This window comes from Marinobacter salarius, from assembly GCF_032922745.1.
Lineage (GTDB): Bacteria > Pseudomonadota > Gammaproteobacteria > Pseudomonadales > Oleiphilaceae > Marinobacter.
The window spans coordinates 3,501,086-3,555,484 of sequence record NZ_CP136693.1; the positions used below are offsets into that span (position 1 = coordinate 3,501,086).

Consider the following 54,399-nt stretch of genomic DNA (forward strand, 5'->3'; position numbering starts at 1 on the left):
GTTATTCTTTAACAAGCGGCCAATACTACCACATTCAACCCCTTAGCGGGGGATATGGCGGTGGCCGTCAGTCAAAAACCACAGTCTTGTTTTCATAGGTAATCACACGATCTTCGATGTGTGCCCTCAAGCCTCGTGACAGCACGTTCTTTTCCACATCCTTGCCAAGCCGAACCATGTCTTCAATGGAATCACTGTGGCTGATGCGGACCACGTCCTGCTCGATAATGGGGCCTTCGTCCAGATCCTGAGTTACGTAGTGGCAGGTGGCGCCAATCAGCTTCACACCCCGGCTATAGGCCTGATGGTATGGGCGCGCGCCTGCGAACGACGGCAGGAAACTGTGATGAATATTGATCACCTTGCCTGGGTACTTCTCGCACAGGCTGCCCGGCAGGATTTGCATATACCGGGCCAGAACAACCACATCGGCTTCGTAGCCTTCTATCAGACCATCCACTTCACCGAAGGCCTCGTCGCGGTTGTTCTGGTTGATCGGTATATGGTGGTAGGGTATCTCGTGCCACTCCACCATACGCCGGAGGTCTTCATGATTGGAAATAACCGCCACAATTTCGGCATTGATCTCACGGCTGTGCCAGCGATGGAGCAGATCCGCCACGCAATGGGATTCCTTGCTGCACATCAGGATGACTTTCTTGGGCTGGGCCGAATCAGCAATGTGCCAGTTCATATTGAACTCGCGGGCAATCGGCTCAAAGGCCGTGCGGAACTGGTCCAGGCCAAAGGGGATCGAATTGGCCTTGATTTCATGCCGCATGAAGAACCACCCGGTCTGGGTGTCGGAGTGGTGGCTCGCCTCTGTAATCCAGCCATTGTAGGTCGACAGAAAGTTACTGACCTTGGCAACGATCCCCACCCGGTCCGGGCAGGAAATCACAAGACGATAGGTATGCTCCATGGAAGCCTTTCCTTAATCTGATCCGGGATCACGGGTGCGCAGGTTCACACCCTTAAAAATGACCGGCTATGATAGCTTATCTGAGCACCAGAAACGAGGCACAGAAACATGGATAGACACCCCCTACAGGTAGGTACCCGAAAAGCCGTCGCAGGCCGCTCACTGGCCGCGAGAATGATGATCGCCCTGGCGCTGCTCTTACCTCTACAGCCGGTAACTGCAGAGGCCATTCTAGAGGGAGAGCGCCACCACCCGGTTCAGGCCAGGAACGGCATGGTGGCCACCAGCCACACCCTGGCCACCGAAGTTGCGTTAAACGTGCTGAAGAACGGCGGCAATGCGATGGATGCCGCCGTTACGGCGGGATTCGCCCTGGCGGTCACCCAGCCGCGCTCCGGCAACATCGGTGGTGGCGGGTTTATGCTCTACGCTCCGGGCAACGGCGAAGCAGTTGAGGCCATCGACTACCGGGAGAAAGCACCGGCCGCTGCCACCGAAACCATGTTCCAGGACGACGATGGTAACGTGGTCGAGAATCGCAGCCGCTTCACCCACAAGGCGTCCGGCGTGCCCGGCACCGTCGCCGGCCTGACGATGGCGCTTGAACGCCACGGTACGCTATCGCTGGAACAGGCCCTGGCCCCGGCGATCAAACTGGCGCGGGAAGGCTTTATTGTACCCGCACGCTTCACCGAGGGCCTGGAACAGGCGCAGGAACGACTGCAGCGCTGGCCGGCGACTCTCGCAACCTTCTATAAAGAGGACGGCTCTCCGTGGCAGCCAGGTGAACGATTTCGGCAACCAGAACTCGCCGATACCCTTCAACGCATTGCCGATCAAGGCATCGATGGCTTCTATCAGGGCAAAACCGCGCAACTCATCGTAGAGGAAATGGAACGAAACGACGGCCTGATCACACTTCAGGACCTGAAGAACTACCAGCCCCGGGTCCGCCAGCCGGTTCATGGCACCTACCGCGGCCACGACATTTATTCCATGTCACCACCCTCTTCCGGCGGCACCCACATCGTGCAGATCCTTAACCTTCTTGAGGGATACCCGCTCGGCGACTTTGGCCACAATTCCGCCGCCAGCATTCACCACATGGCCGAAGCCATGAAGCTCGCCTATGCCGACCGCGCGGAATACCTCGGAGATACTGACTTTGTGGAGGTGCCGCTAAAGGGCCTGACCAGCAAGGCCTATGCCGAAGCGTTGCGTAAAACCATTGATCCGGCCAAAGCCAGGCCGTCGACCGAGATCAGTGCCGGTAACCCTGGGGCCTATGAAAGCCCGGAAACCACCCACTTCTCCGTTGTCGACCGCTGGGGCAACGCGGTTTCCAATACTTACACCATTAATTTCAGCTACGGGTCCGGCATCACCGTTGACGGGGCGGGGTTCCTTTTGAACAACGAAATGGACGACTTCAGTGCCAAACCCGGCGAACCCAACGCCTATGGACTGATCGGTGGCGAAGCCAATAAGGTGGAACCCGGCAAGCGCATGCTGAGCTCCATGTCGCCGACCATTGTCAGGCGCGATGGTCGTAACTATCTGGTTACGGGAAGCCCCGGCGGGTCCCGAATTATCACGACAACCTTGCAGGTGCTGCTGAATGTGATTGATCATGGCATGAACATTCAGTCTGCGGTGAGTGCCCCGAGGATTCACCACCAATGGTTGCCAGACGAGATCCGCATTGAACAGGGCATCAGCCCGGATACCGTGCGACTGCTGGAAGAAAAGGGGCACAAGGTGGTGACAAAAAGTGCCATGGGCGCCATCCAGAGCATACTGATCGATACTGAAGGAACCCTCTACGGCGGTGCAGACCCGCGCCGCAGCACATCCTCAGCCATGGGCTATTGAGGGGCATACAGCCCCGGGAGGCATTATGTTTTTATCCGTTCAACTGAGTTGTTACCCACTCACCGATGACTATAAGCCGCCCATTCGCGCCGTTATCGAGCGTCTTGAAAAAACAGGTCTGGAGATCCATTCGGGCCGTATGAGCACCGAAATGTTCGGTGAGTACGATGAAGTGATGCGCGTACTGTCGGACACGATGAAATGGTCGTTCGAGGAATACGGTAAAGCGGTGTTTGTGGCCAAGATCATGGAAGGTGATCGCCGGCCACGCTAATAACCAAGACTTCAAGGAAGGAGCCACGGATAGCTACCCTGCTATCCGTGGCTGACATCTAGTCCGGTGTTACTCTCAGAACACAGCCGTCAGCACTGTCGGTGAGCAGGTAAACCGCCCCTTCCGGGCCGGTTACCACATCCCGGATACGCTCATCTAGCTCACCGAACAGAGTTTCCAATTCCGTTGCCTCGCCGTCCGCCAACCGGACACGATGCACCTGCCGCGTCACCAGCCCGCCAACCAGCAGATCGCCCTGCCACTGAGGAAACAGATCGCCGGTATAAACGGTCATGCCCGATGGAGCGATGGATGGCGTCCAGTGCAGCAGCGGCGCCTCAACGCCCTCACGCTCCTCGAACGGGGTTACCCGCGCGCCGGTATAATCCAGCCCATGAGTGGTGACCGGCCAACCGTAATTGGCGCCCGGGCGAATGACGTTGATCTCATCACCACCCCGGGGCCCGTGTTCATGAGCAATCAGCCGGCCCTGATCGCTGTCGTAGGCCAGCCCCTGCACATTGCGGTGACCATAGCTGTAGATTTCACCCTGGTAGGAGTCGCGCCCTGCAAAAGGGTTGTCATCCGGCACACTGCCATCCGGGTTAAGACGCACGATACTGCCAATGTGGTTTTGACGGCGCTGGGCCTGCTCGCGGTAGTCGAAACCGTCTCCGAGAGTTAACGCCAGCGTATCATCCGGCAGCCACACCATCCGCCCGCCATAGTGGGCATTGCCTTTTTTGGCCGGTTGCACCCGGAATATTTCGCTCACATTCTCCAGGCCCTGCTCACCTAGTTGGCCCCTGGCCAGGCAGGTGTGATTGGCATTCATGGTGCCACAGGCATAGCTCAGGTAGATCTGGTGGCTGTCCTCGAAGTCTTGGGCGGGAAGCACCTCAAAAAGCCCTGCCTGGCCGGATGCGAAAACCTCCGGTACACCATCCAGCGGTTCCGGCATCAGGTCACCGTTGGCCGTCAGCATTCGCAACCGTCCCGGCCTTTCGGTAACCAGCATTCGCCCGTCAGGCAGGAACGCCAGTGACCAGGGGTGTTCGAGGCCGCTGGCCACGGTTTCAATCGTATAATTTGGCGCATCATCCGCTACGGCATCAGATTCAGGCAGCGCCAGCCCGGCAACCATCAGCAACATCGCAACAGGCACTGCCGAGGCTTTGCCATTTTTACGGGGCAAACGGGAAACCAGAACGGCAAACAACAAACCAGAGAGAGCAGCCGTTACCAGCATGGCCAACAGTCCACCCATATCTCGTGTGGCAGCGATCAACGTAGGCATGGGCGCCAATGCATCCACAATCCGAAAAGTCGCCCACAGACCGACCGCCGCGGCAAGCGGGCACAACCACAAACGGCCTGAAGGACCAGCCAGCCGGGCCACAAGAGACGCGGCAACCTGGGAGAATAGAAAACTGAGCCCGAAGAGGATGGCGTACAGAGGTGCAAAGTTCAGCAGATCCTGAACTGTGGTTTCCAGGCGGGCTCCCATACTGACTTCAACCCCCAGGCCTTCCAGTGCCTGGAGATTGAACTGGGTTTGCACAAGGCTGCCCAGCACCGAGCCCACAATCAACGCGACGATGAACGCCAGCACCACTCTCCCCCAGCCAACCGATGCTGCCATTACTTCTCTCCGGAAGGCTCCAGCTTGTCCTGAGTGCGCAACTCGAAGTCACTGGCGTCGTGCCGCTCATGCAACTGCCTGCTCTCCTCGCCCCAGGTGCGGTTTACCATCAACCCCCGCTTCACCGCCGGGCGTTCTGCGATGTCATCGGCCCAACGCACCACGTTCTTGTAGGTATGCGCTTCCAGGAATTCCGCCGCTTCGTACACCTTGTTTTTCACCAGTGCGCCATACCAGGGCCAGATCGCCATATCTGCGATGGTGTATTCGTCACCCGCGATGTAGCGATTATCGGCCAGTTGCCGATTCAGCACATCCAGCTGGCGCTTCACTTCCATGGTGTAGCGGTTGATCGGGTACTCGTATTTTTCCGGTGCATAGGCGTAGAAATGGCCAAACCCACCGCCCAGGAACGGCGCACTGCCCATTTGCCAGAACAACCAGTTCATGGTTTCCGTGCGCGCCACAATGTCCGTCGGCAGGAACTCGCCAAACTTCTCAGCGAGGTAAAGCAGGATGGAGCCGGATTCAAACACGCGGACGGCCGGCTTGTGGGTGTGGTCCATCATTGCCGGGATCTTGGAGTTCGGGTTTGCGTTCACGAAACCACTGCCAAACTGCTCACCCTCGGTGATGCGGATCAGCCAGGCATCGTATTCCGCTTCCTTGATGCCTTTGGCCAACAGTTCCTCGAACATGATGGTGGCCTTCACGCCATTCGGGGTCGCCAGTGAATAGACCTGAAACGGGTGCTCCCCTACCGGTAACTCTTTCTCATGAGTGGGGCCGGCAATCGGGCGATTGATCTGCGAGAAGGCTCCGCCGCTCTCGGCATCCCATTTCCAGACTCTCGGGGGCGTGTAGGTATCATCGGTCATTCATTCTTCCTCAATTTGGTGGATCTATTGGCAACAAGGCCTCACGCGGCCAGTTCCTGGCGCATCATGTTCAGCAGTCCGCCTTCTATTACCATACGGACCTGACGCTCGCTGAGTTCATGCGTCAGTTCATAACGTTCGCCGTTACGGGTGTTTTTCGCAACAATGCTGTCCCCGGCTTTTAATGCTTCAACCAGCCCCTCAATCGATAATTCATCGCCCTGCTCGATACTATCGAAGTTCTCCGGAGTGACAAAGCTCAAAGGCAACACACCAAAGCTCGACAGGTTCTGCCAGTGTATGCGCGAGTAACTCTTGGCAATCACTGCTCGCACGCCCAGATAACGGGGCGCCAGCGCCGCATGTTCACGGCTTGACCCCTGGCCGTAGTTGTCACCGCCAACGATCAGAGAGCCCGTGTCCTGATGCTGTTTTGCCCGTTCCGGATAGGTTGGGTCCAGCCGGGTATAAGTAAACTCACTGATGGCAGGAATGTTACTGCGAAACGGCAGTATCCGGGAGCCGGCAGGCAGGATGTCGTCGGTGGAAACATCGTCACCAACCTTGAGCAGAACCGGCGCCTTCAACGAGTCAGGCAGCGCCTCAAATGTCGGCAGGGTGCTGATGTTCGGCCCCTTCTCCACCACGGTCAGTTCCGGGTGTTTCGCCGGCGGGCGGATATTGCGATCATCGACATAAAAGGTGCTGCGCTCGTCGAACACAGGATAGTTCATGTCGAGATCACGTGGGTCAGTAATCACGCCGGTCAAGGCAGAGGCCGTGGCCGTTTCGGGGCTACACAGACAGACCTTGTCTTCAGAGGTACCCGAACGGCCGGCAAAATTCCGCGGAACAGTGCGCAGGCTGATCTGATCCGTTGCCGGTGCCTGCCCCATGCCAATGCAGCCATTGCAGCCGGTCTGGTGCAGGCGCGCCCCAGCGCTGAGCAGATCGGTAAGATGACCCAGTTCAACCAGGTTTTCCAGAACCTGACGCGATGTGGGGTTGATATCGAAAGATACTCCCTCGTGAACCTGGCGGCCTCTCACCATCATCGCAGGAACTGCAAAATCCCTCAGGCCAGGATTCGCGGAGGACCCAATGTAGGCCTGATAGATGGGCTCGCCAGCCACTTCCCTCACCGGAAACACCTTCCCTGGACTGCTGGGGAGTGCAATCAACGGCTCCAGTTTTCCCAGATCAATCTCGTCATGCAGGTCGTAAGTGGCGCCGCGGTCGGCTTCCAGCCTCTGGAAATCGTCTGCCCGCTGTTGCTGCCTGAGAAAATCCCGCACCGCATCGTCCGCCGGGAACACCGTAGCGGTGTGTCCCATCTCCTGCCCCATGTTCGCGATCACATGGCGGTCCATCGCGGACAGCCCTTTCAGGCCCGGCCCGTAATACTCGATAATGTTCCCGGCGCCGCCCTTCACCCCATGGCGGCGAAGCATTTCCAGGATGACATCCTTGGCGCTCACCCAATCCGGCAATTTCCCGGTCAGCTTCACACCCATGACCTTGGGCATGTTGAGGTAGAACGGCTCTCCACACATGGCCATGGCCACAGCCAGACCGCCAGCCCCCATTGCCAGCATTCCCAGGGAACCGGCAGCGCAGGTATGGCTGTCGGAGCCAAGAAGGGTCTTGCCAGGTTTCCCAAAGCGTTCCATGTGCACCGGATGGCTGACGCCGGACCCGGCCGGGCTGAACCACAGGCCGAACCGCTCGCAGGCACTGCGCAGAAACAGGTGATCGTCAGGGTTGCGGTTGTCGGTCTGCAGCAGGTTGTGGTCAACGTACTGCGCGGACAATTCAGTTTTGACCTGGCCGAGCCCCATGGCCTCCAGCTCGAGCATAACCAGGGTACCGGTTGCATCCTGGGTCAGCGTTTGATCGATCTTCAGCCCGATTTCCTCGCCGGCCTTCATCGTTCCCGACACCAGGTGTGACTCGATCAGCTTCGTGGCAACATTGCGCGGTTGATTCTTCGTCTGTTTCGTCATCGGATGACCTCCATGCGAGCCAGATTTCAGACATTCATGCCCTTCACTATAGATCCCGTTGGCCAACCCTGTCGTCAGGACTGGGGAAAACACAGCTCCTTACTTCGGGATGTCAGGCTACTCCACTTCGGTTTGCTGGTGTTGCGTACTTTTTTCAGATAGGTGTTCACGTCGCTGAAGTGCTTTTCCGTGGCACCCATCCCGGTTGCCTCGTCCCGGTGAACACCGGACATAAACATCAGTGCCTTATATTCATCGCCTCCTTCATCAAGTGTGCCGCTGAGCATCTTCAGATGTGAGGCGCAAAAGATGTGCAGGTTGCGCTTATCGTAATCGACCTCTTGGGACCAGCTATTTAGGCTGAATACAGTCAGAACGACGAAAACGCATAGGGTTGGCTTCATGAGGCTTTTCTCCTGGGACCAACAATGGATGTAAGTGCGCTGCCACTGTAGCAGACAGATTAAGGCCCGTATGGGGAGATCAACTCCCCAGTGCTTGGGAACGTTAGCTACGCCTACAGCGGTTTGCGCTAATATAGTGATTACCTGTCGCGTTTACTGGACCAGGCCAAGCCTGAATTGGAATCAGGGTCATAATAACAAGGGGAACGGCCATGAAACGAATTGCTCTCGCATCTGCCATCGGTATCGTTGCCCTCACGGCCAGTGTTTCTTTTTGGCTGAGCCAGAAGGCCCCCTCTGTCGATACCGCAAAATCCATCAGCAACCCGCAAGCTACCCAGGCACTGACTCAAGAGCCGCAATCGACCAGCCAGAATCAGAGCAGCGGGCTCACAGCCGAGCAACAGGCTTTACTGGAAAACCCGGAAACGCTGAAACTGGCCAATCGGCTCGACTTTGAGGAAGAACTGCACACCTTCTTTGCGAAAGCCGATGGCCTGTCTTCGGAAGAGCGCGCGGCGGAGGCAGCGATGCTGGAACAGCGCCTGGCCGACTACCAACGCAAGGGACAGGTCAGCGCAGCAGAGAGCCTGATGGTCCGCATTGCCATGACGAAACTCACCATCGAAGACGAAGCCGCTCAAAAACAGGCCCTGCAAGGCCTGATTGACCGGCAGAATGCCGCTGCGCAGGCACGCAAAGAGGAATGGCTGGCCAAACCCAGGCCGGAGTTTGAAGCCTATAAGCAGCAGGAAAAACAGATCGTGAAAGAGGTAATGGCAATGGACAAAGTGCCTGCAGGAATGACCCGCAACGAATACTTGCGCCAGCGATTACTGGAAGCCCGTGTGGCCGCCAACAAAAATGGCGATGCGCCTCAATAGCGCATCACCATCCCTATCGGCAAGTTCCCCGATTCCGAAGAGCCTGATACCCAATGTTCTACAGAAGCTGATCAAGTGCCCAATAGAGCGGATTGAACGGCTTGTTGTAGTCAGCCTGCTGATCGGTTTCAGAGGCCTGCATGACTGCACCGCTTCCGTTCAACACATTGGCCACAAAGTCGTCGAGCTCCAGTCCCGCTTCCTGAATGTCTGAGTTGGCAAACTCAATGATGGTGGTGCAGTGGCTCTCGTTCACATCGCGAAACCATGGCAGGTAGTACCCAAAATTATTCAGGTTGGACAGGGTGCCCTTCAGGCGTTCTGTATCCGTATACCAGCGCTCGTGGATCAACGCCTCCTTGGTAGCCTGATCCGGCGCATTTTCGATTTCCGGATAGAAACGCTCATAGGAATATGAGGAGTAATTCAGATCCTGCCAGAAGTGTGTATGCCCCATCCGATCATTCGGCAGCTCTGCAGAAAGGGCCGTATACAATGAGCCGAGATCATTCAGGTTCATCAGTGGAAGCCCGTCGCTGAGGTATTCCAACGGACCGTCGGGCTGGTCCAGCCCCCAGGCGTTACGGATAAACGACTGCAGCAACACCGACGGATAAATGTCCGGGTCCGAACCTGTTGGCGCACTGAAGGCCGGCCCGGAATCGTTGATCATGTACCCCCGGTTCGGCTCCATATCACGGCGGGTCGGATGGTAGTTGGTCAAACTGCCCAGGCCGCCGGCACTGCATCCGGTCGTCAGCAACTGCTTCGGCCGCTGCAGATTATCCTTCACCCACGAAATGGCTGCGCGGGTGTTGCGAAGACCATTGTGATGCCAGATCAATGGCTCAGCTTCACCCTCCGGGTCCTCGTACACGGCCACCCTGTCTCCTGAGTAGACATCGCCCGTGCAGTATGGGATATAAACCATGTTCCAGTTCTGGGTCTTGACCGAGGTCAGTGGATTCAAGCGCACCACAAACGGGCTGACCAGGCTGGCGCTCGGGTTCGTCAGGCTCATATAGTCATCCGGGATGCCATCCGGATTGCGAGCTCCCCGGATACCCGTCTGGCCCGAGCAACTTTCATAGTCCCAGCAGGCACCGCCCCCCTCCAGATAGATAATGGTATTACTGGTATTCGGCACGCGGTTCACAAAGAATTTGTACTCAGAGCCGTTACCACAGACAGCGCCGGTTTCAGGCGCCAGGGGAATGGTTTGCCAGGCGTAATAGTTGCCCGGCGAAAAGCCATCGTTGAAACCCGGCGGGTTAGCCAGTAGCGGATAGTCACCCTGACGCTGGGCCGCCGTAACGGGGTTGTCAGCTGCTGGTGGACTGACAAGGTTCCCCAGCGTTCTCCAGAAACCGTAATCCCCCAGTTCGGCCATTGCCGGCCCTGTTACACCCAATAGAATAAGAACAGCTAGCAGTTGGTTCTTGATGCTGGTTATCACAGGCATTCCTCCTTGATTGTTGTTATCGGGACGCAGGCGATAATCAAGCTCAGCCCCTGAATCGAAACTAGACGTGACACACTGTCATTTCAATAAATGCCCGTAGAACCATTTGTCCTAAAAAATGGTCGGTAATAGCGTTATTGAAAAATGTAAAGGAAATGACTGAATTGGAGAGAACTACCCACTCTACTGCCTACTTAATATTAGCCCAATGGGACTAAGAGCACTTTCATCACGACATAAAACATAACAATTTGGCACTATTTAGAAACTAACTTTCTAAAATAAAATAGATATTTAGATCAACACTTGGCAGGCAGGGTTTAACACCAGTCGACTGTGGTTCGCTTTATTCAGCGATTACATTAAGGGAATATTTGATGCTGGAAAGCAGTTACAACGAGGTTTTGGTCGCCTGCTCTATTATCATTGCCGTCCTTGCGTCCTATACGGCCCTGAATATGGCCAGCCGTGTAACCAGCGCATCCGGTCGCCCGGCCGTCCTGTGGCTGATTGGCGGCTCCATCGCGATGGGCTTTGGCATCTGGTCCATGCACTTTATCGGCATGCTCGCCTTCCGCCTTCCCATCGAATTAGGCTACGACGTCCCCCTCACCCTGCTGTCATTAGTCATCGCCATTGCTTGTTCTGCGTTCGCCCTTTACCTGGTCTGTCAGGACACGCTGCCCTGGGGCCGATTGGTGTCGGGCGGTTTACTGATGGGCCTGGGCGTAGCCAGCATGCACTACATCGGTATGGAAGCATTGCTCATGCATCCGTACATTTTTTATGTACCCTGGCTGGTTGGGCTATCCATTGTTATCGCCATTGTCGCGTCCACAGCCGCCCTTTGGCTGGCGTTTCGACTGCGAGAGGAAAGCAAGCGCGCCACCTTCGGCCGCATTGGCGCGTCTCTGGTTATGGGGTGCGCCATTATCGGCATGCACTATACGGGAATGGCTGCCTCCAAATTTCCGATCGACAGCTTCTGTGGCGCGGCCAACAGCGGGATTGATACAAAGTGGCTGGCTGTGCTGGTCATCATTGTCAGCCTGGCGGTGTTCGCCATCGCACTCATTGTGTCAATGCTGGACGTACGCACAAGCCGCCTATCCAACTCACTCGATGACGCCAATAACGAACTTATCAAGCTCGCCCTGCAAGACAACCTGACCCGCATACCAAATCGTGTTCTGTTGGGTGATCGGCTGGAACAGGCGATACACCGGGCCGAGAGAAACAACAGTGAATTCGCCGTGCTGTTTCTGGACCTGGATGGTTTTAAAGCGATCAACGACATGCACGGGCACCATGTCGGAGATCTGTTGCTAAAGGACGTGGCGAACCGCCTGCTCGTCAACAAACGTGAAGGAGATACAGCCGCGAGGCTTGGGGGGGATGAGTTTGTCCTTCTACTGGAGCCAAGCTCACCGGAAAGTTCCGCCGTATTTGCGCAACGATTAATTGATTCCATCGAGCAACCCTACGAAGCCTCGAATACACCTCTTCACATTTCCACCAGCGTCGGCATCGCAATCTACCCCCAGGATGGTAAAACCGAACATGAGCTGATGGTGAATGCCGACGCAGCCATGTACCACGCCAAAAAGCAGGGTCGCAACGGCTACTGTTTTTTTGAGCACGGCATGAACGCCGATGTGCACCTACAGATGCAGATGCAGCAAAATCTGCGGCATGCCGTCACCCGCAACGAACTGGTTCTGCATTATCAGCCCAAATTTATTGCACCAAACGGCCCCATGACTGGATTCGAAGCGCTGCTGCGGTGGCAAAGCCCGGATCATGGCTTCCTGCCACCGGATCGTTTCTTGCCGTTGGCGGAAAGCTCGGGGCTGATCGTGCCCATTGGTAACTGGGTCATCGATGAGGCCTGCCGGCAAATGAAAGCCTGGCAAGACCAGGGCCATCATGACTGGAGCATGGCGATCAACCTCTCCGCAGTTCAACTGGAACACAGCAGCCTGGTGGACGTGGTTCGCGATACACTGAAGAAACACTCCCTGGCCCCGTCGAACCTGGTGTTAGAAATCACCGAAACGACGGCCATGCGTAATGCTGAGGCAAGCCTCAAAGTGCTGAACAAGCTGTCTGCGCTTGGCGTGTCCATTTCCATTGATGACTTTGGTACGGGCTATTCAAGCCTGCTCTATCTGAAACGTTTGCCTGCCAATGAGCTGAAGATCGACCGCGGCTTTATTACCGAACTGGCCCAGGACAACGATGATGAAGCAATCATTCAGGCAATCATTGCTCTGGGCAAAACACTGGGTATGAGGATTGTCGCAGAAGGTGTTGAAACAGCAGAACAACAAGAGCTATTGACCCAGCTTGGCTGCAATACCCTGCAAGGATACCTGTTAGCGCGGCCTGCCTCGCCGGAAGCATTGCTTGAGAAGATTGCTCACATGACCAAACATACTGATTCAGCTCTCGCTACTTAGATGAGCGGAGCGGCATGAGAATGCCAATGCTGACTACGATGTCCTGTGGAAACGACGATGCAGCTCATGCACCTGTTCCGCAAGGGGACCTATATCGACGCAGAAATGCAGGTGCCGTCCATCGGCCGCGTACCGATGCGGTTGATTATATTTTGCTGGCTTCGGCTTCAGGCCCGCGCCCACCGCGCAGCACCAAATATAGCAGCGGGCCGGCAGACACAAACACTGCTGTCAGAATAAAAAATGGGATGAGATAGCCCAGCCCTTTGCCACGACTTTTGCCATCCCGGTACATCCAGACACAGGCCAAAGCAGCGAGAATGTAGAGATCAATAACAACCTGGGCTGTGTCCGGGTTGGACATGAGCCGAACGCCAAAAGCTAAAAGCGACTGCTCTGCTCCGGCCATTACCCAAAAGGTAAAACCCATGAACAGACAGAGAATGATTAAGGGTAAAGTCGATACTCTCATGATCTTCCTTGATTGAGGTTTAAGAAATATAACGCCCTGGCTTCGCGGCGTGCCGGATCGCCAGCGTAGGCGCGTCCCACAACAGCCATTGGTTAAGCTGCTTCGAAGTCCAGAGGATGGATTCCATCTAGGTTGACCGTGTTTCGGGCTACCCAAAGGTCATACATGTCCTGCATCGCCAACCAGCTCTCAGGAGTGCGCCCGAGAACCTTGGATAGCCGAAGCGACATTTCCGGGCTAATACCACTATCCCCTTTTAGCAGTCGAGACAATGTGGAGGGCGAGACCCCCAGGCTGGACGCAAGCTGACGGGAACTGATACCGAAAGGCTCCAGATACACCTCCCGTATGAATTCACCAGGATGCGGCGGATTATGCATAGTCATCAGTGATAATCCTCATAATCAAGAATGTAGGCGTTGCCGTCCTGAAATTCGAACGTCATGCGCCAATTTCCATTAACCCGAATCGACCACCGCCCTTTGTCTCCACCCTTCAATGGATGAAGCCGAAAACCAGGGATATCCATGTCTTCCACCGAAGTGGCGGTATCCAGAGCAGCCAGCTGCATGCGCAGTTTCTTGGCGTGATCTGGCTGTATGCCAGACGTGCTACCGGTCGAGTAGAACCGCTTCAGTCCCTTGTGACGGAATGATTTAATCATGAGGGAATGCTAGCATGTTGCGCACCATGCAACAACCAAGCTTAACGACTGTATAAACGGCGGCTTTTACGCAGCGAAGCGGAGAAAAAGCCGCCCGGTGGAGGCCCATTTGGGCCGGAATGAATTTGATGCATTTGTTAAGGCTAGACTCACACCGAGGCAGTTTCCCTAGATGCCATCACCGCCGCCAAATCCATCTCCAGCATCGACGCCTGATGAAACTCCGCTCTCTGCTGAAACACCACCGACAGCGGTGGCAATCGCTGCATTGAAGCTCACAGCCCTAGCCGTTGCATAATCCATAATCATTGGTTGAGGGTGAGTTGTGCTCCGCTCGTATTCCTCTTTGGTGCAGTAAAGCGCGATGGCATAACAAAGATACTTATCCGGCAGGTTCAACGAAGTTGCTGTGTCTGTAACTTGCGTCGCCGTGTAAGTCCTCTTATAGCCAAATCTTTCTCTCAGCGCGGGACCAAGTACTCTGACATGTTTTTTGATCGCTCGTTTTCTAAAGAACCAGTTGAAAATGTTCACGTGGTACCTTTTGCCTTAACGCCGCATTCAGCGGCTTGTCCACCCAGTAATCCCATTAGCCAGCCAAATAGGCCTGCGCCTATCTCTTCCATGTTCGACTTCGCTTACTCATAACGCCGCTAAGCACGCGCGGCTGCGGAATGGAGGCGAAGCCGCAATGCAGTAGCCGTCACCGTGACTTGCATGGTTAGAAATTCTTGGCTCAAAGCTCTAGTTTTGACTTTGGTACGAACTTCCCGGACATCGCTTCGGATGCTTCTTCTGCACGATTGGCAGAAGGCTCAACGGCAATTACCAAAAGGTGATCCTCGGGCGTCTTTTTGGCTTGCTCTGAAAAACTATCTCGTATTCTCGCCGGCGCCGTCTTGAGGTAATTCTCTGCTTGATTTGAAATCTGGAAATAGCTGCAATTCGGGCACTTGAAGTATTTAACATTCCCTGCATCTACACCGTAGAATCTGGCAACAGACGAACAGAGTGGGCAATCTTGATTCGCGGTATCACGCATTTGCTTCCAAGCTCCTGTGATTTTCTAACGCCAGCCATAAGCGACACCCTGACAAGGGCGTCCGGTGGAGGGCCATCGGCCCGGAACAACCGTAATGGCCTTGTTAGGACTTTTTGTATAGATCATGCTTCGGCTCTAAAGGAGAAAACATCATCATCTTGGCGTTCTCGTTGAACCCATACTTTGCGATCCTTGCCTCGCTGGTGTGGCTGTGTGCCGAGGCGTCCACCCAACTGATCTCGACATCAAACTCGAACTCATAAACCGGCGGGCTTGTACCCTCTCTCGCTTTGCCCTTGTCCACGAAATTAGGGGTTGGCATTTCCTGAAAAACTAATTTGCACTCCATGGCTTTGCCCGCTGATAACAACATAGAGGAGCCATCAGTAGTCTCTAGCCTTTGAGATAAATATGTCCCACCGTTCTCGTCAGCATGCTCAAAACGTCCTTGAACGGATGTGATCAAGATATCGCGAGTACCATTGTTCACAAGAGCAAACATCGGATTCATGAACTCACCTAGCTTGTCTATTCGGACAAGATGCAATCTGTCCCTAACCCTTATCTGAACCCAGTAGAAGGTGAAGGCACTGAGCATCAGCGCTATTGCAGATAAGGATATTGATAGGTATTCCATTCGATGTCCTAACACCCGGCTCACGCGCCGGTTTGGAGCCGCGAAGCGGCGGAAAAACGGTCGCTGTGTAGCCGATTGTTAAAGCCTGCCAAGCCAGTACTGCGGACGTCGCCGGTCATGGGCAACCGCCAGAACTTGAAAACCATCAAGTTTCTCTCGGTAAACGATGGATAGCGGAAATCTGTGAAGGGGCGCTCTACGAATATCTGGCTGCAACTCAACTTGCCAGGCTTTTGGTGACTCGCCAACTAAATTGGCCAGGGCCTCAAATTCCTCTATGAAGGCTCCACCCAATCCCGGAACTTTTGATTCGTAATAACCAACTGATTCCAGGAATTCGGCTTCCGCTGCCGGGTGAAACGAATAGTTCATTTGATCAATGCTCTAGCCTTCCTCATGACATCTTCACCGGACACGGCCTGAACTGAGCCATTATCGAGCTCTTCGCCTCTACGACGGGCCTCAAGCAACCAATCTGACCTGAGTTCTTCTTCTGACGGTGACTCCAGACTCAGTACCAGTCGTTGGATCAATTGAGCTCGCTCCTCTTTAGGGAGGTGTAGCGCCTCGTCTTCAATTTTCTGAAGATTCATGGAAGAAACCTCTCGTTCGTGTATCACTCAATTTTGACACGGATGATTACCGCGTGCCACGACGCAGTTTTTTCGCTTTAACGCTCCGCTAATGTGCGCCGCCTGCGGCATCACCATTGAGCGGCTTGTTAGCAGATTCTGCCTGAAGACGCTCCACCAGCCACACCTTGATGATCGATTGGCGGGTAACGCCAATGCGCGCAGCCTCACGATCCAACGACTCGACAACCCAAGCCGGGAAATCGACGTTGATTCGCTTTTGTTCCTGATTAACGCGGCGAGCGGAGGACAGGTCCAGGTCATCAACAATGTCTTCCTGACCTTCCTCAAATTTTTTGTCGAAATCTTTAGCTTTCATAGAGCTCAACCTCCTTCTTGCGGGAACGCCTGACTGAAATCAGACGAATACGAGCATCCCTGTACGTGACGACAACCGACCAGTGCTTTTCACCAATCTTGCCTATCAGCAAAAACCTCTGCTCATCCTCTGATTTTGCGCGGATCTCCAGCAGGTACGGATCTTTCCACAGCCCTTGGGCAGCAACGAAATCGATACCGTGTTTGTCCAGATTGGCCTAGCTTTTGGCTTCGTCGAATTCAAATTCATCCATGAGTACAAATTATTCCTTTTTTACTCATTCTGCAAGATGTGGGAGGAGTAGTGAAACTGCTAACGCCAGCCAGCATGCGCGGCTACGAAATGAAGGCGAAGCCGCAATGTAGTAGACGTCGCCGTGCCTGGCCTTGTATGGATAATTTCTGCCGTGTTTGGGTAAATTGAGGCCCACCCCCAGTGGCCGCTGGGGGCCTTCATGCAGCAGCTCGATGATGGCAGGCTCCTCATTCGAGAGACCGGTAACCAGTGCGTAGCGCTGCATGACTCTCAAGCGATAACTCGAACAGTCATCGGGGCCTCGAGCCCGTATAGCAAGGCAGAGTCAGCTTATTATGTACAGCAGCCAAATCCAAACCTCAGTTAATATCGGTGTCGACGTCGGTAAAGCCAACCTTGATATCGCCCTCCATCCTTCCGGACAGTTTTATTCAATCCCCAACAGCGGAGCCCACATTCGCCGGTTCGTAAAAATCCTCAAGAACTACGACATTGAGCGCATCGTAGTGGAGGCCACAGGGCGACATGAGCATGCCCTGGTTCAGGCCTGCGATCAGGCCGGCTTGCCTATCATCGTCGTCAACCCAATCAGTGTCAGGCGCTACGCCCAGGCCATCGGCGTGCTCGCCAAAACCGACCGGATTGATGCCCAGGTGATTGCCAAATATGCCGCCACACTCAAGCCTGAATTCAGACCCATTCCGGACAAAACATCACAAAAGATCAGAGACTTATTAGCCAGGCGGGCTCAACTTATGGAGATGTCCACCATGGAGAAAAACCGTCTCCAGATCATGCCGAAACCTCTCCACCGATCCATTAAAAGCCTGCTCAGGATGCTCCAGAGTCAGATTGAAACCGTCACCCGACAGATCGAGCAGGAAGTGGCTAAAGTGGACCATTGGCGTACCAAAATGGAGATCATGACCAGCATGCCCGGTGTTGGGAAGGTGCTCGCCTACACCCTCCTCAGTGAGCTTCCGGAACTCGGATCGCTGAACCGAAAGGAGGTCGCGGCACTGGTCGGTGTCGCCCCCATAAATCGGGACAGCGGCAAGCTCAATGGCAAACGGAGAATACGAGGTGGCCGCCACAGAGTTCGCACTGTCATGTTCATGGCCATGCTCTCATCCATCCAATGCAATCCGGTTTTTAAACGCTTTTACGAACGCCTGAAGGCACAGGGAAAGATCCCAAAAGTAGCCCTCATTGCCTGCATGAGGAAGATGATTGTGGTGCTCAATACCATGATCAAAAGCCAGGAATCCTGGCAGGGCGAAATGGCTTAATTAATGGAATTGACACCACAGTCACTGGTTATGTTTTTGAATACGGTTTGCCACCATTGACCGTAGGCCAGCCATACACCTTGACGTGATTTATAAGCCTGCATTTTTCAGACTGCGGTTCAGATGACAACTCGTTGCCGCCCCATTCCTCGGTGAAGTAATGATCATGGGGGAACTCGCCAGCTTTCGCTTTTGCAGCGATTTCGAGGAGCTGCTTTGCAAAATACTCTAGCCCCGCCGGATCGCCATGAACGAATATCTGTTCACCTTCCTCGTCAGTTTCGAATGTTAGGAGATAATCTTCCATACTTCCTCAGAAAACATAACGCCAGCAATAAACGGCGCCCTGACAAGGGCGTCCGGTGGAGGCCCGTCGGGCCGGAACGAATTTGATTGCCTTGTTAAAAGACATCAGGTCCGCCCCCTGAGTTTTTGGAAGAACCTGAGCCAGAACGACGAGTTGCTGACTAGCCACAACCCAATGGCAAGCTGAAACACCAGCCCCACCGCCCAAAGCAAACTAGAAACAGAGATGTCTGTTGTACTTGGGATAAACCCTAGGGAGCGCGGTAGGTAAACGATTGCATCAACAACAAAGTACAACCCAGCCAGTTGAAAAAGCGACTTTTGAGAATCATTACTCAACGAACTTTCTTCGTCCGTCTTAGCTCGTGAAAGAACAGATTTCGCCGCTTTGTTGATTAAAAATACGGCAACAAAACCGATGAAGAGGAATGATCCAATAAGGCCGACGTACGCGACTAGCGGCATTTCTTGCTGCTGATATTGCTCGATACTAGAGAAAGCCATGACAAGGCTCGGCAAATTTAAGACAAGCTCAATCAGCAACCAGATCGAGATTAACCTTAGCGCGATTGCTGTGACTTGCTGTGAGTTCATGCTTTACCTTTTAACGCTGAACGAAGCGGCGCGTCTCACGCGTCCGCCTTCCGTGACTTGTTATCTGAGGTTTCCATTGAAGCTCGGTGAATGGCATCAATGTGGACCAAAGCACTGTCAACGTATTTGAACCCGCATTCATGCCCATCGAAGGCCACGAAGAGATCTGTGCCAGCAAGAACAACAGCTTGAGCACCTTGCTCGTCACACATCTTCCTGCCAGCCTGGAATATAGTCTCTCTTTGGTCTTCGTTCGCAGCACCAGAAACAGCAATGCTCATGTAGGCTTCATGAACTTTGTTTAGGCTATTGCCGGGCGGAACAACAATTTCGGTCTCTCGAAAACTATCGAACAGCCGTGTCTCCATGACCACCTTGTTGCCCAAAACACCCACCCTTGTGTAGCCGTTTCGAATTAACGCGCTTTCGAGTCCAGACAACGCATCGATGATGGGAATGGGTGACACTTTCTTCAGTTCGGAAATGCAAAAATGTCCAGCTATTGACGTCACTGCCAATGCTTCGGCACCAGCCGCACTCAAACGATTAGCCATTACTTCAAAAATTCTGACCTGCGCATCTACATTGCCAGCCTGAATGTTGCGTATCAAATCGCTCGCTTGGGCATGGCAAATCGTCAGCTCCATACGGCTATCACCATCTGATGCCTGATCGGCTTTCACTAAGTTACGATAATAGAACTCGGTTGCGGCTGGTCCGATACCACCGATTAGTCCAATGTGCATAGATACCTCCATGTGGTGAGTTCTTGGTACAGATAACGCCGAAAATAAGCGGCGGCCCGACAGGGGCGTCCGGTGAAGGCTGAAGGCCGAAACGTACTTAATTGACTTGTTAAAACCCACTATCAGGAGCCACCGAATTTAACCAGTGCAACCGCCACATTGCTGTATTGCATACCTATATCTTGAGGCCGTTCAGCATATCCTGCACCATTCCGTCCAAGTCTTGATAGGTCTGATGAACGTCCGACAGGCTATGCAGGTTCATGGCAGCATTGACTAGTAGGCCATACATCATATTAACCACCAGCTCTCGCGAGTATAGCTTCATACGCCCGCTGTCCTGTAGTCGAGCGACGACCTGCTCCATGTTTCCCATGGTGTAGTGAGAGTCGATCGCACGCCAAGCATCCCATCCCAGTACGGTAATCACTTCCTGCAGGGAAATCGTGTCCTTGCCATGTCTCAGGACAAAATCCAGAAAGGCTCGACACTGGGCAAATGCATAAGCCCAGTCGTCATCCTGCTTTGGGATAGAAGCCATTACCTCAGACACTTGCTTTGCCTGACGCTCAAAACACGCGCTGAAAACAGCGCGCTTGTCTTTGAAATGGTGGTACACAGCGCCCTTAGTTACTCTCGCCTCCTTTGCAATTGCCTCAAGGGAAGTACCACTGAACCTCTGTCGGCTAAAAAGCCGATGACTTGTTTCCAGAATAGCTTCGCGGGTTTCTTCTGCATGCGCTTGGCGTCTGCTCTGATTTTCCATGGTTGACCCTCTGCAAATTGTAGGTATAGCATACCCTGACATACCATCGGTACGTTAAATACCAATGATATTTAACGGGTAAAATGTAGTTCGAAGAGCCAAAGCTCCTTTTCAGTTAGGCCGTAAAAATCGAGCACATCTTTTAGATCCGGAAAAGTGGAGGCACTTATGGACAAGGAAATCGCTGCTAAACCCGTTGCGCAACGCCTGCTGTGCGAGGATGGCTATCCGATCACGGCAACCCTATATAAAACGAACTCTCCACGAGGAACGATCATTATCGCTCCTGCCTTGGCAGCTACCCAGTCTTTCTACGCAGATTTCGCAGGCTTCCTGTCATCCCAGGGTTTCGACTGCATCACATTTGACTATCGAGGGTCAGGCGATTCTCTCTCAAAAATAAAACCGTACGACATTTCCCTGGAAGACTGGGGCATACAAGATATTGAAGCTGTTATTCGTTTCGCAAAACAGCGTTGTCGATCCTTCCCAGAAAACCACCCCATTCACTTGATAGGACACAGCATAGGCGGCCAATTGGTCGGCCTGGCCCAATCTTCGCGCTACCTTGATCGAATAGTCCATGTGGCGGTGTCCGCACCATACTGGCTCCGCTGGTCTTTTCCTATGAACGCTAAAATGCTCGCTGTCTCTCGCGTCCTGATACCTTTCTTTTCGGCGTTCCGAGATCAATTTCCTTCGCGACGGCTGGGATTAGGCGGCATGGATGTCCCCGTCTCTGCTGTTAAACAATGGGCGCGATGGATGCGGAGTCCCGATTACATGTTTGATCCCCGCTTTGGGCTCGACCTGAGCGGCTATCAAGCGCTTGAGCAACCCTTGCTTTCCTTGAGCTTTAGCGACGATGACATGGCACCGGACGCCAACATCGCACATTCATTGACCAATTTCCCGAATACTCGGTAAGCGTCCGGGCATCACACCTTGTCAGGTATAGCCGGCGTCCAGTTGTGTGGCAATAGTTCATCGATGGCGCTGTTCTTCTGCGTCGGCAGTCGCGTCAGTACATCCTTCAGATAGGCATAGGGATCGTGCCCATTGAGCTTGGCCGACTGGACCAGGCTCATGATAGCCGCCGCCCGTTGCCCACTGCGCAGTGATCCGGCGAACAGCCAATTGGATCGACCGAGCGCCCAGGGACGGATCTGGTTTTCCACCCGGTTGTTGTCGATGGGCACAGCACCATCGTCCAGGTAGCGCGTCAGCGCTTCCCAGCGTTTGAAGCTGTAGTCGAGAGCTTTGGCCGTGCCGGAGCCATCCGGCACTTTCTGGCGCTGCGCCAGCATCCACTGATGCAGGGCATCGGCGATGGGTCTGGCTTTCTCTTGGCGGATCCTCTGTCGCTTGTCCGGCGGCAGGTCTTTGGTTTCTCGCTCGATCTCGTAGAGTCCACCGATGTACTCCAGGGCCTTGGCAGCCAGCTCGCTCTTGTTGGCGTCGTGCAGGTCGTAGAACTTGCGCCGGGCGTGGGCCATGCAACCGATTTCGGTGATGCCGTTGCCGAACCCGGCCTTGTAGCCAGCGTAGTCATCACAGACCAGTTTGCCCTGCCAGTCGGCCAGGAAGGTGCGGGCGTGCTTGCCCGCGCGACCGGAAGCGAAGTCGTAAACGGTGGCTTTCAGCTCCGAGAACGGGGTGGTGCAGTAGGCCCAGACGTAAGCCTTATGGGTTTTCTTCTTGCCCGGGGCCAGCATGCTGACCGGGGTTTCGTCAGCGTGCAGAACCGGGTGCTCCAGCAGAACATCTCGAAGTGCATTTACCAGAGGCTGCAACTGCACGCCACAAGCACCGACCCATTCAGCCAGAGTGGAACGCGGGATTTCGAGGCCGGCACGGCCGAAGATGCGTTCCTGACGGTACAACGGTAGATGGTCGGCGTACTTGGCCACCAGGATCTGAGCCAGTAGTCCGGCGGTCGGAATGCCTTTGTCGATCACCTGCGGTGGTACGGGTGCCTGGATCAATGTCTCGCACTTGGCGCAGGCCCACTTGCCCCGGATGTGCCGCTCGACGGTGAACTCGCCCGGCACATAATCCAGTTTCTCGCTGACGTCCTCGCCAATGCGCTTGAGCTGACAGCCGCAGCAGCACTGGGTGTTCTCAGGTTCGTGGTGGATCAGGGTGCGGGGCAGTTCTGGCGGCAGCGGTGTGCGTTTGGGCGGCTGCTTGGACCGAGCGGCTTTTTGCTCTTCGGTCATTACCTGATCCAACTCGGCTTCGATCGCCGCCAGGTCACTGTCGATCAGTTCGTCTAACAGCTTTCCCTGAACCGCATCCAGCTGTTCACTGCGCCGGGCATACTTATGGCGCTTGAGGATGGCCACTTCGTGGGTCAGCTTCTCGATGACCGCATCACGATGCACCAGGGCCCGCTCCTTATTCTCGACACGATCGAACAGTTCCGTGGCCAGAGCACGGAGCTGATCGGCAGAGAGTTGGTCAAGATCGGGGCGTTCAGTCATGCCGGGCAGTATGCCAAGCCCATGAGCCGCAAGCGATTCGCGGTTCTGGCTATAGCGATACCGCCGGCCTTGTGGTTACAGGATGGAGATGACGCCCTCGGCCCCAAGGCGTTGCCAGGGCAGGCCTTGAACCAGGGCGGACAACTGTTCCTCGGTCAGCCGCAGTTGGTCACCGCGCCAGGCTTCTCCCCAGTGGAACTTGCCCCGGTTCAGCCGGCGGGCACACAACCATATGCCCAAACCATCATGGATCAGCACTTTCATCCGGTTACCCCGTTTGTTGGCAAACAGGTAGGCACAATGGGGCTTGGCAGAACCGAACACCTGAATGACCCGGGCCAGGGCCTTGTCGGGTCCCGCCCGCATATCCAGTGGCTCAGTGGCCAGCCAGATCTCATCGATACGGATCATTTCAGCAAGTCCCGCAACAAAGCGGCACACTGATGCGCCTGCTCCGCCGGCCACTCCACCACGACCGCGCCACCGGCGCGGGGAATCTCGATGCGGATAGTATTACGATTGTCGGAGACCGGTTGGTTGCCCGGTGCAGAGGTTGCCGCCGGCAGATTAATTGGCACAAACCCCGGTGTTGCTGGTGTTTTATTCGTTCGCTGCGCTTCCCTTACCCAGCGCCGGACCATGTTGGCGTTGAGGCCGTTATCCAGCGAAATCCGGGAAACGGAAGCACCAGGCTCCTGGCATTGGGCAACAATCTGGGCTTTGAATTCCCGGGAAAACCGGCGGCGGTGCTGGTAGGGCTTGGTTACGCTTAAGTCGTTCATGTTAAGTGTCCACTAAAAAATAAGTGGACACTATCCTGACGGCGGCAGCGCCTGGCTCAAGATGGGATTACCGGCCGCTTACAATACTCGAGTCTCCCGCCGACATGTGGATGTCTCTACGCTTGAAAAAGGTGCAGTAAGACACGCAGGTTTCTTCAAACCTCGTTTCGAAAATCCACTTTGGCAGGAGACGCTTGAATGGCTGATGGACTCGGAAGCCGAGCTCCAGCGTCAGCCTCAAACTGCAAGGGAGCGGGTAGCTGAATGAAATCCATCTATCCCAAACAATAGGACAACATTGCGGTGCACGAAAACGACCCAGACTGTCTTGGCTGTTTATATTGATGCAGTAATCCCATGAGTTCGGTGACACATCCTTAACACACTTTAGGCCCTTCCAGGTTGAGGGGCACTTTTAACGCTGAGGTAACCGGCGCCGGAGCGCAGCGGAGGGAACCAAAAGCGGTACGCTTTTGGCGTCCGGTTGACCGCCTGGTTAATGGCCGTTCACCACCATGGTTAAGCCTGGAAACCCAGGCCGCATGCACTCTCCCGGAAAGCTTGCACCAACTCGACGGATGGCGAAAGGAACTAGAACGCAAAAGCCGCCAACCCGATTACCGTTTGAGACGGACGGCCCCAAAACTGGGGCACGCCATGAATACCAACACCGCTGACTATTGTGGCAACCAAACCAGACAGCGAATTTTCCGGCCTTGGCGGTCACTAGAGTGAGCGGGCTTACAACCAATCCCGGTGCCAAGGCCTTTGCACTGCACCAGCAAAAAACTCACGAATGCCGGGCCAATAACGCCAAGCTAAGCGGCGCGCGTAAGCGCGTCCGGTGGAGGGCCGAAGGCCCGGAACGTACTTGAGCGATTTGTTATGCATTGTTGGATGCTATGACCGACCAACACAAACCAATGCAGTGGGCTCAGAATCGGGGGGTAGCTTGAGAATCTTTTTCGCCCGATCATCGTCGAAACCTGCCACCAAAACAGCGCCAAGACCCAGATCTGTGGCTCGAAGATGGACGTTCTGCGCCAGCGCGCCGGACTCCATGTAAACATATCGAGCTCCTCGCTCCCCTGCAGGTGCCTGAGACGCAAAATGTTCAACGGACTTTCCAAATTGCGCTGCTACGCAAATAATAAAGGCGGCATCTTTCAGCCAAGGCTGCTCACCAATTCCTGTATTTGTGACTTCAGCCTCTGGAATCTCATTGCTTAGCAATTTCAATGAATGGCTATCACGCTGATGCGAGTAAATTCCGGGCTCTAAACCAGAGACACGGCGTGCCAGAATATGAAGGCTCAGCGGATATACGCTGCCTGCTGACGGAATTGCCCGTTTTCCATCTGATCCGGTAGTGCCTTGCGCCGCAAACAGTAACTGCGAAAGGTTAAGTATAGAAATGAAGTCACCCGTATACTCGCGAATGCTGCGGCGATTTTCGATGCATTCCACCAAAGGGCGAGAATCATCTGCATCCGGTGCAGGCAGCTCGAAAATCATGCGATCACTCCCTTATGCATAACGCCGCTCAGCACGCGCGGCTATGGAATGTAGGCGAAGCCGCAATGTAGTAGCCGTCGCCGTGACTGGCCTTGTTAGGGCCATTGCGATATAGTTGTACGGAGTTCCCGTACGTAATGGTGGAGTTATGGATATCATCAGTGTAAACAAATTCAGAGACAACCTAAAAAGCCTTGTAGAACAGGTAATTAATAGACATGAACCTCTCAAAGTGACACGCCGAGCTGGAGAGGCTTTCGTGATTATGAGTGCTGAAGACTGGGAAAGGGAACAAGAAACCCTGCATGTTCTTCAGAGCAGAGACCTGATGCAGCAAATTGCGGCCTCCCTCGATACTCACAGCCGTGGCCAAGGATATACACCTAATGATGAGCAGATGAATGAGATCACTGGTATTTGAGGGCAACACTTGGGAAGCCTATGAAAAGATGCGAGAGAAGGACAAGAAGCTGCACAAAGCTCTCTGCAAGCTACTGAAAGAGATGCTTCGTTCTGACGACCCATCAACTGGCATTGGAAAACCTGAGCCGCTTAAACACAACTTATCAGGCTTGTGGTCACGACGCATCTCACAGAAAGACAGACTTATCTACCGGTTCGACGACAAATCCATTTATGTTTTCGCCATCGGTGGACACTACGACCAGCCCTAACGCTTGCAGCATGCGCGCCCACGCAATGGAGCCGAAGGCGCAATGTAGTGGGCGTCGCCGTGCCTGCACTTGTTATGTGGGTTTAGTCGACAACGAATAACTTTGCCCCTTGCTCCGTCGATGAACGGTGAAGCTCTGCATTGTCTGCGACCTGATAGCTCGAACCGGGGCTAAGAACAAAACACCGGCCGTCTTCCAGTTCAGTATGAAGTTCGCCTTCTAGACACAGAAGTATGTGCCCCTTAGCACACCAATGATCTGCCAAATAACCGGGGCTGTACTCAACCATTCGCACGCGGATATTGCCGAAATTTCGAGTCCTCCAGTAAGCAACACCCTTTTCCCCAGAGTGCTCGGTCTTCTCAACTTGGGCCCAGTCAGTAACCCCAAACGGCAAATCTGTGATGTTCAAGATTGCTCCTCCTTAAGCAAATAACGCTAAACGAAGCGGCGTGCGTCAGCACGTCCGCCTTGCGTGATTGGTTAAATTGCTATCGCTTACCCTCCAGGCCATGCCATACCCGGAGGATGATTATGGCACTGGCATGTACTGAATAACGCACAACGTACTTGCCAAAAATGATGTCGCGCACTGACTCGGGATCAGGTGCCAATTCAACCGGCACTCCCAACTTGGGGAAATCTGGCAGCAACTCGATTTTGCCAACTAACTCTGCGGCGATCCTGGCTGCAGCAACGGGATTGTGGACTGCGATGAACTCCCTGAGGCGCTTTAAATCTTCAATGGCTTCCTCCGTGTAAACCAGTTTCACTTACCTGACCTCGGCGCATCCTGCTCGTTATCGGTTCCCCAGCTACTGAGCCAACCATGGACCTTGTTGGCGTCAACCACTTTCCCTTGGGCAGCGGACTCCATTGCCTCCAAGGTTTGCTGCCAACGCTCCTGCTCACGCTGTTGCTTTTCGATATATTCCAACAGGGCCTGATTGATCACCCAGCCTTTGCTCCGCTGGAGCCTGCCAGCGATTGCTTCAAGGTGCTGCTCAACTTCTGCCTGTAGACGGACTGTAGTGACGCTCATTGCTATACCCTCAAGGCCATTGACTACAAGGTATTACAGCATAGTCAACGAGGGTGCGCCAAAAAATTTAACGCCGCGTTCACCGGCTCGTCCGGTGCAACGCTTGGTTAAGTGCTTTTGATATATGCAGGTGCTTGTTCGTGGTTTTCAAAACTACCGTATTTGATAGAAGAGGGATAATACTCTGCAGCAAATTGCACTGTCCCAGCAGCGGCTTCACCGTCAACGCTAGCAATAAATGCGAGCATAAGGTCAGTGCCAGCAGAGACACCAGCAGATGACCAGATATTCCCGTCTTGGACATACCGTTGCTCAACAACTGTTACGTCACCAAGTGCACGCAAACGCTCTAAAGAACCCCAATGAGTCGTTGCTTTCTTTCCCGATAAAAGCCCCGCGGCATGTAGCACAAATGAACCGGTGCAGACCGATAGAATGGCCTTACAGTTCCTTGCTTGATTGGCAACGAAATCAATTAACACAGGATTGCTTACCTCAATACGCGTGCCTTGGCCTCCTGGGATGAGCAAATAGTCAAGTGGGGGGCAGGTAGCAAACGAAGCATGTGGGTTAATAGACAAGCCCTTTGCACAAGTGATTGGCTCCATCAATTGTCCCACAATGATGCAGTTTGCTGGGCCGTTGGCATTTTTCCGCCACATCGTGAGCATCTCCCACGGCCCGACAAAGTCGAGTTCCTCGACCTGATCAAATACGAGAATTCCAAAATTCATAGAAACCTCCGAGGCACTTAACGCTTGCAGCATGCGCGCCCACGGAATGAAGCCGAAGGCGCAATGTAGTGGGCGTCGCCGTGCCTGCACTGGTTATGTGACTTTGAGGCTTTCAATCTCACCCCTAACTGCTTTAACGAATTTTTTCCTTAACTCTGGATAACTGCTAGTAGCTTGAGAATTAGCCGCATGAGAAGTTAGTGCATGATCTGCCAGTTTTCCTGCCGCACTTAGCGTTTCCTCGGTTCCAAATAGCTCAATTTGAGCAATAAAGTTAGCGACTTTATCGAATTCAGAAATATCTCCCGTTTTCTCCTTATGGGACTTCATCTCAAGACGGCTGATTTCTTCAAGGAAACTAGAGTATAAATGCCGTCTATCCTGAATCTCTTCACGGGCAATAGATCTCACCCATTCCTTCGTATTTATGGATTTAGTCGAAAAGTACGACAGGGCACCCCCAATCAATGCACCGAGAAGTGCTGACACAGCGCCAATCATTGTAATCGATAACTCCTCGTTCATTTTTACACATAACGCTTGAGCTCAGCCGCGGCGAAACCGCGCAGCGGTTTTGACGTCGGCTGGAGCGCATTGTTAGCACTCACTCGACTTGCAACCCTGGGATGTGCGCAAGTTCGAACTTCATTCCGTCCGGCCCCTCGAAGAACACGGCATAGTATCCCGGTGCGTAATCGTATTCTGCAGGAGCATCCAACACTTTGACACCGCGTTCCCGGAGCAAAGCATAGAGGTCATCTACCTGACCACGCGAGGCTGCATTAAATGCGAGATGGTGTAATCCGGGTGCATAACGCTTGTGTTCATGAGCCTGCAACTCGTCGCTCGCTTGCCAGAGATTTAAAGCAGTTCCAGTGGCTCCAGACACCCACACGGATAATCCTTCCAATTGCTCTGCCTTCTCGTACCCTAAAAAGCGCAGTACCGGAGTGAGTAGCGATTCGGCTTCATGCAAATTGCTGACCGTGAGTGCAACGTGATTGATAGCGCCAAGTGTCATTGAAACCTCTCAATTGAGTGCTAACGCCGTTGTTCAGCGGTGCCCTTGTAGCGCAGCGAAAAGGGCATCCGGTGGAGGGCCGTCAGGCCCGGAACGAACTGGAACACTTGGTTAGATTTATTGGATCCTACCGCCTGAAACATGGGCCGCGAAACCTTCCCTCGCTTCCTGTGTTATGCCGGATAGATCTTTGGCCGGGACTCGCTCAACTTCAATCCCCATGGCCTCAGCGACTTTGACCAGATCATCCGCGTGGTACTCATTCGCTATGAACAATTTTTGGGGTCTTGAGCCAGATTGGCCTTCAGCGTCGGCCAACAATTTCCGTGACAGGAATTCCGGCAAACCAGACATGCTTACCTGAACAAGCTCCATGCCAAAGATCATCCCCGTTGCCACCTCCATGATGGCCATAGCGTTGAAATCTCCATCGGCCTCCGTCATCACCGGTGCTTCGTTCAATTGGAAAAGCAGCCAGGCTTCATTGTGGGCATAATCAGACGGCTCAATTGGCAACGTACTCTCCTGATTCTTTTAAATCTAACGCTGAGGTAACCGGCGCCGGAGCGACAGCGGAGGGAACCAAAAGCGGTACGCTTTTGACGTCCGGTTGACCGACTGGTTAGTGGCGTATAGCGACATTGCCTAAATTTGGCTCATCATTCGAACTCGATCAATGCACCAATGCTAATCGACCTCTGAGTTATAACTGAATCTGGTGTTTGAAGATTTGAAAGAAAGCGGCGTATCTGGTTGATTTGTTGTCGCCAAACAGTCAACCAACCAAGAGTACACCGCCATGGGAAAGAGTAACGTTGTCGGGATATCAGGTCGAGAGGAATCGGTTGATCCTTTGACCGAGTTGCTGCGTCGAGGCGCACGGGAGTTGATTCATCAGGCAGTCGAAGCTGAGTTGTCTGAGTTCATGGACACCGTTGGAGGGCGTAAGCTGGAGGATGGTCGAGCGGCCGTGGTTCGCAATGGGTATCAACCTGAGCGAGCCATTCAAACGGGGGTTGGCCCGATCACCGTCAAAGTACCGAAGGTGCGAGCAAAAGATGGTCACCCGGTGACCTTCCGGTCGGCCTTGGTTCCGCCGTATGTCCGCAAGACCCGCTCGCTGGAAGCGGCGTTGCCCTGGCTGTACCTCAAAGGGGTGTCGACTGGTGAGATGGAGAGTGCGCTGGAGATTCTGGTGGGCCCGGAGGCCAAGGGCTTGTCGGCCAGCACCGTCGCCCGACTGAAACGTCAGTGGGCCCAGGAGTATGACGCCTGGCGCCAATGTCGATTAGACCGGGACCGTTGGGTGTACCTGTGGGCGGACGGCATCTACAGCGGTTTGCGGGCCGAGGATGCCAAGCTGTGCGCCCTGGTCGTGATCGGTGTGAATGACCGCGGCGAGAAGCGCTTCTTGGCGATTGAGGACGGTGTCCGCGAGTCCACACAGAGCTGGCGTGAAGTGTTGCTGGATCTCAAGGCGCGAGGCTTGAATGCGCCCAGCCTGGCCATTGGCGATGGCGCCATGGGCTTCTGGGCGGCACTCGAGGAAGTATACGGCGAAACACGTCAGCAACGGTGTTGGATGCATAAGACCGGCAATGTGCTGAACTGCGTGCCCAAGTCGGTCCAGTCCAAGATGAAGACGGCCCTGCACGACATCTGGCAGGCGGAGACCAAGGAGGACGCCGAAACCGCCTTCGATCGGTTCGAGAAGCGATTTGAAGCCAAATACCCAAAGGCCGTCCAGTGCCTGCAAAAGGATCGCGAAGAACTGTTGGCCTTTTATGATTTCCCGGCCCAGCACTGGCAGAGCTTGAGGACGACCAATCCGATTGAGTCGACCTTCGGCACCATCCGCCACCGGACCAAGAGAACAAAGGGCTGCCTGAGTCGGGACGGCATGTTGCAGATGATGTTCAAGCTCGGGGAGTGTGCGCAGAAAAACTGGCGCCGTCAGCGCGGCTTCCACTATCTGGGCAAGGTCATCACTGGGGTTAAATTCAGAGACGGAATCGAGGTGGATACAGACAATCAGGATGTTGCTTGATCAAGTCTCTGAACACCAGATTTGACGATAGCTCTCGACCTCTGGATTTCTCCTCTAAAAGCTTACCAAGCTCCTCAAGCTTCTCTTCACTAAAACTTCCAAAGCCATGAAAGCCCATCATGAAGCGTAAGCCATCCAAGGTTTTTACCTCTAGTACATAGTTCATAGCACTGTTGCCGTCTGACGCAGTGACCCTCACGATTGTCATTGCGCCATCAGACGAGAATTTGCTGTTTCGTAAGCGCCAATAAATCCGCACCTGTAGCTGACGCCCGAGTTTCGCCACACTGATTCCTGCTTTCACATTAAAGAGGAATCCGATGACTACCCCTGATTTACACCAGTTCTGGCAAGAGACGCTGTCGGACTGGCAGGCCTCGGGCCTGTCCGGTGCAGCCTACTGCAAACAAGAGTCGCTTGTTTATCATCGGTTTGTCTACTGGCGGCAGAAGCTGACCGGCCGTGTCGAATCCAGCGAACCGGTTCAAGCTCGATCCGGATTCGCTCGTGTGGCTCCGATTCCGGATACAGGAGTCGGTTTGACCGTGTCACTGCCCGGCGGCGTATCGATCACCGGTCTGCATGCCGGTAATATCGATTTGCTGGGTGCCGTCTTGAGACAGCTGTGATGCGTCACCGCTATCTGCGCCCTTCCTGGGATCTGCCGGAGATCTATCTGTACCGAAAGCCCATCGACTTCCGCAAGCAGGCCAACGGCCTGGCCCTGCTGGTGGAACAGGAACTGGGGCACAGCCCATTCTCCGGTGCACTTTACGCCTTCACCAACCGGCAGCGGAACAAGATCAAATGCCTGATGTGGGAAGACAACGGCTTTGTGCTCTATTACAAAGCCCTGGCCGAGGAGAAATTCAAGTGGCCAGGGCCTGCGGATGAACTGATGCCGCTGACCGGTGAACAGATCAACTGGTTGTTGGACGGCTACGACATCAGTCTGTTGCGGGGCCATAAAACCCTGCACTATGAGAGTGTCGGATAGCCCTTTTTGCATTACGTTTTAGGTGTGCCAGGGCATTGTTTTTGCTATAATTCCGCCATGAAATCAACGCCTGATAACGCCCTCAAAACCCCGGATCTCAACGGTTTATCGACCGCTGAGATGGTGGCGGTTATCAGCGGCCTTCAGCAGCAACTCGCCTCCAAAGAAGACGCCATCCAGCGACGAGACGCTCGCATCGAGATCCTCGAAGAACTGCTGCGCCATAAGAAGATCCAGCAGTTCGCCGCCAGCAGTGAAAAGCTGCCCAATCAGATCCTGCTGTTCGATGAGGTCGAGCTGGAAGTCGAGATTGATGAACTGCGCGATGAGCTGCCGGACGATGTCGAAGAGGAAGAGACGCCCCGCCGTTCCCGCAAGCGCCGCCAACGTGGCTTCTCCGATACGCTGCTGCGTGAGCGTATTGAATTAACCCTCAGCGACGAAGAGAAAGCCGGTGCCAGCAAGACCTTCTTCACCAAGGTGAAGGAAGAGCTGGAGTACATTCCCGCTCAACTGAAAGTGCTGGAGTACTGGCAGGAAAAGGCGGTGTTCGAGCAGGACGGCGAAGAGCGCATTGTTGCGGCTGCCCGTCCGGCGCGCCCGCTGGGCAAGTGCATCGCCACCCCGTCACTGCTGGCTTACCTCATTACCTCCAAGTATGCCGACGGTCTGCCGTTGTACCGTCAGGAACAAATGTTCCAGCGCCTGGGGCATGAAGTGAGTCGCACCAGCATGGCTCACTGGATCATCCGGCTGAATGACGTCTTCCAGCCGCTGATCAACCTGATGCGGGAAACCCAGAATAGCGGTGATTACCTGCAAGCCGATGAAACCCGGATCCAGGTGCTCAAGGAAGACGGTAAGACCGCCCAATCCGACAAATGGATGTGGGTCACCCGGGGTGGTCCACCGGGAAAACCTTCGGTTCTGTTCGAGTATGATCCATCACGAGGTGGCAAGGTACCGGTGCGTCTGCTGGATGACTTCCAGGGCATTCTGCAAGCCGATGGCTATTCCGGCTATGGGCAGGTCTGTGCCACGAACAAGCTGACGCGGATCGGATGTTGGGATCACGCGAGACGTAAGTACGTGGAGGCGTCCCGGGCGGCACCGGCCAAAGGCAAAAAAGGCCAACCCTCAAAGGCGGATGTAGCCCTGAGCCACATCCGCAAACTGTACGCCATTGAAAAGGCCGCCCGGGATCTGAGCGACGCGGAGCGATATCGGGTTCGCCAGGAAAAGAGTCTGCCGTTGTTGAACGCCTTTAAAGCCTGGCTGGAGAAAAATGCCCCCAAGGTGATGAAAGGCCTGCTTACCCGTCAGGCCATGGATTACACCCTGAACCAATGGGACTACCTGGTCGGCTACTGTGAGCGCGGTGACCTGAAGATCAGCAATGCCGGAGCCGAGAACGCCATCCGCCCGTTTGCCCTCGGCAGAAAAGCCTGGCTCTTCGCCGATACCTCACAAGGGGCGAAAGCCAGCGCCACCTGCTATTCGCTCATCGAAACCGCCAAGGCCAATGGCCTGGAGCCTTCAGCTTATATCCACCATGTGTTGGAACGCATTGCTGAGTCCGACACGCTGGAGAAGCTCGAAGCGTTGCTGCCCTGGAATGCCGAGTTGCCGGCTTCGAAAAAAGTGGCTCAATACGATTAGGGCAAGCGGGTCGATTTAACGGCGCTTACGCTGTTTCGCTTTCCGAACCAGTGCTTACCCTTCAGTACAAATACCGACCCATCCCCTTCCAAGGTTATTCGCTTATCTGGAATTAAGAGATATAAAAGGCCGAATACCATAAGCCCCAAACCGATGCTTGCGAACCAGAACCAAGCCTCTAAGGTTGGATCATCCCAAACGAAAAAAATCAAACACGCGGCAAGCAAGCCAATCACACCAAAAATAATTGCGTTGGGTAAAATAGGACGGTCGAAGCACACGCTTTCACCGCTCGATTTGACCATTTTGTACATATCGGTCGAAAACACGTGTCTAGACCTTCTCTAAAATTCTCAGGGACAGAGGCTCTCCGCCACTAACGCTTGCAGCATGCGCGCCCATGAAATGGAGCCGAAGGCGCAATGTAGTGGGCGTCGCCGTGCCTGCACTGGTTAGGCATTCGACACCGTGGCAGATGCGACATACGCAAGCCCAACCATGCCGAAAATAAAACAACCAAAGCCGATAGCTGCAAGAATCCAAATTAACGATTCACACCAGCCAGGGCCATTTGGAGCATCGTGCCGATTGCCATCTATTTTTTGCCGCCACCTTTCTCCAAAGGCGTAATCCCTACCAATGACCGCAACGAGGGATGAGGCAAGACTCAGGATGGAAATAAAGAGGCCCCACCAGGATGCTTGCAGAATAGGAATGAGATCCTCAGATAGCAGTGCACGCGAAGAGCCACTGAAGAAGCCGATAGAGACGGTCAGCGAACCGCCGGCCAGTACGAAAATTGCTCGCACCAATGAATCTGCACGGCCCCGAAGGTCGGCCTGATGTGCGTTAAACTGCTCATTCTCGTCTGTCATAGTTTTACTGCCTAACGCTGAGCGCACCGGCGGCCTGACAAGGCCGTCCGAGTGACGCGGCTTGTTATCACTGTCTCAGTCGTACTCCGCATTCTGAGGCAGATCATCCGTAATCTCGAACCAGGGCGCCTTGCTGCCCACGAACACGTGGCGCTCTGCTTTTAAGCCCGGATCGGTATCAAGTGTTCCGAGTGGGAAACCATAGATACCGGGGTGTGCATCGAATTTTGTGTAGAGGCTGGAACCGCAGTTTGAGCAAAAGCCCTTATGCTCGCCCGGAGAAGATTCGTAAAACTTCATCAACTCCTGACCCTTAATAGTATGCCAGTCAGAAGAGTTTACCTTCGCTCGGGTTCTGAACGCTGAAGCGTGTAGCTTCCGGCACATTGAGCAGTGACAGTTCAGGACGTCGGTCAGTGGACCGTTAATTTCGTATTGGATGCCTCCGCAGAGACAACTACCCGTTTGCTTCATTGATGCACTTCCTTGTGTGATAACGCCTTGGGTAAGCCGCCGGGACGGAGCGCAGCGTAGTACCGGTCGGCTTCACCCACTGGTTAAGTTTTGTCTGCGGCTGCCACAAACAGATCATAATACTTCTCAGCCTCTTCCTCTGGTCCCAACGCAACATCTACAAGCATTTGGAGACTCCAGACTGGCCCAAGAATCACCTGATCCAGATCTAAATCGTCTGGATGGGATTCCGGATCTATTGCCATTTCAAAATACTCGAACCACCACATTTCGATCTTTCGTAACAGCGCCACCATTTCGTCGAATGCTTCCGCAACGTTGAAATCTACCCCACTGGACGCGAAACAAAGCATTTCGTGTGTCAGCGTGTTGCGGCACTTTTTAACGTGTTCAAACTTCCCCATGTCCTCATCATTGATGGCGTCCATGTCCTGCAGCCACCTCAATGACGCGTAGACGGGACTTCTATTCAGGGAAAGGACCTTTTCTTTGTACTCTGGGCTGATAAACGGTCCATCCTGATCAAACCCGTTCGTAAAGAAACCTTCGATCTTTTCTACAATGCTGCTCTTCAGCATTTCGAAAGCCATCGAGAATATTGATGCTGTGATGATGTTGGTTTTGAGGGTTTCTGGGTGAAGAGTCCGTTCCCAGGATGCTCGTATTTTTTCATCCATGACCGATCCCGATGTAAACTTAACGCCTGCAGCATGCGCGCCCATGGAATGGAGCCGAAGGCGCAATGTAATGGGCGTCGCCGTGCCTGCAATGGTTAGGCATTGCTGACCCAGTATAGGTATCTCAGCCACTTCGCTACGAACATGCCGAGTATCCATGAGGCAGCCAAAGCGTATCTATCGGCTTGAGAGAGCGGGTACGCATCGCCTGCAATCAATATTCCCATTCCCACAAATGTGAAGACAGCACTCAAAAGCAGAAGCCAGAGAATGCTGTTCAGCATGACGCCTAAAGCACTATTGTTAAGAAACAGCGATTTACTGGCTCTATAGCGCCGTTCTTTCTCCGTATTTGTGGCTAGAGTGCTACCGAGAATGCCACCCGATACTAGACCAGAAAGAACTACTACGATGGAAATAGATTCACTCACTATTTTGCCTAACGCTGAGCACAGCGGCGCCACGACAGTGGCGTCCGGCGGCCGCAGGCCGCGTACTGATGCGCCTTGTTAATGGCCGGTTACCCGGCGTTTGATCTCTGGCACCAAATTCCGAATGCCCTCTGCCATACAGCTTGCACTCACCCTAGCCCATGGCGCGAGGAACCAGAACACAAAGCTTCCAGATTTTGCAGTGTTTTGCGGGGAGAAGAGCTGACTGATGGTAAACATTTGAAAGCAACTCCCTGCTTCACTGCCTAAACCCTTCCGTGGCCTTGGCCATTAACGCCTGCATAAACGGCGCCCTGACAAGGGCGTCCGGTGGAGGCCCATCGGGCCGGAACGTATTTAATGCATTGGTTAGGTGCATTCCTCAACCAAGCTCCCTAAAGCGTTCCAAGACGGACACAATTACCGCACCATACATTGGAAGAAAAAGAACCAAAAACAGCATTCCCGGGTTACTGGAAATAAAGCCACTAAGATCAAGACCTCCTCGGAGGCTCTGAACGGCAAGCACCATTTGTACGACCAAAGAAACCACAAGCCAGCACCTTGCAAACTTTGACGTTTCAAGCGCCTTATCTGGTCTGATCCAATTTTCTTTGGAAAGTGAAAGTAGGCTAACCAAAATTATGAAACCCCAAACAGAGACCCTTGTAGCAAATATGTTGTCACTGGCGATTGTTGTGAGAAGCAGAGCAAAGACAAGCCCAAATGCCACCAAAAAGCGCTGCTGACGATTTGTCATTCATTGCCCTCAATAACTGCCTGGCGAAATGATCAGCCCCGAATGTGAACACCTAACGCTTGCAGCATGCGCGCCCATGGAATGGAGCCAAAGGCGCAATGTAATGGGCGTCGCCGTGCCTGCACTGGTTAGGAAACACCGCTCGACCACTCGGTTAACTTCATGACTCTCTGAGCGATATCATCTCTCTCAGCATCGGCTTCAGCTCGTCAATTCTATCTTCGATGACCTCGAAATACCGTGAGGTATTTGTGTTCCTATCTAACCAATCGACCTCATAAATTATGTTATCGACCCTTTTGTCGACGGAACTGACCAAAGAATCGGTTCTGAAGTCATATGCGCCATCAATACTACAATCTGTCATTTTTCGGGATAAATCTGAGATTCCCCTCGATTTTTTGACCTTCTCTTTTATACACTCAAAGCAAACATCATCTGTGGCAAGCTCCTGTTCGATCTGATGCAACTTCTCGATCATCTCCGAAAAGTGACTACCGCATTGCGTAACAACTGGACTCTGTTCTGAACAGGCAATCAAGAAGAAAGATGCCAAAAAAACGATCGAATTCATTTTAGTCATGACGCGGCATCCTAACGCCGTTGTTCAGCGGCAGCCTTGGCAGAGCGAAGCGGCGACAAGGCTGTCCGGTGGAGGGCCGATAGGCCCGGAACGAACTGCAACTATTGGTTAGTTGTGTATTGGCCATCTCGCCAGTAATAAATATCCAAGTCCACCCTCGCGATGCCGACTTTTTGAGCTTCTTCAGCCGCCTTCTCTTGGTAAATTGAGCTGATGTCTGGGGTAAGACGCCGGATATTTGGCCACTTGGGCAGAGAGGACTTGTGTAAGGCATAAAGGTTCCGGGCCACATCCCCATCAAGAGGGATCTCGAGCCAGCCCCTCAGTCGTTCGATTGAATATTCTTTGCTCAAATAAGCGTTGTAGAGACAGTCTCTGAAGAAGATATTCAAAACCTTGCGCGCAGCGCCCCAGTTTCCCTTTGCTCCCAATGGAAACGACTCAGACAATTCTAAGGTTCTATCCTCAAGAAATTGGAGATACTGGTCATTGGTGCTGACTGACCTTAATTCAGATAGCTCGATACCCTGCAGGAATGATCGCGCTCTACCGATCACTTCCGGTGCGCCCTGGTTACGCAGGGTAGAGCGACCGATAGCCAACTGCCCCGTTCTTTGTTGAAGAATACTAATAAATTCCTGATTCATAGAAACAACTAACGCTGAGCTTAGCGGCGCCCTTGTAATGGAGGCGAAGCCGCAATGAAAAGGGCGTCCGGCGGCCATCGGCCGCGTACTACAGCGACTGGTTAAGTGGCTGACAGCTCGCAGATTTATGATGGCACCCAGCGATCGTTATCATATTCGTACGCCCACCAATCACCGCCAAGCTCACCATCTACTTCCTCTATACGAAGGTACTTTTCCGCAGGCATATATTTCTTCGCTGCCATTTTTGCTGCGTCTAGGGACGAGTGAATTGTAATCTCTTCCCCTGCGTACAATTTGAACACTTCATTGCTCATTCTCGAAGCCATTTAACGCTGAGCACAGCGGCGCCCCGACTGGGGCGTCCGGCGGCCATCGGCCGCGTACTGATGCGCCTTGTTAATAGCCAGTTACCCGGCGATTGATCCCTGGCACCCAAACCCGAATGCCCTCTGCCATACAGCTTGCACTCACACTAGCCCATGGCGCGAGGAACCAGAACACGAAGCTTCCAGATTTTGCAGTGTTTTGCGGGGAGATGAATTGGACGGTGGTAAACATTTGAAAGCAACTCCCTGCTTTACTGACTGAATCCTTCCGAGGCCTTGGCCATTAACGCGAAGCTAAGCGGCGCCCTGACAAGGGCGTCCGGTGGACGGCCGTCAGGCCGGGAACAACCTTAAGCGACTGGTTAGCTGGAGGTAACTTTGAAGACCATTCCCTGGCAACCAACATCACGGCCTGCTCCATTGCCCTTGCACCGACGCTTGCCAATGCAACGTGATTAAAACCACCGCCTTTGATGCGGTGAATGAACCTGAACTTCAGAGTAGCAGATCAAGATTCAGTTTTCGGCGGATTGCCCCGCACGGCGACTACTGAATTTTATACCGGCCTAATACCTGTTTGAGCTGCCAGCAAGACTGCGAGTTTTGACGGCCTTGGCGATGCTCTAAAAGTACCGGGTTTGTAGTGGCATAGTGACTTTGGCCACCTGATTTTGAGTGTATGATCACTCACATAATGAATCAGGTGAAGACGATGGCGAAAACTAGAAACTTCAGTCCGGAATTCCGTTTGGAGGCAGCCCAACTGGTGGTCGACCAAGGATACACAGTGAAAGCTGCCTGCGATGCCATGGGTGTCGGTAAATCCACCATGGAGTACTGGGTCCGTAAACTTCGTTCCGAACGGGCTGGCAAAGCGCCCAGAGGCGAGGCCCTGACCACAGAGCAGCGTGAGATTCAGGAACTGAAGCGCCGCCTTCGTCGGTCGGAGGAAGAAAAGGAAATCTTAAAAAAGGCTACCGCTCTCTTGATGTCGGACTCCCTGAGCAATTCTCGATAATCGAGCGACTTGAAGAGAGCTATACGGTGCAGCGCCTGTGTCGGGTGTTTGGGGTGCATCGCAGCAGCTACCGGGCATGGCGTGACCGGGATAGAACGCCCTGTGACGCTGAGCAAGCACTCCAAGAGCAGGTTATTGAGGCCCACGAGACCAGCAATGGTTCAGCCGGGGCACGGACGATTGCCAGCATGGTGACACAGGCCGGAATACCGCTGAGCCGTTACCGAGCCAGCCGACGGATGAAGCAGCTGGGACTGGTCAGTACGCAGCCGCCAAGCCACGTTTACAAGAAGGCCGATCAGCCGCACCTGGATATTCCGAATCTTCTTGACAGGGAGTTCGACGTAGAGGAACCCAATCAAGTATGGACCGGAGACATCACCTATCTTTGGACCGGTGCGCGCTGGGCTTATCTAGCTGTTGTGATCGATTTGTTTTCCCGTAAACCGGTGGGCTGGGCCATATCCCTATCACCGAATACGGATCTGGTGAAGAAGGCGCTGACGATTGCGTATGAATCCCGTGGGAAGCCATCAGGAGTCATGTTCCACTCGGATCAGGGATGTCAGTACACAAGCCTGAGGTTCCGGCAGTTGTTATGGAGCTACCAGATGAAACAGAGCCTCAGCCGACGGGGGAATTGCTGGGATAATGCCCCGACAGAGCGCTTCTTCCGGAGTCTGAAAACAGAATGGGTGCCGGAAATCGGGTATCCATGCTTTGCCGCGGCGAAGCAATCGGTCACGGATTACATGATCGGCTATTACAGTGCGCTGCGACCGCACAAACACAACAGTGGATTGCCGCCGAATGCGGCAGAGAAGGCCTACTGGAAAACTCAAAAGACGGTGGTCTATAACACTTGACCACTACAGGTTTGCTGCCCATTTGAGGCCAAGGCCCCGTGGCACCGAAGCACCCAAAAACATCCAAAGCACTACCAGCTAACGCTGAGCACAGCGGCGCCCCGACTGGGGCGTCCGGCGGCCATCGGCCGCGTACTGATGCGCCTTGTTAATAGCCAGTTACCCGGCGATTGATCCCTGGCACCCAAACCCGAATGCCCTCTGCCATACAGCTTGCACTCACACTAGCCCATGGCGCGAGGAACCAGAACACGAAGCTTCCAGATTTTGCAGTGTTTTGCGGGGAGATGAATTGGACGGTGGTAAACATTTGAAAGCAACTCCCTGCTTTACTGACTGAATCCTTCCGAGGCCTTGGCCATTAACGCTGAGCGCACCGGCGGCCTGACAAGGCCGTCCGAGTGACGCGGCTTGTTATCACTGTCTCAGTCGTACTCCGCATTCTGAGGCAGATCATCCGTAATCTCGAACCAGGGCGCCTTGCTGCCCACGAACACGTGGCGCTCTGCTTTTAAGCCCGGATCGGTATCAAGTGTTCCGAGTGGGAAACCATAGATACCGGGGTGTGCATCGAATTTTGTGTAGAGGCTGGAACCGCAGTTTGAGCAAAAGCCCTTATGCTCGCCCGGAGAAGATTCGTAAAACTTCATCAACTCCTGACCCTTAATAGTATGCCAGTCAGAAGAGTTTACCTTCGCTCGGGTTCTGAACGCTGAAGCGTGTAGCTTCCGGCACATTGAGCAGTGACAGTTCAGGACGTCGGTCAGTGGACCGTTAATTTCGTATTGGATGCCTCCGCAGAGACAACTACCCGTTTGCTTCATTGATGCACTTCCTTGTGTGATAACGCTGAGGTAACCGGCGCCGAAGCGCAGCGGAGGGAACCAAAAGCGGTACGCTTTTGGCGTCCGGTTGACCGCCTGGTTAATGGCCGTTCACCACCATGGTTAAGCCTGGAAACCCAGGCCGCATGCCCTCTCCCGGAAAGCTTGCACCAACTCGACGGATGGAGAAAGGAACCAGAACGCAAACGCTACCCAACCGATTACCATTTGAGACGGACGGCCCCACGACTGGGGCACGTCATGAATACCAACACTGCTGGCCATTGTGGCAACCAAACCAAACAGCGCATTTTCCGGCCTTGGCGATCACCAGAGTGAGCGGGCTTACAACCAATCCCGGTGCCAAGGCCTTTGCACCCCACTTGCTAAAAACTCACGAATGCCGGGCCAATAACGCTGCGCACAACGGCGCCCTTGGAATGGAGGCGAAGCCGCAATGCAAAGGGCGTCCGGCGGCCCCCGGGCCGCGAATTGATGCGCCTGGTTAGATGCCGTTTACCCCGGCAATTTATTGCGGCACCCAATGCGGAATGCCCACTCCCGATACTTTGCACCAGCGCAACCCATGGCGCTAGGAAACGGAACACTGTATGGGCAAATGATGCACGAAATTTACGCCGGATTGCCCCACAACCTGAACACCGAGTTACCCGCCAAAACCGATGACTGACTGGCGGCTGTGTTTTGCCTGAAAACTACTGCCAAGCCGCGCCCGAACACCAAGCCCAAAAGCGACGAAGCCTGGGCCTTTAACGCCTGCATAAACGGCGGCTTTTACGCAGCGAAGCGGAGTAAAAGCCGTCCGGTGGAGGGCCGTCGGCCCGGAACGCATTTGATGCACTGGTTAGCTGGGGGTAACGATGAAGACCAATCCCTGGCTAACAACTCGACGGCATGCTCCGCTGCCCTGGCACCAACATATGCCGATGCACTTTGATTGAAAATACCGCCACCGAAGCGGCGAATGAACCTGAACTTCAGAGTAGCAGGTAAGCAAGGAACCGGGTTTCGGCGGACAGCCCCGCAACGCAAACGCCCCCCTTCATACCAACACCAAACTCTGATGAGCTACCAGCAAGACGACGGACTTTGACGGCCTTGGCAGAACGCCATTGATTCAGGCTTTGTTACCCGGTTTCGGCCAAGGCCAACAGCACCCAACCACCAAAAAAGACCAGGGCACTACCAGCTAACGCCCGCAGCACGCGCAAAGTTGGAGCGCAGCGGAAACTTTGTCGCTGTGCCTGCGATTGTTATAGCGCGTATGCCTCGCCAATGACTTTCTCATAATTATCAGCACTGAATTCAAACGGACCAAGCCCCTCAATAAGGTCGGGCTCTTCATAACCATTTTCGTATGCAAAATCGCTCCACACGTAGGTATCGCCGGATCTGGTGATCTTACAGCCGTATGCCCCGCAACCAATATCGGCACATTCTGGACAAATATAGATCAAGCTTCTGCCTGATTCTGTTTCTGGGCTTTCTCTAAGTAAGAGCTGCTTCAAACTGTGCTCGTTTAGGTTGGCCCAACCGCGAGCGAAACACCCCAGAAAATCTTTGTGACCACCAGCCGCACGAATGATGGTCTCTAGCAGGGAGTTACCATCTATCGTGAAATCACAGGAAAAGCTTTCATGAACTTTACATCCACCACTTTCACTTCCTGGCCTATAGAGAATCTTGAAATCTAGCACTGCACACCTATTGCGCTATAACGCAGAGCGCACCGGTGGCCTTTACAGAGCGGAGCGGCGTAAAGGGCATCCGAGTGACGCGTTTGGTTAAATGCAATTCGCGACATGCACATAACTTCCAACCCCCAGCCGCAAACAGTCTGAATAATCTTCGGGCTCAGACCCCGTAAATATGGATTGCACCAACAGAGTATGGTCCACGATCCCATCGAAGCTCAGCTCAAAACCGTGTCCGTTCCAGGCTTCACCCATTTGCCGAACAGCGGTTACCTGAGCTCCCATAAACCGATCGAACATAACAAAACTCACAATGCCACTGCCGTCGGAAGTTTGTCTTTCTTTGGGTGATGCTCCCAGTTCGTGAAATCCCAGAATCTCACCACCAATCTCAGGCTGAGCAGCGAACCAGCGGCCACCAGCTTTCAAATAGAGCACATTGAACTCATCTGCAACGTAGTTAACCAACGCTTTCTCCAGCGACAAACCTACGATCTTGGGAAGATCAGCGGTCTTTTGAAGTATGAGTTCAGGATAGTTATACGAGGTCATCTTCCCCACATTTAACGCCTGCATAAACGGCGGCTTTTATGCAGCGAAGCGGAGAAAAAGCCGTCCGGTGGAGGCCCATCGGGCCGGAACGAATTTGATGCATTTGTTAACTATTTTAATACATCATCCTCATTTATTTTCATGGCAATATTTTCATAGATTCTCGTTAACGTTTCTTCTTCTGCGGAGAACGGATATGCCACGGGGAAAGCTAGAATCATAGGCAGCCACTGGACAAGCACAATCCTATCCTTTGCTTCGTAAAAGTACTCATCCTCTCTAGCATTTAAAATTTGTGCCGTAACCTTGTAGTCCGATGTTTCCCATGATGGAACTACATATAGTGTTGCTCCGGTTATTATTGCCGGTATTAAAGCAGCAGGGTCTTTGCTCAGGTTTATGTTCACGTACATATGCGGAACACCGTCTTTTGGAACTTCGCTTTGCCTCAAGCGCCAACCATATTGTCTCATCGCAGAAATCAAAGACTCTTCGTACACTCCTAACGGGCCGTATGTAGCGCTTTTATCTATTGAATAAGTCATCAATTCTGGGTCACTACTTACGGTTGGCGAGTAGTCAGCTGTTGCCCTTGGAACTTGATAAGACTGAAACCTAGCGCAACCTGTTACAATCACCCCTATAATCGCCAGAATAGTTAGTCTCTTGATAATTGATGCCATTCTCGTACTCCCAATAGTTAACGCTGAGGTAACCGGCGCCGGAGCGATAGCGGAGGGAACCAAAAGCGGTACGCTTTTGGCGTCCGGTTGACCGCCTTGTTAATGGCCGTTCACCACCGTGGTTGAGCCTGACACCCAGGCCGCATGCCCTCTCCCGGACAGCTTGCACCAACTCGACGGATGGCGACAGGAACCAGAACGCAAAAGCCGCCGACCCGATTACCATTTAAGACGGACGACCCCACAACTGGGGCACGCCATGAATACCAACACCGCTGGCCATTGTGGCAACCAAACCAGACAGCGAATTTTCCGGCCTTGGCGATCACCAGAGTGAGCGGGCTTACAACCAATCCCGGTGCCAAGGCCTTTGCACCGCACCAGCAAAAAACTCATGAATGCCGGGCCAATAACGCTGAGGTAACCGGCGCCGGAGCGCAGCGGAGGGAACCAAAAGCGGTACGCTTTTGGCGTCCGGTTGACCGCCTGGTTAATGGCCGTTCACCACCATGGTTAAGCCTGGAAACCCAGGCAGCATGCCCTCTCCCGGAAAGTTTGCACCAACTTGACCGATGGCGAAAGGAACCAGAACGCAAAAGCCGCCGACCCGATTACCGTTTAAGACGGACGGCCCCACGACTGGGGCACGTCATGAATACCAACACTGCTGGCCATTGTGGCAACCAAACCAGACAGCGCATTTTCCGGCCTTGGCGATCACCAGAGTGAGCGGGCTTACAACCAATCCCGGTGCCAAGGCCTTTGCACCCCACCTGCCAAAAACTCACGAATGCCGGGCCAATAACGCTGAGGTAACCGGCGCCGGAGCGATAGCGGAGGGAACCAAAAGCGGTACGCTTTTGGCGTCCGGTTGACCGCCTGGTTAATGGCCGTTCACCACCGTGGTTGAGCCTGGAAACCCAGACCGCATGCCCTCTCCCGGACAGCTTGCACCAACTCGACGGATGGCGAAAGGAACCAGAACGCAAAGGCTACCCGCCCGATTACCGTTTGAGACGGACGGCCCCAAAACTGGGGCACGCCATGAATACCAACACCGCTGGCCATTGTGGCAACCAAACCAGACAGCGAATTTTCCGGCCTTGGCGATCACCAGAGTGAACGAGCGTTGCAACCAAACCCGGTGCCAAGGCCTTTGCACCGCACCCGCGCCCGCCAAAAACTCACAAATGCCGGGCCAATAACGCGAAGGTAACCGGCGCCGGAGCGCAGCGGAGGGAACCAAAAGCGGTACGCTTTTGGTGTCCGGTTGACCGCCTGGTTAATGGCCGTTCACCACCGTGGTTGAGCCTGTAAACCCAGACCGCATGCCCTCCCCCGGACAGCTTGCACCAACTCGACGGATGGCGACAGGAACCAGAACGCAAAAGCCGCCGACCCGATTACCATTTAAGACGGACGGCCCCGCGACTGGGGCACGTCATAAATACCGACACCGCTGGCCATTGTGGCAACCAAACCAAACAGCGCTTTTTCCGGCCTTGGCGATCACCAGAGTGAGCGGGCTTACAACCAATCCCGGTGCCAAGGCCTTTGCACCCCACCTGCTAAAGACTCACGAATGCCGGGCCAATAACGCCAGCCAGCATGCGCGCCTTTGTAGTGGAGGCGAAGCCGCAACGAAAAAGGCGTCGCCGTGCCTGGCATGGTTATACAGACTTCGCCACCAACATTTCGGTGGCACCTTTTTGAAACCGGTAGCTAACAGGCTGCAATGAGACATCAATCCCATTGGCGGATAATGTCGTCATAACCTGATCCAAATGCTTCGAGGCCTCTCCGTCCAGAGATACAACAGGAAAGACGCGGACTTCGGAGGCAACTCTGCATAGCTCCCGCATTGAATCCAAGTGAGCCGCGCCATCTACATGGTCACTGTAGAGAAAAAGGTAGTGTGAGCAGACTGCTAAATCGAATTCGGAGTCAGAAAACGGAAGCGAAGGCAACGATGCTGATACATACCGCCCTTGCCGGCAACCCGCATCAAAGTCGGACAGGAACCTCGACATGGCCTTCATACGGACCTCGCCAAGCTGCTCGACGCTACTCAGTGAATCCCAGATATAGTTGCCTACCCCCTGCCGCATCTTAGTCATGATTTCCGGATACACGTCGTCAATCCGGCGACGTATTTCGTCAGCCCGAAACTGGTAAACCGGATCACAAGAAGTGACTTGGAACCCACGGTCTGTTGCCTCGACATTGAAGCTCGCGGGGCCATCACCACAACCAAGGATTCGCTTGCTCAGGTCACCCTCGGTTAATCCGAACATTGCCTGATATTCTTCAAAAGACCGACCCCATGGGACTACGTTGGTTAACTCCAAACCTGACTCTCCTTAGTCTGTATAACGCCTGCGGTAACCGGCGCCGGAGCGCAGCGGAGGGAACCAAAAGCGCCCCGCTTTTGGCGTCCGGTTGACCGCCTGGTTATACGTTTTCACCCAAGGCCTCTTTCATCAGGACAAATGCTTGGTCCAAGCACTCGCCAGCTTTTGAGTCATAGTAAGTATTTGACTCGAGCATCATGCGAAGAATGGAGTAAAGGCCATTCTTGTGTGATGGGATGATGCTGCCCATACCTTGAATGCGACTAATCAGTTTCTCAGTATCTTTAACCGAGCCATCTAAACCCTCAGATTTCAAGATAGGCACAGCTTTACTTAGCTGATCAACTATTGTAGTGGTCAAGTGTTATAGACCACCGTCTTTTGAGTTTTCCAGTAGGCCTTCTCTGCCGCATTCGGCGGCAATCCACTGTTGTGTTTGTGCGGTCGCAGCGCACTGTAATAGCCGATCATGTAATCCGTGACCGATTGCTTCGCCGCGGCAAAGCATGGATACCCGATTTCCGGCACCCATTCTGTTTTCAGACTCCGGAAGAAGCGCTCTGTCGGGGCATTATCCCAGCAATTCCCCCGTCGGCTGAGGCTCTGTTTCATCTGGTAGCTCCATAACAACTGCCGGAACCTCAGGCTTGTGTACTGACATCCCTGATCCGAGTGGAACATGACTCCTGATGGCTTCCCACGGGATTCATACGCAATCGTCAGCGCCTTCTTCACCAGATCCGTATTCGGTGATAGGGATATGGCCCAGCCCACCGGTTTACGGGAAAACAAATCGATCACAACAGCTAGATAAGCCCAGCGCGCACCGGTCCAAAGATAGGTGATGTCTCCGGTCCATACTTGATTGGGTTCCTCTACGTCGAACTCCCTGTCAAGAAGATTCGGAATATCCAGGTGCGGCTGATCGGCCTTCTTGTAAACGTGGCTTGGCGGCTGCGTACTGACCAGTCCCAGCTGCTTCATCCGTCGGCTGGCTCGGTAACGGCTCAGCGGTATTCCGGCCTGTGTCACCATGCTGGCAATCGTCCGTGCCCCGGCTGAACCATTGCTGGTCTCGTGGGCCTCAATAACCTGCTCTTGGAGTGCTTGCTCAGCGTCACAGGGCGTTCTATCCCGGTCACGCCATGCCCGGTAGCTGCTGCGATGCACCCCAAACACCCGACACAGGCGCTGCACCGTATAGCTCTCTTCAAGTCGCTCGATTATCGAGAATTGCTCAGGGAGTCCGACATCAAGAGAGCGGTAGCCTTTTTTAAGATTTCCTTTTCTTCCTCCGACCGACGAAGGCGGCGCTTCAGTTCCTGAATCTCACGCTGCTCTGTGGTCAGGGCCTCGCCTCTGGGCGCTTTGCCAGCCCGTTCGGAACGAAGTTTACGGACCCAGTACTCCATGGTGGATTTACCGACACCCATGGCATCGCAGGCAGCTTTCACTGTGTATCCTTGGTCGACCACCAGTTGGGCTGCCTCCAAACGGAATTCCGGACTGAAGTTTCTAGTTTTCGCCATCGTCTTCACCTGATTCATTATGTGAGTGATCATACACTCAAAATCAGGTGGCCAAAGTCACTATGCCACTACACTATCTCTTCAAATTGTGGTTGTCTGGTAGACATGCTCGATTCTTCTTTTACGTATAACGCTGAGGTAACCGGCGCCGGAGCGATAGCGGAGGGAACCAAAAGCGGTACGCTTTTGGCGTCCGGTTGACCGCCTGGTTAATGGCCGTTCACCACCGTGGTTGAGCCTGACACCTAGGCCGCATGCCCTCTCCCGGACAGCTTGCACCAACTCGACGGATGGCGAAAGGAACCAGAACGCAAAATCTGCCGGCCCAACTACCGTTTATGACGGACGGCCCCACAACTGGGGCACACCATGAATACCAACACCGCTGACCACTGTGGCAACCAAACCAGACAGCGAATTTTCCGGCCTTGGCGATCACCAGAGTGAGCGGGCTTTACAACCAAGTCCAGTGCCAAGGCCTTTGCACCGCACCTGCTAAAAACTCACGAATGCCGGGCCAATAACGCTTGGCACAGCGGACGTTTTGGAGCGACGCAGGAGCGGAAAAACGTTCCGACTGCTGCCACTGGTTATATTAATGTTCGATCCGAAGGAACTTTGAGAACAGCCTATCAATTTCTTTTAGCTGGGAATTTAGCCAGATCTTGATATCCCTCTGCTTATGGATATTTTCTGTTCTCTCCGTTCCTTGGGGCAGTCCCTCCAGCTCAGAGTTGAGGGTTTGAAGGTCCACAACTTTCTCCCAGATTTTCTCGTCCAAGTAGGATGCAATCTGATCGTCAAAAAGCCATTTTGCTTCTTTGGTGGCTGCCAAGAATTTAAACATATTTTCGTCGGTAGCTTTTCCGGTCTGCATGATTGAAACAATGAGACCTTTTGTTGCGTCGTATACTGAAAATCTTCGCTCAAAAAGATCTAGCTTCAATCTATTCTGTGCTGTTTTCCACTGCCGCCATGCTATGTACGCAGCCAAGAATGCGATAACTGGCGTGAGTAACGCGTTGGATATCTCAGCCAGAGGGAGGCTTGAAAATGTGAATTCCAAACTATTTTCGTTGCTATCCTCGATAAAAAATAGATCCCCATACCCCCAAATAATGGTGCCAAGAAGAGCGAAAACTACCGCAGCGCCTGACAAGGCTTTAAACCACTTTCGATACACCGGCGGCACCTCAAACGGTACCGCGTAAGCGGACTCGGAAGGATTTATAAAGGGGTTAATCTTGAACAAGATGAATTCCACCCAAATCGCCCCGATAACCATTACCGAACCGCTGCGTTGAAACCAAGCACCAAATGTGTCCCGAGCTGGAGAAATATCCGGCCAAACCAAGGCAACGAATGATAGAGCAGCAGCGAAAACTAAAAAGACACTACATCCGATCAGTTTCTGCTTAATTGTGGACAGATCCTCTGACAAACCTTACTCCCCAAAAATATAACGCAAAGCACACGGGTGACGACCGCGCAGCGGTTGGCATCCCAGCGGCCGCAGGCCGCGAGTGATGCGTATTGTTAGGCATACTGCGCACCAACCATGAATAGAGGCAGCCAAACTGCAACCGATACAAACATAACACCCGTAATTGCAAAAAATGCTGCACTACCAGCAGCATGAGAAAAATATACCGTTGGGCGGCTGGCAAGGTGCTTATGAAAATTGTTTGCTATGGCCTTAAATGTGGCCCTAATTATGTCCATTTGAAACTGCGCCCAGGTAAGAAAAGGCTTGAGCATGATGAGCAAACAAGCAAATGCCACCTCTAAGCCTGCCACCTCAACGAACAGCAGCAGGTAACCGGCAAATGGTGTTGCTACTAAAATTGCCAAAAGCATCAATGCTCTTTTTAACCAAACGTGACGATTGAGAAAATCCATCTACTATCCTTATTGCCTAACGCCCACATAAAAGGCGAGCGTCAGCGAGTCCAGCCCACGTTTTTTGTGGGCGATTTTTAATGTGCTTGTTATATGCGATTTATTGCACATTTTTCTCAACAAAGCTATTTAACTCAGAAATCGACCGAATGACATACAGTGTCTTGTTTGCCGATAGTTTTTCCAGCTTTTGCAAGAACTCCTTGTTCCAAAATTTAGGGCAAAGCTTTAATACCTTGTAGCTATTAAGTGTCCCCTTTAATACAGAACTCCCATCAGGCCAACCTTCTGGTTTTTTAACTAACCCTTTAATGAGCCGCTTGGTCACTAACCAATAGGTGACCAAGTAGGGCAACTCTATGTAGATAAGAGTGTCGGCTTCTTCCAAGCGCCTATGGAAAGAATTCAATGAATTTATTGGGCCAAAGCCTTCAATAATCCACTCTTCGGAGGAGAGAATGTTCTCGTGAGCCTCTTCATAGCTTTCCCTATCTATCTCTTGGCCATTCTGTTCATATAAAATTGAATCCAAAGCATACAATTTTATTCCGGTAGCTGATGCAAGTCTTTTGCTTAAAGTGGATTTCCCATTAGCTGGCTTACCGAAGACTGCTACTTTTTTCATTCTAGTTCCTCCAAGGACTATTACCCAGAGGCAGAAATAGAAAACCCGCCTCTTGGGCGGGTTTGATAAATTAGTGACGCATCAACAATCCCACCATTCCTATGGAATGATGATAATTCGAACTGCCTGTTTCGTAGAATTTGTATGCATTCGCTCATTTTGATTAAGGAGTAATTCAATGTCAACTGAATATTTGATAAGAGTATCTTTGTTCAAGCATATAACGCCGATAATAAGCGGCGCGCTTTAGCGCGTCCGGTGGAAGCCCGCCAGGGCTGGAATGGTATTCCCCCAAACAAATAGACACGCCTCCATCAGTTAGCTCCCTCGAACTCCAGCGGAGTCCGGTAACCAAGGCTGCTGTGCAGCCGTCGGGTGTTATAGAAGCGCTCAATATAGTGTTTTATATGATGTCTTAATTGGCGAAGCGTGACAAAGCTGGTTGCGTGCAGCAGTTCTCCTTTCAAGCTTTTGAAGAACGATTCCACCTCGGCATTATCAGTACAATATCCTGGACGGCTCATGCTATGAACCACCTGATGGCGGGTGAGCATATTACGCATTTTGAGGGCTCTGAATTCGGTTCCTCGGTCAGTGTGCAGCAGGAGCCCTGGCGACGGTGATCGGTCGGCCATGGCCTGCTTGAGGGCCCCACAAGACAGGTCACCGCTCAGGCTCGCTTCGAGCTTCCACCCAACAATGCGACGGGAAAACAAGTCCAGCACCACCGCCAGAAACACGTTCTTCCGGCCCATTTTGATGTAGGTGACATCGCTGCTCCATTGCTGGTTGATGGCCACGGGTTTCGCCATTGCCAGACGGTAGTTCGGCCAAGCCTTGAGGACCGCCCTTCGGGTGAGTAAGCGTCGATAGATTCTGTGGGTGCGGGCCTTCATGCCCCAAACCCGCATCAGTCGAGCAACGCGATTCTCGCCCACCCGAATGCCTTGGCTCTTAAGGGTTCGATACACCTTTGGGCTGCCATAGCGACCTTCACTTTCATTGAAAATCCGTCGTATACGGAGCAACAGGTCAGCGTTTTCAGCAGCCCGTTTGCCGGGCTTGCGGTTCGCCCAGGCGTAGTAACCGGAGCGCGAGATGTTCAGATGGCGACACAGGGCCTTTACGCCGTGTTGTCGTCGGTGTTTCCAGACGAACCGGAACGCTTCTGTCGTTCCTCGGCCTGAAAACGTTGAAACTTTTTTAGAACGTCGTTCTCCTCTTGAAGCTCGGCGATTTGTCGCTTCAATCGGTTGATCTCGTCCTGTTCACTGATTTTCTTTTTGGCTTCAGCTGGCGCTCGCTTAACCCGTTTCATGGCGAATCTCCCCTCACGGTGCTCCTTACGCCAGCGTGACAGCATAAAGGGATGAATATCCAGCGCTTCGGCAACGCTTTTGACACTGCGGTGGGCCTGGTGGCTCCACTCAACGGCTTTAACTTTGAACTCGGTGGTGTACTTCTCGGTTTTCTTGCCGGTCTTGATAGCAGGCATCGTTTTTCTCCTCAGTCGGAGTTATCGATGCGTGTCTATTGAAGTGGGGGAAGTGCAGAACGAACTTGATTGACTGGTTATGTGGATTAGCGATGGAACCTCGCTAGTACAGCGCTGCCCGTGTACTCACTGTTGCACTTTGCACACCGATAAAGCGGCCTAGGGCGACGCCAAAGCCATGCTCCTACCCCGCCAAATGTGCAGATAATTACAAGACCAAGAGCCTGGCTTTGTTCGAAAAATTCCATTCCAATTATTAGCCCCAAAATCATGAGGATAAAGAAGCTAGGCATTCCGTCGTAAGGTGAAAGCGCTGGCGCCCTAGACGAGACATACAGCGTATCTGGCTCAACAGTACCAATTTTCCGCAAAAACCCGCCGCATACTCTGCACTTCTTCATAATTCACGCATAACGCCCGCCATCACCGGTGACAAAACCGGCGCGAAGCAGAGGTTTTGGCATCCGGTGCATGGCTTGGTTATGCGCTCTCACGGATGGCACGAATATCCTCGATATCCACCGGCCGTGAGAGCGCAGATTTATACCGGATCAGATCTTCCTTCAGCATAAGGGGAAGCTCAAGACCCAGCAAATGCACCGTCGCATAGCGAGAAAAATCTATGTTGAGTGGAACCCACGTCTCGTTGCCTGCATCGAAGATTCGCGGACAGTCAGCGTTACCTACCTCCACTTTGATGCCTTCATACTTAAACTGGACGTAGGTTAGATCCCAGCCTTCCTCTTGGCGGTGAGCGGCGGCCTTGGATACAAATTCCTGGCCGGCCTGAACCACTGACGAAAAGTGCTCACAAGGGACGAAAAGGTCGATGTCATTCAGATCACGCTCAGAGCCATATCCCTTTGCAGCGAGTCCCCCACAGATCAGAAAAGGGATATTCCTATCTCTTAGTAACCCTACAATCCATTGGGCTGCCAAATGATGCACGCCTCCTCCTTTTGCGCATAACGCTTGCAGCATGCGCGCCCATGTAATGGAGCCGAAGGCGCAATGTAGTGGGCGTCGCCGTGCCTGCACTGGTTATGTGCTGATGGATAAAGCACAGGTTCCTCCCGCTATCTCGACGGAGCCAAAATCTCCAATGATTTGAACGCTCTCAGGCTGAATCAATAATGTATCAATGTTGCCGTAATCGCACTCACCGGAGGCATCCGTGGACCTATTCGCTTCTGCCATCGAGAGTAGTCCCTGTACCGATTTAACCCCCTCGAATATTAAATTACCTTTCCGGTAGCAGGTGTACTCACCGTCCTTGGGCGCATAGTAATACTTCGATTCTGGCCAAACACTGACTTCCAGATTGAAAACCAAGCGATCACCCTCGTAATGCCACCCGAGCACGAACGAGTCATTCAGATCAATTCCCCGGAATAGGTCAATTTCTCGCCAGTCCATGGTCACCTACACATAACGCCCGGCTTTGGGGCGGACTTGTAGCTGCGAAGCAGCGGAAAGGCCGTCCCAGCCCCGAAGGGGCGGCAACAGCCGCTTGTTATGTGCGGCTAACTTGATCATTCTTTGAGCCTTAGTTTTCGCCATGTAAGCCAAGAGCAGATGACTCCGGCCAAAAAGCTTCCGGGTAAAACAACGAACAGGCCGAGAATACCTAATCCAAAATCGTCGGCCAGCTCCGCACGAGTCGCGGCACCAGTGGAATACATTTCATAGTGGACAGCTGCTTCCCCCAATAGCTGGTAGGCGGTAATTACAACCAATACGAAAACACAGAGACTAATTAGGCATCGCTTCATCGTTTTTTCACATAACGCCAAAGCGCACCGGCGCACTTTAGTGCGTCCGAGTGCCGCGAATTGTTAACCAAAATTCGACGACACTCCTTCCGCTTCTAATACGTTGTTTATTAGGTTGAAATTAAACTGGCGAACACTGTCATTTTGCCTCAGCTGATCAATCATTTGCTGCAATGTACGTCCCTGCTTGTCGTAAGAAAGAACAGTGTTTATGGCTTTAATTTTCGGAGGAAAAGGTTCGTTTGATCGGTATCGGAGAAGGTTCGACTGGATATCTGCTAGTGGCCCTTTGGGCACAATATCCCAACAAACCACTATCATGTTTATTGCGTCATTCAACTGTTTTGCTAAAGGGTTCCATTGTCCTGTACCGCTGGCTCCGCCTCCACCTGCACTAGAACCGGTCGATACAAGAGGGTTGAATAATGGCAAAGGTCGTATTCCAGCTTTCCGCAAAAAGTCATCGGCAGCATGAGATCCACAGAAAAATGTACCCTTGTCACCATGATAAATTCGAGAAACGTATTCGAAACAGTAATAGGAGTCAGAAAGTGTTTGGTTAGTGCAGCTTACCTTTTTTTGCCCACTTATAAGTTTTACGTGAGCTACCGGCTTTATCTCATAGTTTTTTACGATATAAGCACGCCTTTCGCCACCATAACAGTCCACAAAAACCTCGATAAACAAATGCTTTAAACGAAATACTACAAAGCCCGCAGCGATATGGCCAGCGCATCGTTTTGTAGCCGGAAAATCAGGCACTGAGGAGGCGATTGTTGGCCCAACTAGTCAAAGTTTGAGCCTCTCGGAAGCTAGGA

General features: G+C 53.3%; 66 protein-coding genes and 1 pseudogene (1 of these 67 running past the window's edge). 13 read left to right on the top strand and 54 right to left on the bottom strand.

Annotation, left to right across the window (positions count from 1 at the left end; all coding sequences use genetic code 11):
- Positions 1-67: 67 nt before the first annotated feature.
- Positions 68-922: a formyltetrahydrofolate deformylase gene (gene purU, locus R1T46_RS16175; RefSeq protein ID WP_317306167.1), complete on the bottom strand. Its 855-nt coding sequence runs from the start codon at positions 920-922 to the stop codon at positions 68-70.
- A gap of 174 nt (positions 923-1,096) precedes the next feature.
- On the opposite strand from purU, the gene ggt reads away from it, so the two are divergent.
- A complete protein-coding gene (gene ggt, locus R1T46_RS16180) occupies positions 1,097-2,794 on the top strand; it encodes a gamma-glutamyltransferase (RefSeq protein ID WP_317308324.1) in 1,698 nt (565 codons plus the stop codon).
- 25 nt (positions 2,795-2,819) lie between these two features.
- Positions 2,820-3,068 carry a YkoF family thiamine/hydroxymethylpyrimidine-binding protein gene (locus R1T46_RS16185; protein ID WP_317306168.1) on the top strand — a complete coding sequence of 83 codons (249 nt, stop codon included), beginning with the start codon at positions 2,820-2,822 and terminating at the stop codon, positions 3,066-3,068.
- A gap of 58 nt (positions 3,069-3,126) precedes the next feature.
- On the opposite strand, the gene R1T46_RS16190 is transcribed toward R1T46_RS16185, so the two are convergent.
- The 4 genes from R1T46_RS16190 to R1T46_RS16205 all read right to left on the bottom strand — a co-directional run bounded on the left by R1T46_RS16190 (position 3,127) and on the right by R1T46_RS16205 (position 7,995).
- Entirely contained in the window at positions 3,127-4,710 is a 1,584-nt protein-coding gene (locus R1T46_RS16190; RefSeq protein WP_317306169.1) for a PQQ-dependent sugar dehydrogenase, read from the bottom strand.
- A complete protein-coding gene (gene yghU, locus R1T46_RS16195; RefSeq protein ID WP_317306170.1) occupies positions 4,710-5,588 on the bottom strand; it encodes a glutathione-dependent disulfide-bond oxidoreductase in 879 nt (292 codons plus the stop codon). Before yghU ends, R1T46_RS16190 begins: the two co-directional genes overlap by 1 nt.
- Positions 5,589-5,629: 41 nt before the next feature.
- Complete coding sequence (locus R1T46_RS16200) at positions 5,630-7,591, bottom strand: aconitate hydratase (protein WP_317306171.1); 1,962 nt, start codon at positions 7,589-7,591, stop codon at positions 5,630-5,632.
- Positions 7,592-7,665: 74 nt separating this feature from the next.
- Entirely contained in the window at positions 7,666-7,995 is a 330-nt protein-coding gene (locus tag R1T46_RS16205) for a hypothetical protein (protein ID WP_286810186.1), read from the bottom strand.
- 212 nt (positions 7,996-8,207) lie between these two features.
- On the opposite strand from R1T46_RS16205, the gene R1T46_RS16210 reads away from it, so the two are divergent.
- Positions 8,208-8,879, top strand: coding sequence for a hypothetical protein (locus tag R1T46_RS16210; RefSeq protein WP_317306173.1), 672 nt, complete (start codon positions 8,208-8,210; stop codon positions 8,877-8,879).
- Positions 8,880-8,937: 58 nt separating this feature from the next.
- Here the strand turns inward: R1T46_RS16210 and R1T46_RS16215 are convergent, their stop codons facing one another.
- Complete coding sequence (locus R1T46_RS16215; protein ID WP_317306174.1) at positions 8,938-10,341, bottom strand: pectin acetylesterase-family hydrolase; 1,404 nt, start codon at positions 10,339-10,341, stop codon at positions 8,938-8,940.
- 377 nt (positions 10,342-10,718) lie between these two features.
- On the opposite strand from R1T46_RS16215, the gene R1T46_RS16220 reads away from it, so the two are divergent.
- Entirely contained in the window at positions 10,719-12,800 is a 2,082-nt protein-coding gene (locus R1T46_RS16220; RefSeq protein WP_317306175.1) for a putative bifunctional diguanylate cyclase/phosphodiesterase, read from the top strand.
- A gap of 145 nt (positions 12,801-12,945) precedes the next feature.
- Here R1T46_RS16220 and R1T46_RS16225 read toward each other — a convergent pair whose 3' ends face one another.
- The 10 genes from R1T46_RS16225 to R1T46_RS21640 all read right to left on the bottom strand — a co-directional run bounded on the left by R1T46_RS16225 (position 12,946) and on the right by R1T46_RS21640 (position 16,777).
- On the bottom strand, positions 12,946-13,272 hold the full coding sequence (locus tag R1T46_RS16225) for a DUF2834 domain-containing protein (RefSeq protein WP_317306176.1): 327 nt from the start codon (positions 13,270-13,272) through the stop codon (positions 12,946-12,948).
- A 92-nt stretch (positions 13,273-13,364) separates the two neighbouring features.
- A complete protein-coding gene (locus R1T46_RS16230; protein ID WP_068436756.1) occupies positions 13,365-13,658 on the bottom strand; it encodes a HigA family addiction module antitoxin in 294 nt (97 codons plus the stop codon).
- Positions 13,658-13,936, bottom strand: coding sequence for a type II toxin-antitoxin system RelE/ParE family toxin (locus R1T46_RS16235; RefSeq protein ID WP_317306178.1), 279 nt, complete (start codon positions 13,934-13,936; stop codon positions 13,658-13,660). Before R1T46_RS16235 ends, R1T46_RS16230 begins: the two co-directional genes overlap by 1 nt.
- A gap of 168 nt (positions 13,937-14,104) precedes the next feature.
- Complete coding sequence (locus R1T46_RS16240; protein WP_317306179.1) at positions 14,105-14,470, bottom strand: DUF6559 family protein; 366 nt, start codon at positions 14,468-14,470, stop codon at positions 14,105-14,107.
- Between the two features lie 202 nt (positions 14,471-14,672).
- Positions 14,673-14,978: a hypothetical protein gene (locus tag R1T46_RS16245; protein WP_317306180.1), complete on the bottom strand. Its 306-nt coding sequence runs from the start codon at positions 14,976-14,978 to the stop codon at positions 14,673-14,675.
- A gap of 103 nt (positions 14,979-15,081) precedes the next feature.
- Entirely contained in the window at positions 15,082-15,615 is a 534-nt protein-coding gene (locus tag R1T46_RS16250; protein WP_317306181.1) for a hypothetical protein, read from the bottom strand.
- A gap of 78 nt (positions 15,616-15,693) precedes the next feature.
- On the bottom strand, positions 15,694-15,987 hold the full coding sequence (locus tag R1T46_RS16255) for a type II toxin-antitoxin system RelE/ParE family toxin (RefSeq protein WP_075196059.1): 294 nt from the start codon (positions 15,985-15,987) through the stop codon (positions 15,694-15,696).
- Positions 15,984-16,208, bottom strand: coding sequence for an addiction module protein (locus tag R1T46_RS16260; protein ID WP_075196060.1), 225 nt, complete (start codon positions 16,206-16,208; stop codon positions 15,984-15,986). Before R1T46_RS16260 ends, R1T46_RS16255 begins: the two co-directional genes overlap by 4 nt.
- A gap of 88 nt (positions 16,209-16,296) precedes the next feature.
- A complete protein-coding gene (gene brnA / locus R1T46_RS16265) occupies positions 16,297-16,566 on the bottom strand; it encodes a type II toxin-antitoxin system BrnA family antitoxin (RefSeq protein WP_074396173.1) in 270 nt (89 codons plus the stop codon).
- Positions 16,556-16,777: a BrnT family toxin gene (locus R1T46_RS21640; RefSeq protein WP_407070135.1), complete on the bottom strand. Its 222-nt coding sequence runs from the start codon at positions 16,775-16,777 to the stop codon at positions 16,556-16,558. The genes brnA and R1T46_RS21640 overlap by 11 nt, the downstream gene beginning before the upstream one ends.
- Positions 16,778-17,156: 379 nt before the next feature.
- On the opposite strand from R1T46_RS21640, the gene R1T46_RS16270 reads away from it, so the two are divergent.
- Positions 17,157-18,110 carry an IS110 family transposase gene (locus tag R1T46_RS16270; RefSeq protein ID WP_317306186.1) on the top strand — a complete coding sequence of 318 codons (954 nt, stop codon included), beginning with the start codon at positions 17,157-17,159 and terminating at the stop codon, positions 18,108-18,110.
- Between the two features lie 28 nt (positions 18,111-18,138).
- Here R1T46_RS16270 and R1T46_RS16275 read toward each other — a convergent pair whose 3' ends face one another.
- From R1T46_RS16275 to R1T46_RS16290, 4 genes are all read right to left on the bottom strand, one after another.
- The gene (locus R1T46_RS16275) at positions 18,139-18,417 is read right to left on the bottom strand and encodes an Imm32 family immunity protein (protein ID WP_317306187.1); all 279 of its coding nucleotides are present in this window, start codon (positions 18,415-18,417) and stop codon (positions 18,139-18,141) included.
- Positions 18,418-18,521: 104 nt separating this feature from the next.
- Positions 18,522-19,010: a hypothetical protein gene (locus R1T46_RS16280; RefSeq protein WP_317306188.1), complete on the bottom strand. Its 489-nt coding sequence runs from the start codon at positions 19,008-19,010 to the stop codon at positions 18,522-18,524.
- Positions 19,011-19,045: 35 nt separating this feature from the next.
- A complete protein-coding gene (locus R1T46_RS16285; protein ID WP_317306189.1) occupies positions 19,046-19,756 on the bottom strand; it encodes an aspartate/glutamate racemase family protein in 711 nt (236 codons plus the stop codon).
- 175 nt (positions 19,757-19,931) lie between these two features.
- The gene (locus tag R1T46_RS16290; RefSeq protein WP_317306190.1) at positions 19,932-20,522 is read right to left on the bottom strand and encodes a TetR/AcrR family transcriptional regulator; all 591 of its coding nucleotides are present in this window, start codon (positions 20,520-20,522) and stop codon (positions 19,932-19,934) included.
- A 168-nt stretch (positions 20,523-20,690) separates the two neighbouring features.
- Between R1T46_RS16290 and R1T46_RS16295 the strand changes: the two genes are divergently transcribed.
- Complete coding sequence (locus R1T46_RS16295; protein ID WP_317306191.1) at positions 20,691-21,449, top strand: alpha/beta fold hydrolase; 759 nt, start codon at positions 20,691-20,693, stop codon at positions 21,447-21,449.
- Positions 21,450-21,460: 11 nt separating this feature from the next.
- Here the strand turns inward: R1T46_RS16295 and tnpC (R1T46_RS16300) are convergent, their stop codons facing one another.
- From tnpC (R1T46_RS16300) to R1T46_RS16315, 4 genes are all read right to left on the bottom strand, one after another.
- On the bottom strand, positions 21,461-23,005 hold the full coding sequence (gene tnpC / locus R1T46_RS16300; RefSeq protein WP_317306192.1) for an IS66 family transposase: 1,545 nt from the start codon (positions 23,003-23,005) through the stop codon (positions 21,461-21,463).
- 75 nt (positions 23,006-23,080) lie between these two features.
- Complete coding sequence (gene tnpB, locus R1T46_RS16305; protein WP_317306194.1) at positions 23,081-23,416, bottom strand: IS66 family insertion sequence element accessory protein TnpB; 336 nt, start codon at positions 23,414-23,416, stop codon at positions 23,081-23,083.
- Positions 23,413-23,787, bottom strand: coding sequence for an IS66-like element accessory protein TnpA (gene tnpA, locus R1T46_RS16310; protein WP_317306195.1), 375 nt, complete (start codon positions 23,785-23,787; stop codon positions 23,413-23,415). Before tnpA (R1T46_RS16310) ends, tnpB (R1T46_RS16305) begins: the two co-directional genes overlap by 4 nt.
- Before the next feature lie 900 nt (positions 23,788-24,687).
- Positions 24,688-25,302, bottom strand: coding sequence for a SagB/ThcOx family dehydrogenase (locus R1T46_RS16315; RefSeq protein WP_317306196.1), 615 nt, complete (start codon positions 25,300-25,302; stop codon positions 24,688-24,690).
- A 148-nt stretch (positions 25,303-25,450) separates the two neighbouring features.
- Between R1T46_RS16315 and R1T46_RS16320 the strand changes: the two genes are divergently transcribed.
- Both R1T46_RS16320 and R1T46_RS16325 read left to right on the top strand, forming a co-directional pair.
- The gene (locus R1T46_RS16320; protein WP_317306197.1) at positions 25,451-25,723 is read left to right on the top strand and encodes a type II toxin-antitoxin system Phd/YefM family antitoxin; all 273 of its coding nucleotides are present in this window, start codon (positions 25,451-25,453) and stop codon (positions 25,721-25,723) included.
- Positions 25,704-25,976: a Txe/YoeB family addiction module toxin gene (locus tag R1T46_RS16325; RefSeq protein ID WP_317306198.1), complete on the top strand. Its 273-nt coding sequence runs from the start codon at positions 25,704-25,706 to the stop codon at positions 25,974-25,976. The genes R1T46_RS16320 and R1T46_RS16325 overlap by 20 nt, the downstream gene beginning before the upstream one ends.
- Positions 25,977-26,058: 82 nt before the next feature.
- On the opposite strand, the gene R1T46_RS16330 is transcribed toward R1T46_RS16325, so the two are convergent.
- The 7 genes from R1T46_RS16330 to R1T46_RS16360 form a co-directional block, all read right to left on the bottom strand.
- Positions 26,059-26,388, bottom strand: a complete 330-nt coding sequence (locus R1T46_RS16330; protein ID WP_317306199.1) for a DHCW motif cupin fold protein — start codon at positions 26,386-26,388, stop codon at positions 26,059-26,061.
- 79 nt (positions 26,389-26,467) lie between these two features.
- Complete coding sequence (locus R1T46_RS16335; protein WP_317306200.1) at positions 26,468-26,749, bottom strand: type II toxin-antitoxin system RelE/ParE family toxin; 282 nt, start codon at positions 26,747-26,749, stop codon at positions 26,468-26,470.
- A complete protein-coding gene (locus tag R1T46_RS16340) occupies positions 26,746-27,018 on the bottom strand; it encodes a CopG family ribbon-helix-helix protein (RefSeq protein WP_317306201.1) in 273 nt (90 codons plus the stop codon). Before R1T46_RS16340 ends, R1T46_RS16335 begins: the two co-directional genes overlap by 4 nt.
- A 107-nt stretch (positions 27,019-27,125) precedes the next feature.
- Positions 27,126-27,752, bottom strand: coding sequence for a DJ-1/PfpI family protein (locus tag R1T46_RS16345; protein ID WP_317306203.1), 627 nt, complete (start codon positions 27,750-27,752; stop codon positions 27,126-27,128).
- Positions 27,753-27,845: 93 nt separating this feature from the next.
- Entirely contained in the window at positions 27,846-28,277 is a 432-nt protein-coding gene (locus R1T46_RS16350; RefSeq protein ID WP_317306204.1) for a hypothetical protein, read from the bottom strand.
- A gap of 79 nt (positions 28,278-28,356) precedes the next feature.
- The gene (locus R1T46_RS16355; protein ID WP_317306205.1) at positions 28,357-28,773 is read right to left on the bottom strand and encodes a VOC family protein; all 417 of its coding nucleotides are present in this window, start codon (positions 28,771-28,773) and stop codon (positions 28,357-28,359) included.
- Between the two features lie 117 nt (positions 28,774-28,890).
- Complete coding sequence (locus R1T46_RS16360; RefSeq protein ID WP_317306206.1) at positions 28,891-29,289, bottom strand: DUF6930 domain-containing protein; 399 nt, start codon at positions 29,287-29,289, stop codon at positions 28,891-28,893.
- Positions 29,290-29,572: 283 nt separating this feature from the next.
- Here R1T46_RS16360 and R1T46_RS16365 point away from each other — a divergent pair, with 283 nt between their 5' ends.
- The 4 genes from R1T46_RS16365 (at position 29,573) to tnpC (R1T46_RS16380) (ending at position 33,476) form a co-directional block, all read left to right on the top strand.
- Complete coding sequence (locus tag R1T46_RS16365; RefSeq protein ID WP_041332453.1) at positions 29,573-30,820, top strand: IS256 family transposase; 1,248 nt, start codon at positions 29,573-29,575, stop codon at positions 30,818-30,820.
- 320 nt (positions 30,821-31,140) lie between these two features.
- Positions 31,141-31,449, top strand: a complete 309-nt coding sequence (gene tnpA / locus R1T46_RS16370) for an IS66 family insertion sequence element accessory protein TnpA (RefSeq protein WP_317305974.1) — start codon at positions 31,141-31,143, stop codon at positions 31,447-31,449.
- Entirely contained in the window at positions 31,449-31,817 is a 369-nt protein-coding gene (gene tnpB, locus R1T46_RS16375) for an IS66 family insertion sequence element accessory protein TnpB (RefSeq protein WP_114435616.1), read from the top strand. Before tnpA (R1T46_RS16370) ends, tnpB (R1T46_RS16375) begins: the two co-directional genes overlap by 1 nt.
- Positions 31,818-31,874: 57 nt before the next feature.
- Positions 31,875-33,476: an IS66 family transposase gene (gene tnpC, locus R1T46_RS16380; protein WP_106762036.1), complete on the top strand. Its 1,602-nt coding sequence runs from the start codon at positions 31,875-31,877 to the stop codon at positions 33,474-33,476.
- Here the strand turns inward: tnpC (R1T46_RS16380) and R1T46_RS16385 are convergent.
- The 8 genes from R1T46_RS16385 to R1T46_RS16420 all read right to left on the bottom strand — a co-directional run bounded on the left by R1T46_RS16385 (position 33,473) and on the right by R1T46_RS16420 (position 37,923).
- On the bottom strand, positions 33,473-33,805 hold the full coding sequence (locus R1T46_RS16385) for a hypothetical protein (RefSeq protein ID WP_317306208.1): 333 nt from the start codon (positions 33,803-33,805) through the stop codon (positions 33,473-33,475). The genes tnpC (R1T46_RS16380) and R1T46_RS16385 overlap by 4 nt on opposite strands.
- Before the next feature lie 123 nt (positions 33,806-33,928).
- Positions 33,929-34,351 (bottom strand): hypothetical protein, encoded by a 423-nt coding sequence (locus R1T46_RS16390; RefSeq protein WP_317306209.1) that lies wholly within the window; start codon positions 34,349-34,351, stop codon positions 33,929-33,931.
- Positions 34,352-34,426: 75 nt separating this feature from the next.
- Entirely contained in the window at positions 34,427-34,825 is a 399-nt protein-coding gene (locus R1T46_RS16395; RefSeq protein WP_317306210.1) for a GFA family protein, read from the bottom strand.
- Between the two features lie 83 nt (positions 34,826-34,908).
- Positions 34,909-35,502, bottom strand: coding sequence for a hypothetical protein (locus R1T46_RS16400; protein WP_317306211.1), 594 nt, complete (start codon positions 35,500-35,502; stop codon positions 34,909-34,911).
- A gap of 95 nt (positions 35,503-35,597) precedes the next feature.
- Positions 35,598-35,933: a hypothetical protein gene (locus tag R1T46_RS16405; RefSeq protein ID WP_317306212.1), complete on the bottom strand. Its 336-nt coding sequence runs from the start codon at positions 35,931-35,933 to the stop codon at positions 35,598-35,600.
- Positions 35,934-36,315: 382 nt separating this feature from the next.
- Positions 36,316-36,693 (bottom strand): hypothetical protein, encoded by a 378-nt coding sequence (locus tag R1T46_RS16410; protein WP_126810266.1) that lies wholly within the window; start codon positions 36,691-36,693, stop codon positions 36,316-36,318.
- A 160-nt stretch (positions 36,694-36,853) separates the two neighbouring features.
- Positions 36,854-37,276 (bottom strand): hypothetical protein, encoded by a 423-nt coding sequence (locus tag R1T46_RS16415; RefSeq protein WP_317306213.1) that lies wholly within the window; start codon positions 37,274-37,276, stop codon positions 36,854-36,856.
- A 101-nt stretch (positions 37,277-37,377) separates the two neighbouring features.
- Positions 37,378-37,923: a hypothetical protein gene (locus tag R1T46_RS16420; protein ID WP_317306214.1), complete on the bottom strand. Its 546-nt coding sequence runs from the start codon at positions 37,921-37,923 to the stop codon at positions 37,378-37,380.
- A 1,041-nt stretch (positions 37,924-38,964) separates the two neighbouring features.
- Between R1T46_RS16420 and R1T46_RS16425 the strand changes: the two genes are divergently transcribed.
- A protein-coding gene (locus R1T46_RS16425) for an IS3 family transposase (RefSeq protein WP_317306215.1) occupies positions 38,965-40,136 on the top strand; the annotation gives its coding sequence in 2 pieces (ribosomal slippage) (positions 38,965-39,214 and positions 39,214-40,136; 1,173 coding nt in all).
- A 425-nt stretch (positions 40,137-40,561) separates the two neighbouring features.
- Here R1T46_RS16425 and R1T46_RS16430 read toward each other — a convergent pair.
- From R1T46_RS16430 to R1T46_RS16495, 15 genes and pseudogenes are all read right to left on the bottom strand, one after another.
- Positions 40,562-40,960, bottom strand: a complete 399-nt coding sequence (locus R1T46_RS16430; RefSeq protein ID WP_317306210.1) for a GFA family protein — start codon at positions 40,958-40,960, stop codon at positions 40,562-40,564.
- Between the two features lie 1,274 nt (positions 40,961-42,234).
- Positions 42,235-42,678, bottom strand: coding sequence for a hypothetical protein (locus R1T46_RS16435; RefSeq protein ID WP_136632425.1), 444 nt, complete (start codon positions 42,676-42,678; stop codon positions 42,235-42,237).
- Positions 42,679-42,765: 87 nt separating this feature from the next.
- Positions 42,766-43,236 carry a hypothetical protein gene (locus R1T46_RS16440; protein WP_317306217.1) on the bottom strand — a complete coding sequence of 157 codons (471 nt, stop codon included), beginning with the start codon at positions 43,234-43,236 and terminating at the stop codon, positions 42,766-42,768.
- 101 nt (positions 43,237-43,337) lie between these two features.
- Positions 43,338-43,910, bottom strand: coding sequence for a hypothetical protein (locus tag R1T46_RS16445; protein ID WP_317306218.1), 573 nt, complete (start codon positions 43,908-43,910; stop codon positions 43,338-43,340).
- A gap of 1,670 nt (positions 43,911-45,580) precedes the next feature.
- On the bottom strand, positions 45,581-46,258 hold the full coding sequence (locus R1T46_RS16450) for a class I SAM-dependent methyltransferase (protein ID WP_317306219.1): 678 nt from the start codon (positions 46,256-46,258) through the stop codon (positions 45,581-45,583).
- A gap of 360 nt (positions 46,259-46,618) precedes the next feature.
- Positions 46,619-47,790 (bottom strand): IS3 family transposase gene (locus R1T46_RS16455; protein ID WP_317306215.1). Its coding sequence is split into 2 segments (ribosomal slippage): positions 46,619-47,541 and positions 47,541-47,790, totalling 1,173 coding nucleotides; the frame shifts between segments, so codons are not numbered across the junction.
- A gap of 595 nt (positions 47,791-48,385) precedes the next feature.
- Positions 48,386-49,231, bottom strand: coding sequence for a hypothetical protein (locus R1T46_RS16460; RefSeq protein WP_317306220.1), 846 nt, complete (start codon positions 49,229-49,231; stop codon positions 48,386-48,388).
- Positions 49,232-49,326: 95 nt separating this feature from the next.
- On the bottom strand, positions 49,327-49,689 hold the full coding sequence (locus R1T46_RS16465) for a hypothetical protein (protein WP_317306221.1): 363 nt from the start codon (positions 49,687-49,689) through the stop codon (positions 49,327-49,329).
- Positions 49,690-49,789: 100 nt separating this feature from the next.
- Complete coding sequence (locus R1T46_RS16470; protein ID WP_213480187.1) at positions 49,790-50,314, bottom strand: adenylate kinase; 525 nt, start codon at positions 50,312-50,314, stop codon at positions 49,790-49,792.
- Between the two features lie 314 nt (positions 50,315-50,628).
- Complete coding sequence (locus R1T46_RS16475; RefSeq protein ID WP_410174133.1) at positions 50,629-51,564, bottom strand: IS3 family transposase; 936 nt, start codon at positions 51,562-51,564, stop codon at positions 50,629-50,631.
- Positions 51,558-51,809 (bottom strand): annotated as a pseudogene (locus tag R1T46_RS21645) (transposase); the annotation flags it as partial. The gene R1T46_RS16475 and the pseudogene R1T46_RS21645, both read right to left, overlap by 7 nt.
- Before the next feature lie 480 nt (positions 51,810-52,289).
- Positions 52,290-52,757: a nucleotidyltransferase gene (locus tag R1T46_RS16480; RefSeq protein WP_224849414.1), complete on the bottom strand. Its 468-nt coding sequence runs from the start codon at positions 52,755-52,757 to the stop codon at positions 52,290-52,292.
- Positions 52,758-52,850: 93 nt separating this feature from the next.
- The gene (locus R1T46_RS16485) at positions 52,851-53,225 is read right to left on the bottom strand and encodes a hypothetical protein (protein WP_213480215.1); all 375 of its coding nucleotides are present in this window, start codon (positions 53,223-53,225) and stop codon (positions 52,851-52,853) included.
- A gap of 419 nt (positions 53,226-53,644) precedes the next feature.
- Positions 53,645-54,343, bottom strand: a complete 699-nt coding sequence (locus tag R1T46_RS16490; protein WP_213480227.1) for a hypothetical protein — start codon at positions 54,341-54,343, stop codon at positions 53,645-53,647.
- 27 nt (positions 54,344-54,370) lie between these two features.
- A protein-coding gene (locus R1T46_RS16495; protein WP_317306223.1) for a hypothetical protein crosses the window boundary here: on the bottom strand, positions 54,371-54,399 show its 3' portion. It continues 244 nt past the right edge of the window; only the last 29 of its 273 coding nucleotides appear in the window; the start codon falls outside the window, past its right edge — the gene reads right to left on this strand; the stop codon is at positions 54,371-54,373.

What these genes read in the sequence shown, in the direction of transcription:
- purU (WP_317306167.1), bottom strand. Translation starts at nt 922, where the DNA reads ATGGAGCATACCTATCGTCTTGTGATTTCCTGCCCGGACCGGGTGGGG.
- ggt (WP_317308324.1), top strand. Translation starts at nt 1,097, where the DNA reads ATGATGATCGCCCTGGCGCTGCTCTTACCTCTACAGCCGGTAACTGCA.
- R1T46_RS16185 (WP_317306168.1), top strand. Translation starts at nt 2,820, where the DNA reads ATGTTTTTATCCGTTCAACTGAGTTGTTACCCACTCACCGATGACTAT.
- R1T46_RS16190 (WP_317306169.1), bottom strand. Translation starts at nt 4,710, where the DNA reads ATGGCAGCATCGGTTGGCTGGGGGAGAGTGGTGCTGGCGTTCATCGTC.
- yghU (WP_317306170.1), bottom strand. Translation starts at nt 5,588, where the DNA reads ATGACCGATGATACCTACACGCCCCCGAGAGTCTGGAAATGGGATGCC.
- R1T46_RS16200 (WP_317306171.1), bottom strand. Translation starts at nt 7,591, where the DNA reads ATGACGAAACAGACGAAGAATCAACCGCGCAATGTTGCCACGAAGCTG.
- R1T46_RS16205 (WP_286810186.1), bottom strand. Translation starts at nt 7,995, where the DNA reads ATGAAGCCAACCCTATGCGTTTTCGTCGTTCTGACTGTATTCAGCCTA.
- R1T46_RS16210 (WP_317306173.1), top strand. Translation starts at nt 8,208, where the DNA reads ATGAAACGAATTGCTCTCGCATCTGCCATCGGTATCGTTGCCCTCACG.
- R1T46_RS16215 (WP_317306174.1), bottom strand. Translation starts at nt 10,341, where the DNA reads ATGCCTGTGATAACCAGCATCAAGAACCAACTGCTAGCTGTTCTTATT.
- R1T46_RS16220 (WP_317306175.1), top strand. Translation starts at nt 10,719, where the DNA reads ATGCTGGAAAGCAGTTACAACGAGGTTTTGGTCGCCTGCTCTATTATC.
- R1T46_RS16225 (WP_317306176.1), bottom strand. Translation starts at nt 13,272, where the DNA reads ATGAGAGTATCGACTTTACCCTTAATCATTCTCTGTCTGTTCATGGGT.
- R1T46_RS16230 (WP_068436756.1), bottom strand. Translation starts at nt 13,658, where the DNA reads ATGACTATGCATAATCCGCCGCATCCTGGTGAATTCATACGGGAGGTG.
- R1T46_RS16235 (WP_317306178.1), bottom strand. Translation starts at nt 13,936, where the DNA reads ATGATTAAATCATTCCGTCACAAGGGACTGAAGCGGTTCTACTCGACC.
- R1T46_RS16245 (WP_317306180.1), bottom strand. Translation starts at nt 14,978, where the DNA reads ATGCGTGATACCGCGAATCAAGATTGCCCACTCTGTTCGTCTGTTGCC.
- R1T46_RS16250 (WP_317306181.1), bottom strand. Translation starts at nt 15,615, where the DNA reads ATGGAATACCTATCAATATCCTTATCTGCAATAGCGCTGATGCTCAGT.
- R1T46_RS16255 (WP_075196059.1), bottom strand. Translation starts at nt 15,987, where the DNA reads ATGAACTATTCGTTTCACCCGGCAGCGGAAGCCGAATTCCTGGAATCA.
- R1T46_RS16260 (WP_075196060.1), bottom strand. Translation starts at nt 16,208, where the DNA reads ATGAATCTTCAGAAAATTGAAGACGAGGCGCTACACCTCCCTAAAGAG.
- brnA (WP_074396173.1), bottom strand. Translation starts at nt 16,566, where the DNA reads ATGAAAGCTAAAGATTTCGACAAAAAATTTGAGGAAGGTCAGGAAGAC.
- R1T46_RS16270 (WP_317306186.1), top strand. Translation starts at nt 17,157, where the DNA reads ATGTACAGCAGCCAAATCCAAACCTCAGTTAATATCGGTGTCGACGTC.
- R1T46_RS16275 (WP_317306187.1), bottom strand. Translation starts at nt 18,417, where the DNA reads ATGGAAGATTATCTCCTAACATTCGAAACTGACGAGGAAGGTGAACAG.
- R1T46_RS16280 (WP_317306188.1), bottom strand. Translation starts at nt 19,010, where the DNA reads ATGAACTCACAGCAAGTCACAGCAATCGCGCTAAGGTTAATCTCGATC.
- R1T46_RS16285 (WP_317306189.1), bottom strand. Translation starts at nt 19,756, where the DNA reads ATGCACATTGGACTAATCGGTGGTATCGGACCAGCCGCAACCGAGTTC.
- R1T46_RS16290 (WP_317306190.1), bottom strand. Translation starts at nt 20,522, where the DNA reads ATGGAAAATCAGAGCAGACGCCAAGCGCATGCAGAAGAAACCCGCGAA.
- R1T46_RS16295 (WP_317306191.1), top strand. Translation starts at nt 20,691, where the DNA reads ATGGACAAGGAAATCGCTGCTAAACCCGTTGCGCAACGCCTGCTGTGC.
- tnpC (WP_317306192.1), bottom strand. Translation starts at nt 23,005, where the DNA reads ATGACTGAACGCCCCGATCTTGACCAACTCTCTGCCGATCAGCTCCGT.
- tnpB (WP_317306194.1), bottom strand. Translation starts at nt 23,416, where the DNA reads ATGATCCGTATCGATGAGATCTGGCTGGCCACTGAGCCACTGGATATG.
- tnpA (WP_317306195.1), bottom strand. Translation starts at nt 23,787, where the DNA reads ATGAACGACTTAAGCGTAACCAAGCCCTACCAGCACCGCCGCCGGTTT.
- R1T46_RS16315 (WP_317306196.1), bottom strand. Translation starts at nt 25,302, where the DNA reads ATGATTTTCGAGCTGCCTGCACCGGATGCAGATGATTCTCGCCCTTTG.
- R1T46_RS16320 (WP_317306197.1), top strand. Translation starts at nt 25,451, where the DNA reads ATGGATATCATCAGTGTAAACAAATTCAGAGACAACCTAAAAAGCCTT.
- R1T46_RS16325 (WP_317306198.1), top strand. Translation starts at nt 25,704, where the DNA reads ATGAGATCACTGGTATTTGAGGGCAACACTTGGGAAGCCTATGAAAAG.
- R1T46_RS16340 (WP_317306201.1), bottom strand. Translation starts at nt 27,018, where the DNA reads ATGAGCGTCACTACAGTCCGTCTACAGGCAGAAGTTGAGCAGCACCTT.
- R1T46_RS16345 (WP_317306203.1), bottom strand. Translation starts at nt 27,752, where the DNA reads ATGAATTTTGGAATTCTCGTATTTGATCAGGTCGAGGAACTCGACTTT.
- R1T46_RS16350 (WP_317306204.1), bottom strand. Translation starts at nt 28,277, where the DNA reads ATGAACGAGGAGTTATCGATTACAATGATTGGCGCTGTGTCAGCACTT.
- R1T46_RS16355 (WP_317306205.1), bottom strand. Translation starts at nt 28,773, where the DNA reads ATGACACTTGGCGCTATCAATCACGTTGCACTCACGGTCAGCAATTTG.
- R1T46_RS16365 (WP_041332453.1), top strand. Translation starts at nt 29,573, where the DNA reads ATGGGAAAGAGTAACGTTGTCGGGATATCAGGTCGAGAGGAATCGGTT.
- tnpA (WP_317305974.1), top strand. Translation starts at nt 31,141, where the DNA reads ATGACTACCCCTGATTTACACCAGTTCTGGCAAGAGACGCTGTCGGAC.
- tnpB (WP_114435616.1), top strand. Translation starts at nt 31,449, where the DNA reads ATGCGTCACCGCTATCTGCGCCCTTCCTGGGATCTGCCGGAGATCTAT.
- tnpC (WP_106762036.1), top strand. Translation starts at nt 31,875, where the DNA reads ATGAAATCAACGCCTGATAACGCCCTCAAAACCCCGGATCTCAACGGT.
- R1T46_RS16390 (WP_317306209.1), bottom strand. Translation starts at nt 34,351, where the DNA reads ATGACAGACGAGAATGAGCAGTTTAACGCACATCAGGCCGACCTTCGG.
- R1T46_RS16395 (WP_317306210.1), bottom strand. Translation starts at nt 34,825, where the DNA reads ATGAAGCAAACGGGTAGTTGTCTCTGCGGAGGCATCCAATACGAAATT.
- R1T46_RS16400 (WP_317306211.1), bottom strand. Translation starts at nt 35,502, where the DNA reads ATGGATGAAAAAATACGAGCATCCTGGGAACGGACTCTTCACCCAGAA.
- R1T46_RS16410 (WP_126810266.1), bottom strand. Translation starts at nt 36,693, where the DNA reads ATGACAAATCGTCAGCAGCGCTTTTTGGTGGCATTTGGGCTTGTCTTT.
- R1T46_RS16415 (WP_317306213.1), bottom strand. Translation starts at nt 37,276, where the DNA reads ATGACTAAAATGAATTCGATCGTTTTTTTGGCATCTTTCTTCTTGATT.
- R1T46_RS16420 (WP_317306214.1), bottom strand. Translation starts at nt 37,923, where the DNA reads ATGAATCAGGAATTTATTAGTATTCTTCAACAAAGAACGGGGCAGTTG.
- R1T46_RS16430 (WP_317306210.1), bottom strand. Translation starts at nt 40,960, where the DNA reads ATGAAGCAAACGGGTAGTTGTCTCTGCGGAGGCATCCAATACGAAATT.
- R1T46_RS16445 (WP_317306218.1), bottom strand. Translation starts at nt 43,910, where the DNA reads ATGGCATCAATTATCAAGAGACTAACTATTCTGGCGATTATAGGGGTG.
- R1T46_RS16465 (WP_317306221.1), bottom strand. Translation starts at nt 49,689, where the DNA reads ATGGATTTTCTCAATCGTCACGTTTGGTTAAAAAGAGCATTGATGCTT.
- R1T46_RS16470 (WP_213480187.1), bottom strand. Translation starts at nt 50,314, where the DNA reads ATGAAAAAAGTAGCAGTCTTCGGTAAGCCAGCTAATGGGAAATCCACT.
- R1T46_RS16485 (WP_213480215.1), bottom strand. Translation starts at nt 53,225, where the DNA reads ATGGACTGGCGAGAAATTGACCTATTCCGGGGAATTGATCTGAATGAC.